General features: G+C 68.7%; 38 protein-coding genes and 1 riboswitch (1 of these 39 only partly in view). Of the genes, 15 read left to right on the top strand and 23 right to left on the bottom strand.

Annotated elements, in window-relative coordinates; genetic code table 11:
* Positions 1–484 (top strand): invasion associated locus B family protein (locus OZ671_RS19140; protein WP_268862229.1); only part of this gene is annotated, 484 nt, incomplete at its 5' end.
* A gap of 231 nt (positions 485–715) precedes the next feature.
* On the opposite strand, the gene OZ671_RS19135 is transcribed toward OZ671_RS19140, so the two are convergent.
* On the bottom strand, positions 716–1,642 hold the full coding sequence (locus OZ671_RS19135) for a HEPN domain-containing protein (RefSeq protein ID WP_268862228.1): 927 nt from the start codon (positions 1,640–1,642) through the stop codon (positions 716–718).
* 38 nt (positions 1,643–1,680) lie between these two features.
* Positions 1,681–2,898, bottom strand: coding sequence for an MFS transporter (locus OZ671_RS19130; protein WP_268862227.1), 1,218 nt, complete (start codon positions 2,896–2,898; stop codon positions 1,681–1,683).
* Between the two features lie 157 nt (positions 2,899–3,055).
* On the opposite strand from OZ671_RS19130, the gene OZ671_RS19125 reads away from it, so the two are divergent.
* On the top strand, positions 3,056–3,652 hold the full coding sequence (locus tag OZ671_RS19125) for a TetR/AcrR family transcriptional regulator (protein ID WP_268862226.1): 597 nt from the start codon (positions 3,056–3,058) through the stop codon (positions 3,650–3,652).
* A gap of 121 nt (positions 3,653–3,773) precedes the next feature.
* Positions 3,774–5,003: an aminotransferase-like domain-containing protein gene (locus OZ671_RS19120; protein ID WP_268862225.1), complete on the top strand. Its 1,230-nt coding sequence runs from the start codon at positions 3,774–3,776 to the stop codon at positions 5,001–5,003.
* An 18-nt stretch (positions 5,004–5,021) separates the two neighbouring features.
* On the opposite strand, the gene OZ671_RS19115 is transcribed toward OZ671_RS19120, so the two are convergent.
* On the bottom strand, positions 5,022–6,839 hold the full coding sequence (locus OZ671_RS19115; RefSeq protein WP_328286388.1) for an ABC transporter ATP-binding protein: 1,818 nt from the start codon (positions 6,837–6,839) through the stop codon (positions 5,022–5,024).
* Positions 6,840–7,122: 283 nt separating this feature from the next.
* Here OZ671_RS19115 and OZ671_RS19110 point away from each other — a divergent pair, with 283 nt between their 5' ends.
* Positions 7,123–8,049 (top strand): SMP-30/gluconolactonase/LRE family protein, encoded by a 927-nt coding sequence (locus tag OZ671_RS19110; RefSeq protein ID WP_268862223.1) that lies wholly within the window; start codon positions 7,123–7,125, stop codon positions 8,047–8,049.
* A 46-nt stretch (positions 8,050–8,095) separates the two neighbouring features.
* Positions 8,096–8,830 (top strand): SDR family NAD(P)-dependent oxidoreductase, encoded by a 735-nt coding sequence (locus OZ671_RS19105; protein WP_268862222.1) that lies wholly within the window; start codon positions 8,096–8,098, stop codon positions 8,828–8,830.
* A gap of 272 nt (positions 8,831–9,102) precedes the next feature.
* Here OZ671_RS19105 and OZ671_RS19100 read toward each other — a convergent pair whose 3' ends face one another.
* On the bottom strand, positions 9,103–9,897 hold the full coding sequence (locus OZ671_RS19100) for an AraC family transcriptional regulator (protein ID WP_268862221.1): 795 nt from the start codon (positions 9,895–9,897) through the stop codon (positions 9,103–9,105).
* A gap of 138 nt (positions 9,898–10,035) precedes the next feature.
* Between OZ671_RS19100 and OZ671_RS19095 the strand changes: the two genes are divergently transcribed.
* Positions 10,036–10,893 (top strand): ATP-binding protein, encoded by an 858-nt coding sequence (locus tag OZ671_RS19095; protein ID WP_268862220.1) that lies wholly within the window; start codon positions 10,036–10,038, stop codon positions 10,891–10,893.
* A 17-nt stretch (positions 10,894–10,910) separates the two neighbouring features.
* Here the strand turns inward: OZ671_RS19095 and OZ671_RS19090 are convergent, their stop codons facing one another.
* Together OZ671_RS19090 and OZ671_RS19085 are read right to left on the bottom strand one after the other, a co-directional pair.
* Positions 10,911–12,128, bottom strand: a complete 1,218-nt coding sequence (locus tag OZ671_RS19090) for an MFS transporter (protein WP_268862219.1) — start codon at positions 12,126–12,128, stop codon at positions 10,911–10,913.
* Between the two features lie 218 nt (positions 12,129–12,346).
* Positions 12,347–13,396 (bottom strand): MBL fold metallo-hydrolase, encoded by a 1,050-nt coding sequence (locus OZ671_RS19085; protein ID WP_268862218.1) that lies wholly within the window; start codon positions 13,394–13,396, stop codon positions 12,347–12,349.
* 297 nt (positions 13,397–13,693) lie between these two features.
* Positions 13,694–13,790: riboswitch (glycine riboswitch) on the top strand.
* 133 nt (positions 13,791–13,923) lie between these two features.
* On the opposite strand from OZ671_RS19085, the gene OZ671_RS19080 reads away from it, so the two are divergent.
* From OZ671_RS19080 to OZ671_RS19070, 3 genes are all read left to right on the top strand, one after another.
* A complete protein-coding gene (locus tag OZ671_RS19080) occupies positions 13,924–15,189 on the top strand; it encodes a D-amino acid dehydrogenase (RefSeq protein ID WP_268862217.1) in 1,266 nt (421 codons plus the stop codon).
* 221 nt (positions 15,190–15,410) lie between these two features.
* The gene (gene hppD / locus OZ671_RS19075) at positions 15,411–16,523 is read left to right on the top strand and encodes a 4-hydroxyphenylpyruvate dioxygenase (RefSeq protein ID WP_268862216.1); all 1,113 of its coding nucleotides are present in this window, start codon (positions 15,411–15,413) and stop codon (positions 16,521–16,523) included.
* Between the two features lie 40 nt (positions 16,524–16,563).
* Positions 16,564–16,932, top strand: a complete 369-nt coding sequence (locus tag OZ671_RS19070; protein ID WP_268862215.1) for a Rieske (2Fe-2S) protein — start codon at positions 16,564–16,566, stop codon at positions 16,930–16,932.
* Between the two features lie 487 nt (positions 16,933–17,419).
* On the opposite strand, the gene OZ671_RS19065 is transcribed toward OZ671_RS19070, so the two are convergent.
* The 5 genes from OZ671_RS19065 to OZ671_RS19045 form a co-directional block, all read right to left on the bottom strand.
* Positions 17,420–18,301 (bottom strand): SDR family oxidoreductase, encoded by an 882-nt coding sequence (locus OZ671_RS19065; protein ID WP_268862214.1) that lies wholly within the window; start codon positions 18,299–18,301, stop codon positions 17,420–17,422.
* A 92-nt stretch (positions 18,302–18,393) separates the two neighbouring features.
* A complete protein-coding gene (locus OZ671_RS19060) occupies positions 18,394–19,545 on the bottom strand; it encodes a DUF2778 domain-containing protein (RefSeq protein ID WP_268862213.1) in 1,152 nt (383 codons plus the stop codon).
* 332 nt (positions 19,546–19,877) lie between these two features.
* Complete coding sequence (locus tag OZ671_RS19055) at positions 19,878–21,191, bottom strand: O-acetylhomoserine aminocarboxypropyltransferase/cysteine synthase family protein (RefSeq protein ID WP_268862212.1); 1,314 nt, start codon at positions 21,189–21,191, stop codon at positions 19,878–19,880.
* 62 nt (positions 21,192–21,253) lie between these two features.
* Entirely contained in the window at positions 21,254–21,406 is a 153-nt protein-coding gene (locus OZ671_RS19050; RefSeq protein ID WP_268862211.1) for a hypothetical protein, read from the bottom strand.
* Between the two features lie 218 nt (positions 21,407–21,624).
* Entirely contained in the window at positions 21,625–22,287 is a 663-nt protein-coding gene (locus OZ671_RS19045) for a helix-turn-helix transcriptional regulator (protein WP_268862210.1), read from the bottom strand.
* A 122-nt stretch (positions 22,288–22,409) separates the two neighbouring features.
* Here OZ671_RS19045 and OZ671_RS19040 point away from each other — a divergent pair, with 122 nt between their 5' ends.
* On the top strand, positions 22,410–23,849 hold the full coding sequence (locus tag OZ671_RS19040; RefSeq protein WP_268862209.1) for an MFS transporter: 1,440 nt from the start codon (positions 22,410–22,412) through the stop codon (positions 23,847–23,849).
* A gap of 11 nt (positions 23,850–23,860) precedes the next feature.
* On the opposite strand, the gene OZ671_RS19035 is transcribed toward OZ671_RS19040, so the two are convergent.
* From OZ671_RS19035 to OZ671_RS19020, 4 genes are read right to left on the bottom strand one after another with little or no spacing between them, the layout of a single operon-like run.
* Positions 23,861–24,907, bottom strand: coding sequence for a siderophore-interacting protein (locus OZ671_RS19035; RefSeq protein WP_268862208.1), 1,047 nt, complete (start codon positions 24,905–24,907; stop codon positions 23,861–23,863).
* Between the two features lie 43 nt (positions 24,908–24,950).
* Positions 24,951–26,066 (bottom strand): ABC transporter substrate-binding protein, encoded by a 1,116-nt coding sequence (locus OZ671_RS19030; RefSeq protein WP_268862207.1) that lies wholly within the window; start codon positions 26,064–26,066, stop codon positions 24,951–24,953.
* Entirely contained in the window at positions 26,063–26,959 is an 897-nt protein-coding gene (locus OZ671_RS19025) for an alpha/beta hydrolase (RefSeq protein WP_268862206.1), read from the bottom strand. Before OZ671_RS19025 ends, OZ671_RS19030 begins: the two co-directional genes overlap by 4 nt.
* Before the next feature lie 5 nt (positions 26,960–26,964).
* Positions 26,965–29,151 (bottom strand): TonB-dependent siderophore receptor, encoded by a 2,187-nt coding sequence (locus OZ671_RS19020; RefSeq protein ID WP_268862205.1) that lies wholly within the window; start codon positions 29,149–29,151, stop codon positions 26,965–26,967.
* A 287-nt stretch (positions 29,152–29,438) separates the two neighbouring features.
* Between OZ671_RS19020 and OZ671_RS19015 the strand changes: the two genes are divergently transcribed.
* Positions 29,439–30,410 carry a helix-turn-helix domain-containing protein gene (locus tag OZ671_RS19015; protein ID WP_268862204.1) on the top strand — a complete coding sequence of 324 codons (972 nt, stop codon included), beginning with the start codon at positions 29,439–29,441 and terminating at the stop codon, positions 30,408–30,410.
* Here the strand turns inward: OZ671_RS19015 and OZ671_RS19010 are convergent.
* Positions 30,361–30,984: a TetR/AcrR family transcriptional regulator gene (locus tag OZ671_RS19010; RefSeq protein ID WP_268862203.1), complete on the bottom strand. Its 624-nt coding sequence runs from the start codon at positions 30,982–30,984 to the stop codon at positions 30,361–30,363. The genes OZ671_RS19015 and OZ671_RS19010 overlap by 50 nt on opposite strands.
* Positions 30,985–31,077: 93 nt before the next feature.
* Here OZ671_RS19010 and OZ671_RS19005 point away from each other — a divergent pair, with 93 nt between their 5' ends.
* The gene (locus OZ671_RS19005) at positions 31,078–31,986 is read left to right on the top strand and encodes an SDR family oxidoreductase (protein ID WP_268862202.1); all 909 of its coding nucleotides are present in this window, start codon (positions 31,078–31,080) and stop codon (positions 31,984–31,986) included.
* Between the two features lie 8 nt (positions 31,987–31,994).
* On the opposite strand, the gene OZ671_RS19000 is transcribed toward OZ671_RS19005, so the two are convergent.
* From OZ671_RS19000 to OZ671_RS18990, 3 genes are all read right to left on the bottom strand, one after another.
* Positions 31,995–32,414, bottom strand: coding sequence for a hypothetical protein (locus OZ671_RS19000; RefSeq protein ID WP_268862201.1), 420 nt, complete (start codon positions 32,412–32,414; stop codon positions 31,995–31,997).
* A gap of 54 nt (positions 32,415–32,468) precedes the next feature.
* Positions 32,469–32,858: a cupin domain-containing protein gene (locus tag OZ671_RS18995; protein ID WP_268862200.1), complete on the bottom strand. Its 390-nt coding sequence runs from the start codon at positions 32,856–32,858 to the stop codon at positions 32,469–32,471.
* A gap of 87 nt (positions 32,859–32,945) precedes the next feature.
* Positions 32,946–33,797 carry a LysR family transcriptional regulator gene (locus tag OZ671_RS18990; RefSeq protein WP_268862199.1) on the bottom strand — a complete coding sequence of 284 codons (852 nt, stop codon included), beginning with the start codon at positions 33,795–33,797 and terminating at the stop codon, positions 32,946–32,948.
* Between the two features lie 111 nt (positions 33,798–33,908).
* Here OZ671_RS18990 and OZ671_RS18985 point away from each other — a divergent pair, with 111 nt between their 5' ends.
* Entirely contained in the window at positions 33,909–34,301 is a 393-nt protein-coding gene (locus OZ671_RS18985; RefSeq protein WP_268862198.1) for a tautomerase family protein, read from the top strand.
* A 171-nt stretch (positions 34,302–34,472) separates the two neighbouring features.
* Here the strand turns inward: OZ671_RS18985 and hutU are convergent, their stop codons facing one another.
* The 4 genes from hutU to OZ671_RS18965 are packed head-to-tail and all read right to left on the bottom strand — an operon-like array spanning position 34,473 to position 39,181.
* Positions 34,473–36,149, bottom strand: coding sequence for a urocanate hydratase (gene hutU, locus OZ671_RS18980; RefSeq protein ID WP_268862197.1), 1,677 nt, complete (start codon positions 36,147–36,149; stop codon positions 34,473–34,475).
* Between the two features lie 10 nt (positions 36,150–36,159).
* The gene (locus OZ671_RS18975; RefSeq protein ID WP_268862196.1) at positions 36,160–37,362 is read right to left on the bottom strand and encodes a CaiB/BaiF CoA transferase family protein; all 1,203 of its coding nucleotides are present in this window, start codon (positions 37,360–37,362) and stop codon (positions 36,160–36,162) included.
* Positions 37,359–38,357 (bottom strand): NADPH:quinone oxidoreductase family protein, encoded by a 999-nt coding sequence (locus OZ671_RS18970; RefSeq protein WP_268862195.1) that lies wholly within the window; start codon positions 38,355–38,357, stop codon positions 37,359–37,361. The genes OZ671_RS18975 and OZ671_RS18970 overlap by 4 nt, the downstream gene beginning before the upstream one ends.
* Positions 38,354–39,181: an IclR family transcriptional regulator gene (locus OZ671_RS18965; RefSeq protein WP_268862194.1), complete on the bottom strand. Its 828-nt coding sequence runs from the start codon at positions 39,179–39,181 to the stop codon at positions 38,354–38,356. Before OZ671_RS18965 ends, OZ671_RS18970 begins: the two co-directional genes overlap by 4 nt.
* 99 nt (positions 39,182–39,280) lie before the next feature.
* Here OZ671_RS18965 and OZ671_RS18960 point away from each other — a divergent pair, with 99 nt between their 5' ends.
* Both OZ671_RS18960 and OZ671_RS18955 read left to right on the top strand, forming a co-directional pair.
* On the top strand, positions 39,281–40,273 hold the full coding sequence (locus OZ671_RS18960) for an ABC transporter substrate-binding protein (RefSeq protein ID WP_268862193.1): 993 nt from the start codon (positions 39,281–39,283) through the stop codon (positions 40,271–40,273).
* 86 nt (positions 40,274–40,359) lie between these two features.
* On the top strand, positions 40,360–40,465 hold the start of the coding sequence (locus tag OZ671_RS18955) for an ABC transporter permease (protein WP_268862192.1). The gene runs 797 nt beyond the window's last position; only the first 106 of its 903 coding nucleotides appear in the window; the start codon lies at positions 40,360–40,362; the stop codon falls past the right edge of the window.

Raw genomic sequence — 40,465 nt, 5'->3', positions numbered from 1 at the left:
GGCGGCGCCGATCGGTGCCGCGCCGGTGGCGCAACTGCCCAACGGCGCAACGGCAATCAACGAGACCTTCGGCGACTGGACGGTGGATTGCCGGATCATCGAGGGCCGCAAGGGCTGCATCATGCAGCAGAGCCAGGGCAACCAGCAGACCGGGCAGCGCTCCTTCGCCATCGAGCTGCGCGTGCCCCAGACGATGCGCACCGAGGGCCTGCTGCTCATGCCCTTCGGGCTCAATCTCGACCAGGGCGTCAAGCTGAAGATCGACGAGCAGGATCTCGGCCAGGGCGCGCGCTTCTCGACCTGTGTCCCGACCGGCTGTCTCGTGCCGATCTCGCTGCCGACCGTCGCGACGGAGGCGCTGAAGAAGGGAACGCGCCTGATCGTCACGGCGACGACGCTGAGCTCGGGCGAGGCCGCGACCTTCAACGTCTCGCTCAATGGCTTCGCCCCGGCGCTGGCGCGGCTCACCGAGCTCGGCAGCTGACGGACGGGCGCCGCCCGCCCCGCGGCGCCTCCGTCGTCAGGCCCCGGCCGCGGCGGGTTCCGCGGCGCAGGGGCCGCCCTCGTCGCCGAGCTGGCGATAGCCGAGAACGACGGTCGCCAACATCAGGGCCGGCGTGTGCGTTCCGTTCCAATGCCCCCGCATCAGTGGAATTTCAGTTCAGTCAATCTCTGATCGAATTTTCGTTTCGATCTTTCCACATGCTGACGGTGTTCAGTCGCGGTATCCGAGTTGAGTTCGAATCGCTCTCGTCATCTGCACTTTTTCTCGTGCCCACTGCCGCAATTGGTCAATCACAGCTTGATTTTCGGGGGAGGGATCAAGTTCACGTTGGCGAACCAGCACATTGTAGATCGGTGATAGATGAATATGTTGCCCTCCGAAAATGCTATCCCCTTCGTTTCTTTCATCGGAAAATGCAATATTCATTACAAGAAAGGTTTTTCTTAGTTGTTCATTTTCTCCTACGTTGTATCGATTTGAAAATAGTCTTTCGAGAGTCTCATTGGAGCCTAGCATCCAATCTTGGGGATCTGGGATCCTATAGTCACGTATGAATCGTAAGTCACGTAACTCAAATATATCTCCGCTAACGAAATTTGTGCAACGCATAAGACGTCGTAAGGCGTGGCATAAAATATCTAATATATGTATTATTGGGCCGTTCACGAATGTGCCATAGAAAGCATATCGATTGTCAGGTGAGCCGTATTCTCTAAGATATTCAATAAAAGAAAAAAGACGTTTTCCTTGCCACGCGTCGCGTCCCATCGCTGTTGTCTTTGGCAAATTGATCATTTCGGGCAAACATCGATGCGGATCGATATTTTTGACTGTCTTGTAGAGGGCTTTGAGATCGTGTTGATAGTCAATAGTCGATTTATCTTGAAGTAATAAGGCAGCTTTGAGATATTTTTCGACGGATTGCCCAGCTAAGCTGTAGAAACTTTGGAACATCCCATGCCCGTATGCCCAACGTGCTGTGAGATAGTCCTGGTCGGCGGGGTTTATATAAAGATTGAAAATGAGATCGACCTTGCGTTCTTCAAGTGTGCGATCGATCGAGAGCGTAAAGGGCGGCATACTTCTTCGCGTTGGCATAGGCGGATTCTCTACTTCATATAAGTGAAGCAGATCCACAGTTACTACTCAAGATAGTGCAACGCCTCGCCCCGTCGTCAGGCCCCGGCCGCGGCGGGTTCCGCGGCGCAGGGGCCGCCCTCGTCGCCGAGCTGGCGATAGCCGAGAACGACGGTCACCAGCGCCACCAGGCCCGAGGCGATCGAGACCCAGAAGCCGCTGGCGACGCCGAACATGTCGATGACCCAGCCCGACGCCGCCGAACCCACCGCCATGCCGATGCCGACGCCGGTCATCGCCCAGGTGATGCCTTCGGTCAGCTTGGCCGGCGGCACGATCCGCTCGATCAGTCCCATCGAGATGATGAGGGTCGGCGACACCGCGGCGCCCGCCAGGAACAGCACGAGTGCCAGGGCCGGAATGCTGCCGACGACGAGCAGCGGCAGCGTCGTCAGCGCCGCGAGCGCAATGGCGAGCTGGAGCTGGCGGGCGAGTGGCAGGCGCGGCTTCAGCGCGCCGAAGACGAGGCCGACGATCAGCGAGCCGGCCGCATAGATCGACAGGACGATGCTGGCCGCGGCGGTCTGGCCCTGCTGCTCGGCAAAGGCGACGGCGGTGACCTCGGCAGTGCCGAAGATCGCGCCGATCGCGATCAGGATCAGGGTGATGATGCGGATCGCGCTCAGGCGGATCACCGAGCCCCCGGCGCTGCGGCCCTGGGGATGGACCGGCGGTTCGGTCGCCTTCAGCGGCACGAAGAGCAGGGTGCCGATGGTCAGGAACAGCACCGCGGCCAGCGGTCCGGCCTCGGGGAACAGCGCGACCGACAGGCCGATCGAAATGACCGGGCCGGTCATGTAGATGAGCTCGTCGACGACGGATTCGAAAGCGAAGGCCGTGCGCAGGCGCGGCGTATCCCGGTAGAGCTCGGTCCAGCGGGCGCGCACCATGGCGCTCATCGAGGGCATGAAGCCGCCGACCGCGGCAAAGGCGAACAAGGTCCAGGCCGGCGCCTCGAAGCGGGTGGCGAGCATCAGCGCGCCGAGCCCGATCACCGCCATGGCGGTGGCCGGCGGCAGGATGCGGCTCTGGCCGTAGCGATCGACCGCGCGCGAAATCTGCGGCGCGATGAGCGCGCTGGTCAGCGCGAAGGTCGCCGCCACCGCGCCGGCCAGGCCGTAGCCGCCCTGGGCTTGCGACAGCATGGTGACGATGCCCAGCGTGATCATCGCAAAGGGCATGCGTGCGATGAAGCCGGCGAAGGAAAAGGCCCGCGTCCCGGGGGCGCGGAAAATATCGACATAAGGATTGGCCATGACGGACGCCTCGATCGAGGTATGGGCAGTTGCATACGCTTTGTATGTGAATTAGTTAGTGACATACGGCGCGTATGTCAATTCACATACGCGCCGTATGTGTGGGATCGGAGCACGGCGCGAAACGCCGGGCGCTCCGCTCCACCCGGAGGTCGTGATGGCGCACAGGCCGCGCAGGGAAATGATTGCGGAGACACGCGCGAAGCTGGTGGCGGCCGCGCGCCGGGCCTTCGGCACCGTCGGCTATGCCGAGGCGTCGATGGACCAGTTCACCGCGGAGGCCGGTCTCACGCGTGGCGCGCTCTACCACCATTTCGGCGACAAGAAGGGCCTGCTCGAGGCGGTGGTCGCCGAGATCGATGCCGAGATGAACGCGCGGCTCCAGCAGGTCGTGCATGACGCGCCCGATCCCTGGCATGGCTTCGCTGCCGAGTGCATCGCCTATATCGAAATGGCGCTGGAGCCGGAAATCCAGCGCATCATGCTGCGTGACGGGCCGGCCGTGCTCGGCGATCCCTCGACCTGGCCCGGCCAGAGCGGCTGCATCCGGTCGATGTCGGCGGGGCTTGCGGAACTGGCCGCGAGCGGCGTCATCCGGCCGGTCGATCCGGAGGCGACTGCCCGTCTCCTCAACGGGGCGATGCTGCAGGCGGCGCTCTGGATCGCCAATGCCGCCGATCCCGAGGCCACCTCGGTCGAGGCCGTCCGTGCCTTCCGCGCGCTGCTCGACGGGCTGAGGGCAGGGCCTGCCTGAGCCTGCGCCCGCCGCAGGGCGGCTCCCGCGCCGGCGGCCTTGCATTGCGGCTTTCCCCGGCCGCAAATCGTCGCAGCGGGCGCGCGAGACGCCCCATCACGACAGGGGAAGGACTGCCTGGATGGATGATCGGCCCTTTGCCTTGACCGGCCTGTTCCGCGCGGGCCTTCCCGACCCCGCGCCGCGTTTCGCCGGCCTGCCGCGCTATAATTTCGTCTACGGCCACAACGATCCGAGCGAGGTGCCGGCCGACGCCCTCGCCGAGGCCGCGGCAGCCGTGCTGCGCGACAGCGGCCGGCTGCTCGGCATGTACAATCTCGGCGAGGCGCCGCAGGGGCACGCGCGGCTGCGCGCCTTCGTCGCGGCCAAGCTGAAGCGCCTGAGCGGCATCACCTGCAGTGCCGACGATGTGCTGATGACGTCAGGGTCGCTGCAGGCGATGGACCTCGTCAACAATCTCTTCGTCGCGCCGGGCGATACGGTGATCCTGGAAGAGTTCACTTATGGCGGCGCGATCACCAAGGTGCAGAAGCTCGGCGCCCGCGTCGTCGGCGCGCCGCTCGACGAGGGCGGACTGAGGATCGACGCGCTCCGGCAGATCCTGGAGGACCTGAAGGCCGAGGGCGTCACGCCGAAATACATCTATACGATCCCGACCGTTCAGAACCCGACCGGCAGCATCCTCAGCCTCGAGCGCAGGCATGGGCTCATCGCGCTGTCGCGCGCGTTCGGCGTGCCGATCTTCGAGGACGAATGCTATGCCGACCTGGTCTGGACCGGCAGGCGGCCGCCCGCGCTCTATGCGCTCGATCCCGCGCGCGTCGTCCATATCGGCTCGTTCTCGAAGTCGCTCGCGCCGGCCCTGCGTGTCGGCTACATCGTCGCCGACTGGCCGGTGCTGGGCCGCATCCTCGCGACCAAGACCGATGCCGGATCCGGCGCGCTCGAGCAGATGGTGGTGGCCGAATATGCCGAGCGCCATTTCGAGGCCCATCTCGGCCCGTTGCGGACGGCGCTGCGCCGCAAGCTCGACGTGCTGATCGACGCGCTCGGCCAGGAATTCGGTACGGCGGCCGAGCTGTTCGTGCCCGAGGGCGGCATCTTCCTGTGGCTGAAGCTGCCCGATCATGTCGATGTCCGGCGTTTCGCGGGCACGGCTCTCGATGCCGGCCTCGCCTTCAATCCAGGACCGGAATGGGCCTGCGCGCCGGAGACGGCGAAAAGCCACATGCGGCTCTGTTTCGCGCTGCCGACGGAAGAGATCATCCGCGAAGGCGTGGCCGCGCTCGCCCGGATCTGCTTCGAGCAGACCGGCGTGCCGGCCCATGGGGTCAATCGCCGCCGCGGCTGAGGCGGGATGCGGGAAGGCTCAGCGCCTGTCCCATTCCTCGCCCCAAACCTGCACGACATGACCGGGCGAGACCTCGCGATATTGCCGCGCCGGCGGCACATAGTCGGCCGGCCGCACGGGGCTGCGGATCTCGTCGTTCGACACGACGCGCCGGCCGGTCCGCCGCGCCGGATCGGGGATCGGTACGGCGGCCATCAGCTTGCGCGTATAGGGATGCTGGGGGGCGCCGAAGACAGCGGCGCGCGGCCCGATCTCGACGATCTCGCCGAGATACATCACCGCCACGCGGTGGCTCATCCGCTCGACGACCGCCATGTCGTGCGAGATGAAGACATAGGCGAGCCCCATGCTGGCCTGCAGGTCGAGCATGAGATTGACCACCTGCGCCTTGACCGAGACGTCGAGGGCGGAGACCGCCTCGTCCGCGACGATCAGCCTCGGCTCGAGCGCCAGCGCCCGGGCGATGCAGATGCGCTGGCGCTGGCCGCCGGAGAATTCGTGCGGGTAGCGGTCGGCCATGGCCGGGGTCAGGCCGACGCGCACGAGCAGCTCGGCCACCCGCGCATCGGCCTCGGCGCGGTTCGCAAGGCCATGGGCGTGCAGCGGCTCGGCGATCGCCGCGCGCACCGACATGCGCGGATTGAGGCTGGCGAAAGGATCCTGGAAGACGATCTGCATGCGCCGGCGCATGGCGCGCAGGGCTTTCGAATCCATCGCCAGGACATCCTCGCCGTCGACCAGGACCGCGCCGCTGTTCGGCTGGATCAGCCGCAGGATGGAGCGGCCGGTGGTCGACTTGCCGCAGCCGGACTCGCCGATGAGGGCCAGCGTCTCGCCGGCCTGCAGGCTGAACGATACGTTCTCCACCGCGTGGACGCGGCCGGTGACCTGGCCGAACAGGCCCGAGGTGATGTCGAAGCGGGTGGTGAGCCCGGCCACTTCGAGGATCGGCCGGGCGGCCGCGGCGACCGTGTCGGGCGTTTCGGCCGGAACATCCGATTCTCCGGTCGTCTTGTCGACGACGGGGAAGCGCATCGGCCGCGTGCGGCCGGTCATCGAGCCGAGCCGGGGCACGGCCGACAGCAGCGCCTTGGTGTAGGGATGACCCGGCGCGGCGAAGATCCGCGCGGTGTCGCCGGTCTCCACCGCCTCGCCGCCATACATGACGACGGTGCGGTCGGCGATCTCGGCGACCACGCCCATGTCGTGGGTGATGAAGAGGACCGACATGCCGTCCTCCTCCTGCAGCAGCTTGATCAGTTCCAGGATCTGGGCCTGGATGGTGACGTCGAGGGCGGTCGTCGGCTCGTCGGCGATGAGCAGTTTCGGCCGGCAGGCGAGCGCCATGGCGATCATCACGCGCTGGCGCATGCCGCCCGACAGGCGGTGCGGATAGTCGTGGAAGCGGCTCGCGGCCGAGGGAATGCGGACCTTGTCGAGCAGCCTGATCGCTTCGGCCTCGGCCGCCGCGCGCGGCATGGCATGGTGATAGATCAGCGCCTCGGCGATCTGGAAGCCGACGGTCAGCACCGGATTGAGGCTGGTCATCGGCTCCTGGAAGATCATCGCGACGTCATTGCCGCGCACCTGGCGCATCGCCTTGTCGGAAAGGGTCAGGAGCTCCTGGCCGGCCAGCCGGATGCTGCCCGCGATCCGGCCGCTCTGCGGCGGTATCAGGCGCATGATCGAGAGCGCGGTGACGCTCTTGCCTGAGCCCGACTCGCCGACGATGGCGACCGTCTGTTTCGGCGCCACCTCGAAGGCGAGGTTGCGCACGACGGAATGCCACTGGCCCTCGCGCCGGAAGGCCGTGGTGAGACCGGAGACGGCGAGCACCGGCCCGGTGGCCGCGTTCTGCGGTTCGAGGGGCGCGGGATGGTCGGATGCAATCACGGGGTCTGTCCATGGCGGGCTGACGGGTGGCGCACCCTATGGCGTCGTGCGTCATCAGGCAAGTCATTGAAAAATCTATTGAATTATAATCATTCCAATGTGTGGCGCGCGACGTTCGGTGGGCCTTCGCGCGCTGCGGGCCGCCGCGCCATGACGGCCATGAAAAATCCGGTCTAGGCCGTCTCCCGCTTTCGTGTTGCGATGACGATCTGCCAGGGAGGCGCCCATGACCGAGCTTGTGCGCGAGCTTGCCGATGGACTGATGTTTCCGGAAGGGCCGGTGGCCATGGCCGACGGCTCGATCCTGCTGGTCGAGATCGGCCGGGGCACGCTGACGCGGGTCGGTCCGGACGGCGCCGTCAGCATCGTCGCGACGCCGGGGGGCGGCCCGAACGGCCTGGCGCTCGGGCCCGACGGCCGCGCCTATCTGTGCAACAATGGCGGCTTCAAGTGGACGGAGCCGGGCGACCCGAACGGCTATCGGCCGGTGGCCCAGGCCGACGACTATAGCGGCGGCCGGATCGAGCGGGTCGACCTTGCCACCGGTGCTGTCGAGGTGCTCTACACGGAAACCGAGAAGGGGCCGCTGAAGGGCCCGAACGACATCGTCTTCGATGCCGACGGCGGCTTCTATTTCACCGATCTCGGCAAGGTCCGGGCGCGCGAGATGGATCGCGGCGCTGTCTATTACGCCCGCGCCGACGGCAGCGCCGTCAAGGAGCTCGCCTTTCCGCTGATGACCCCGAACGGCATCGGGCTCTCGCCCGACGGCGCGACGCTCTATGTCGCGGAAACGCAGACGGCGCGGCTCTGGGCCTTCGACATCGTCGCGCCCGGCGAGATCCGGCGCCAGCCGTTTCCCTCGCCGCATGGCGGGCGCCTCGTCGCCGGCCTCGGCGGCTACCGCATGTTCGATTCGCTCGCGGTCGACGCCGAGGGCCATATCTGCGTCGCGACGCTCGTGGAGGGCGGCATCACCATCATCGCGCCGGATGGCGGCACCGTCGAGCACGTGCCCATGCCGGACCGCTGGACCACCAATATCTGCTTCGGCGGCAAGGATCTGAAGACCGCCTTCATCACCCTGTCCTCGTCCGGTCGGCTCGTCGCGCTGCCGTGGCGACGGCCGGGCCTCGCGCTGAACTACGGCTGATGACGAAGGGCGCGCGGCGACAGCGGGCCGCCAGGAGGAAAGACGCATGACGACAGGCCATGGAGGCGCGGCAGCGCTGGTCACCGGCGGCAGCCAGGGCATCGGCGCGGCGATCGTCGCGCGCATCGCCCGCCGCGGCATTCCCGTCATCAATCTCGACCGGCAGCCCGGGGCCGCGGATGCGCCGGCGCGCTGGGTCAAGGCCGACCTGACCGATCTCGACGAGACGCGCGCGGCGCTCGCCGAGATCACGGCGCGCCATGACATTCTCTGGCTCGTCAACAATGCCGGCATCGCCGCGCCGGCGACGCTCGAGGACACGACGGCGGAGGATCTCGACCGCGTCGTCGCGATCAATCTGCGCAGCAACATGCTCTGCGCCCAGGCCGCGCTGCCGGCCATGAAGCAGGCGGGCAGGGGCCGCATCGTCAGCATTTCGAGCCGCGCGGCGCTCGGCAAGGAGCTGCGCACGGCCTATTCGGCGACGAAGGCGGGCGTGATCGGCATGACCCGCACCTGGGCTCTCGAACTCGCCCCGCTCGGCATCACGGTCAATGCGATCGGGCCCGGGCCGATCGAGACGGAGCTGTTCCGCAGCGCCAATCCGCACAACAGCCCGCGCACGCGGGCGATCATCGAGGGGGTGCCGGTGCGCCGGCTCGGCCAGCCCGAGGACATCGCCCACGCCGTCGCGTTCTTCCTCTCCGACGAAGCCTCCTTCGTCACCGGCCAGGTTCTCTATGTCTGCGGCGGCATGACCGTCGGAGTCGCGCCGATCTGAGATCGGGTCGACGCGGCGGTGGGGGAGACTGCGGCCGGGCGTGCCCTGCATTGAAGGTCGCCGTGGTTCGAGGCTCGCCTGCGGTTCGCACCTCACCATGAGGAATGTGGAGAACGGCATCAGGGTTTCTGATGGAGCGGTACGTTTGGCGCGCGTCCAGCACCGTCGCTGCTGCAATGCTCTCGATCCCTCATGGTGAGGTGCGAGCGCAGCGAGCCTCGAACCCTGGCTGACCCTGGTGCAAATCCCAGCAGCCCAGGATTGCGCAGACTCTAAGCCATTCCTGTCCCAGGCGTTTCATAAAAGACGCTTGGCGGCTGGCCGAAATGCCTGCGGAACATGGCGGTGAAGGCGCTCTGGCTGGCGTAGCCGGCATCGAAGGCGACGTCGATGATCCTGGCGCCCCGGGCGAGCCGTTCCAGTGCGAAGATGAGGCGCGCCTGCTGGCGCCACTGGCCGAAGGTGAGCCCGGTATCCCTCGCGAACAGCCGGTGCAGCGTCTTGGCGGCGATGCCGAGCCGGCCGGCCCATTGCGCCGCGGTTGTCGTGTCGGCGGGATGCGCGGTCAGGGCCGCGCAGATCGTGCGGAGCCGCGCGTCGCGCGGCAGCGGCAGATGCAGCGGCAGCACGGCGACTTCGCGCAGCTCGTCGAGCACGAGCTGCAGCAGGCGCTCGTCGCGGGTGCCGGGCGCGTAGTCGAGCGGCACCGTGATGGCGGCGATGATCAGTTCGCGCAGCAATGGCGAGACCGCCAGCACGCAGCTGGCCCGGGGCAGATGCGGTGCCGCGGCGGGATCGACGAACAGGGTGCGGATCTTCACGGCGCCGCACATCCGCACCTCGTGCTCGAGGTCCGGCACCAGCCAGACCGCGCGGTTCGGCGGCACGACCCAGGAGCCGGCGGCCGAGCGGACGATCATCACGCCCTCGATGGCATGAAGCAGCTGGCCACGCGGGTGCGAATGCAGGCCGGTCGAACTGCCCGCGGGATAGTCGATCTCCATCGCCGCGACCGGGCGCTCCGTCGCGTGATAGCCGAGATGGCGTGTTTCGCGCGTGTCCATCATGTCCCAAACGCGATAGTCGATGTCATTCTAGCGAGAGACTGACGCCGAAGCGACGGGCTATTGCGCCAAGTCCGCCGGCGCCTGCGTGCCCGCGCCTGCCGCCGGCGGTGGCTATCCGACACAACAGGCTCCATCGCGATGAACGACCCCAGCAACCGTGATCTCCTCCTGCGCATCGCCGAGGCCTTCGAGCGCCTGGCGCCGCCGGCGCCCGCGAGCGGCCTCGAACAGGCCGCGGAAGGCTATCTCTGGCTGGCCGGCGCCGGCCGCCTGAAGCCCGTACCGCGCATCTCCCGGACCGATATCGGCCTGCTGCAGCGGATCGAGCACCAGCGCGAGGCGCTGCTCGCCAATACGCGGGCCTTCGCTGCCGGGCGCTCGGCCAACAATGCCCTGCTCTGGGGCGCGCGCGGCACCGGCAAGTCGTCGCTGGTCAAGGCCGCGCATGCCCAGGTCAATGCCGAACGGCCCGCAGGCACGCCCGCCATCGCGCTGGTCGAGGTGCAGCGCGAGGATATCGGCACCATGCCCGACCTGCTCAGTCTGCTGGAGGCGGCTACGCCGCGCCGGTTCATCATCCTGTGCGACGATCTGTCGTTCGATGCGGGCGAGGCGGCCTACAAGTCGCTGAAGGCCGTGCTCGACGGCGGCATAGCCGGGCGGCCCGACAATGTCGTGTTCTATGCGACCTCCAACCGGCGGCATCTTCTGGCCCGCGAAATGGTCGAGAACGAGCGGGCGACCGCGATCAATCCCGGCGAGGCGGTGGAAGAGCGGGTGTCGCTGTCGGACCGGTTCGGCCTTTCGCTCGGCTTCCATGTCGTCGACCAGGACGGCTTCCTCGACATGGTGCGAAGCCATGCCGCCCATCACGGCATCCGGATCGCGACGGACGATCTCGATCGCCAGGCCCTGCAATGGGCGATGCAGCGCGGCGCGCGGTCCGGGCGGACCGCCTGGCAGTTCGTCCAGGCGCTGGCCGCCGAACATGCCTGAGCGGGCCGGCCGGCCGGTCAGCGTCCGGCCGGCCAGCCGCCGCGTTCCTGGATCCAGGCGAGAGCCACGGTCAGGAGCATGAAGACGACGGCGGTGGCGAACACCGCCTGCGGATAGCCGTGGTCGAGCAGGCCGGCGTAGAGCAGGGGGCCGGCGACGCCGCCGACATTGAAGCCGGTGGAGACGATGCCGAACACACGGCCTTCGGCGCCGGGCGGGGCGGCCGCGCGCACCATCATGTCGCGCGAGGGCGTGATGACGCCGGCGAGGAAGCCGGCGAGGCCCATGACGGCGACCAGCAGCACCGGCGGCATGCGGACGAGGGCGACCAGGGCCACCAGGGCGGCGGTCGCGAGGAAGGCGATCGCCGCGAGCTGGCCGTGCCGGCTCGTGCGGTCGGCCAGCGTGCCGCCGGCCAGCACGCCGAGCGCGCTCGCGAACAGGAAGGCGGTCAGCGCCGTGTTGGCGAGCGCCAGTTCGAGGCCGTAGCCGGCGACGAAGGCGGCGACCGAAAAGTTCTGGACGCCGCCCATGCTGAGGTTGAGCAGCACGAAGAGGGCGGTGAGCGACAGGACGGCCGGCGTGAACAGGCCGGTTCCGCCGCCCGCCCTGTCGCCGGCCTTGGCCGGCGCGGGCCGGGCCGGCGCCGGCTGCATCGACCGGCCGGTCAGGAGCAGGGCGGCGACGGCAAGGCCGATGAGGCCGGAGGCGGCGAAGGCGGCTGCGACATGCGAGACCGCGGCAATGCCGAGCAGCACGGCCGGAGCGATGGCGGTGCCGAGAAAGCCCGCGAAGGTATGGACCGAAAAGGCGCGGCCCATGCGCTCGCCGTCGATGCCGGCGGAGAGCAGGGCATAGTCGGCGGGGTGGTAGACGCCGTTGGCAAGGCCTGCGGCGGCCATGGCGACGAGCAGCAGCGGATAGCTGCCGGTCGCGGCGACCGAGAGGAAGCTGAGGCCGCCGAGCACCAGCGCCGCGACGAGCAGGCGGCGGGGGCCGAGCCGGTCCACCAGAAAGCCGATCGGCGTCTGCACCAACAGCGACACAATGTTGAAGACGGCGAGCGCGACGCCGACCTCGACGAAGCCGACGCCGAGATAGGCCGGCAGGAGCGGGATGAGCGCCGGCAGCGTCATGATGTGGAAATGGCTGACCAGATGGGCCATCGAGACGCGCGTCAGCAGCGCCGCCTCGCCCCGGCGCGCCGCTGGCATGGTGTCCGACGATGCCGTCATGGCCGGCCCAACATCTCCGAAAGCCTCATGGTCCGACAGACCAAGGCGTTCCGAAGCCGCGGCGGAAGGCGCCGATTTGCACGGCTGCCATGCCGCTTGCCGGCGCTCCCGGACGCCGGCACGCCCGGCCCTCTGAGCTCCGGCAAATTGCCGAACGAGAACAGCAATTTGCGCGAAGAAAGCCGCGGCCGTCGCGAGCGCCGCCGTTTCGGCCCGGTTCAGCGCGGCGCGGCGAAATATTCGACGCCGCGGACGAGGCCGGCGCGCACCAGCTCGCCCTGGTTGAGCGTGTAGTTGACGTGGGACAGCACTTCGCTGAAGGCGAAGCTCGTCTGGTGGGCGTCGAGCTTGCGCGTGAACATGAAGGGGATGAGCTCGGCGGCCGAGCGCGGCTTGTCGCGGCAGGCGGCGATCAGCGCCGCGCAGCGCGATTCATGATGGGCGATGAGCTGCTGGCTGCGCAGGTCCAGCCCGATGAAGGGCAGCTGGTGGCCGGGCAGAACCAGGGTATCCGGCGGGATCTCGGCCTTCAGCAGCCGCAGGCTGCGCAGGAACAGGCCGAGCGGGTCGCCATGCGGATCGACTGCCCAGACGCTGACATTGGGCGTGATCTTGGCCAGCACCTGGTCGGCGACGAACAGCACCTTGTCCTCGGCCGAATGCAGCATGATCTGCTCGGCGGCGTGGCCGTCGCCGGACCGGACCGCAAAGACCCGCCCGCCGATCCTCAGCTGGTCGCCGGCGACGAGGCGCAGGAAGGTGCCGGGCAGGTCGGAGACCATGTGCAGATATTCGCTGCCCTGGGTCGCGACCAGCTCGGTCAGCTCCTGGCCGAGCCCGTGGCTGAGATAGAAGTCGCGGTAGAGCTTGGCGTCGAGCGCATTGGGCTTCAGCGAAATGTTCAGGCAGCTCAGATAGGAGGTCTGGCTGGTCAGCAGCGGCATGTCGAAGCGGCGGGCGAGCCAGCCGGCGAGCCCGATATGGTCGGGATGGAAATGGGTGACGATCAGGCGCGTCAGACGCCGGCCCTTGAGCGGACCGGCGACCAGCGCCTCCCAGGCGTCGCGGGTCACCTGGTCGTCGATGCCGGTATCGAGCACGGCCCAGCCGTCGCCGTCCTCGATCAGATAGATGTTCACGTGGTTGAGCCGGAAGGGCAGTGGCAGCCGCGTCCAGAGGATGCCCGGCGCGATCTCCAGCACCGCGCCCGGCTCGGGGGGCGTCGGCACGGGGAAGACGAGATCGGGTTCGGTGGCCAGGGCGGACATGCGGGGAGACTTTCGGGTTGGCGATGGCTGACGTGATGCCGCGGATCGGATGAAAAGGACGGGCTTCAATGATGCTCGCAGCGCCTGGTGCCTGTCGGCCGCGGCATGCGCCTGACGGCCGAACCCGCAACGCGGCGAGCGCAAAAATCCGGGCACCCGCGCCGGATGCCGCCGGTGCCCCGGTCCCATCTGGCAGAATATGACGCCGCGGTCCATCGGCCAGACGGCCGTTAGGCATGTCGCGCGACACCGCGGCGGCACGCTCTTGACAGCTGCGCCGCGACGACGGCATTGCTTGTCGCCAACACGGAAGAGATCGACCCGCCTCGCGTGGGACGGCGCCGACGGAGCAACCGCCCCGGAAACTCTCAGGCAAAAAGACCGTGTCCGAAGTCAGACTCTGAAAAGTGGAGCCGCATGCTCCCGCCGATGGTGTAAGTCGCCGCTCAATGCATGAGCGCCGGTGAAGCTCTCAGGCCAATGACAGAGGGGGCGTTCGAACCCGCATGATGCGGGAAGGAGCGCCTATGATTTCGACGAAACCCTCCCATGTGGCGGTGATCGGCGCCGGCATTACCGGCATCACCACGGCCTACAATCTTGCCAAGCGCGGCTGCCGTGTCACGGTCTTCGACCGCCATCCCTATGCGGCGATGGAGACCTCCTTCGCCAATGGCGGCCAGCTTTCCGCGTCCAATGCCGAGGTCTGGAACAGCTGGGCGACCGTGCTGAAGGGCATGAAATGGATGTTCACGCCGGGCGCGCCGCTGCTGGTGAACCCGACGCCGTCCTGGCACAAGCTGTCCTGGATGGCCGAGTTCATCGCGGCGATCCCGAAATATGAAGAAAACACCGTGACCACGGCCCGGCTCGCGGTCGAGGCGCGGGCCCATCTCACCCGCATCGCCCGGGACGAGGGCATCGATTTCGACTGCGAGACCCGCGGCATCCTGCATTTCTATCACACCAGGGCCGATTTCGAGGCGGCGGCACGGGTGTCGCAGCTGCTCGCGCGCGGCGGCCTGGAACGGCGCGCGGTGACGCTGGGGGAGATCCGCGCCATCGAGCCGGCCCTGAAGGGCGCGTTCTACGGCGGCTTCTACACGCCGTCGGACTTCACCGGCGACATCCACAAATTCACCAATGGCCTCGCCAGGGCCTGCGAAAGGCTGGGTGTCGCGATGCGGCTGGCGACCGAGGTGACCGGCCTGGTGCCGACCGATCTTGCCGTGCGGATTTCCAGCCGCTCGGTCGAGCCGACGCTCGACGGTGCCGCCGAGCCCGAGCGGATCGAGAGCTTCGACCAGGTGGTGGTGTGCGGCGGCGTCATGTCGCGCAGCATCGGCCGTCAGGCCGGCGACCGGGTCAACGTCTATCCGGTCAAGGGCTATTCGATCACCGTCAATCTGATCGACGCGGCCGACCGGGAGGCGGCGCCCTGGACGAGCCTGCTCGACGACCGCGCCAAGATCGTCACCAGCCGGCTCGGCGCGGACCGGTTCCGCGTGGCCGGCACGGCCGAGTTCAACGGCGTCAACAAGGACATCCGGGCCGAGCGCATCGGCCCCCTGATCGCCTGGTGCCGCGCCCATTTCCCCGGCATGAGCACGCGCCAGGTCGTGCCCTGGGCCGGCCTCCGGCCGATGATGCCCGACATGATGCCGCGGGTGATGCGCGGGCGGAACCCGCGGGTCTTCTACAATACCGGCCACGGCCATCTCGGCTGGACGCTGTCGGCGGCCACCGCCGATGCGATCGGGGCGCTCGCGACCCAGCGCGCCAACGCGGCCTGACGGCGCCGGAACGACACGATCCGGGCGCGCACGGAGAGCGGCCGGGATGAGCAGGGATCGGCGCGGTCAAAAAGGACGGCGCCGATTTCGTGTACCGTGACGCCCGAACGCGCATGGAACGTGCAGGCTCCTGGCGTGGCGTCGGCGCTTTTGCAGCCCTTTCGCACCGGCGTGGGCGTAGTCTTCCGGCATCGACCATCAGGATGCGGGAGGACATGGCAATGGGTCCCTTTCCACATGACGCGCCCAAGGCCACCATCAGCGACAGCAACCCGGCCGGCACCGACGGTTTCGAGTTCGTCGAATTCGCCCATCCCGAGCCGGAAAAGCTCGACCGGCTGTTCCGCCAGATGGGATTCGCGCCGGTCGCCCGGCACCGGACCAAGGACATCACGCTCTACCGCCAGGGCGACATCAACTATCTGCTGAACCGCGAGCCGAACAGCCACGCCTCGGCCTTCGTCGCCGAGCACGGGCCCTGTGCGCCGGCCATGGCCTGGCGCGTCGTCGACGCGCGGAAGGCGCTGCAGCGCGCGCTCGACCTCGGCGCCACCGAATATGCCGGCGAGGGCAAGTCGCTCGACGTGCCGGCGGTGATCGGCATCGGCGGCTCGCTGCTCTATTTCGTCGACAGCTATGGCGAGACGGGCTCGGCCTATTCGCGTGAGTTCGACTGGCTCGGCGAGGTGAATCCGAGGCCGAAAGGCTTCGGCTTCTTCTACCTCGACCATCTCACCCACAATGTCGTGCGCGGCAACATGGACACCTGGTACCGGTTCTACCGGGACACGTTCAATTTCCGCGAGATCCGCTATTTCGACATTTCTGGCAAGATGACCGGCCTGACCAGCCGGGCGCTGACCTCGCCCGATGGCAAGATCCGCATCCCGATCAACGAAAGCGCCGACGAGCACAGCCAGATCGAGGAATATCTGCGCGAATACAAGGGCGAGGGCATCCAGCATATCGCGGTCGCCACCAACGACATCTATGCCGGCACCGATGCGATCGCGGCGGCAGGCCTCGCGTTCATGCCGGGCCCGCCCGACATCTACTACGAGAAGTCGAAGGCCCGGGTGAAAGGCCACCAGGAACCGCTCGACCGCATGAAGCAGCGCGGCATCCTGATCGACGGCGAGGGCGTGGTGGGCGGCGGCCAGACCCGCATCCTGCTGCAGATCTTCTCCAAGACGGTGATCGGGCCGATCTTCTTCGAGTTCATCCAGCGCAAGGGCGACGACGGCTTCGGCGAGGGCAATTTCAAGGCCCTGTTCGAGTCGATCGAGGAGGATCAGATCCAGCGCGGCGTGCTCAAGCCGGCCGCGGCCGAGTGAGCATGATCGCGGTTCCGACGACGATGGCCGGGCGGCCAAGATGAGCGATGCCTGGCGCGCCTATGCGAGCGCCCCGCCGGACGGGGCGCTGGTCTGTCCGTCCGAGGCGGTGGCGCAAGGCGCGGCGCGCTGCCTGTCGGTCACCTCGGAAGCCGGTGCCTTCCCGCTGCTCCTGGTGCGGACCGGGGACGGCCTCAAGGCCTATGTCAATGCCTGCCCGCACCAATATCTGCCGCTCGACTATCGCTCGGCCAACGTGCTCTCGGCCGACGGCACGCGCCTGCTCTGTTCGGCGCATGGCGCCATGTTCGACGCGGCGAGCGGGGGGTGCCTGTCGGGCGACGCCGCCGACGGCCTCGACCCGGTTCCGGTGACCGAGGCCGGCGGCGAGATCCGCATCGGCGGTTGACCGCGCGACCGGCGGGGCAAGGCCAGTTTGGCCGGCTGCACGGTCTGAAAGGTGCCGCCGCTCGACGTCTCGGGGCCACCTCGCGGCGCATGAGGCGCGAACCGATTCGCGTTTCTCCGGCTTGCGGACTCCGGGCCAATTCCAAGCGATTTCAACAGTTTATATGTGGTTCGCGAACCTGGGCGCAATTGTTGCGAAATGCCGGGTACATGTCGGGTCGATCGTCGCGCGCGCGGAGAATTGGGACGGGTTCAAGACCGAGGCATGCGGCATGGCAGTGCTGTCATGCGAGGCAGACAGGTGCTTAATCCTTGACCATTGTGCACTGCAAATGTACTTGTTGCATCGCGAAATTGGCTTCCTCCCTTTTCGCTGCCCCTCGGCTCGAGGGGCGTTCCCCTCTGGAAACAAACTTTCAGGCCGCAGGCATGTCCTGCGGCCTTTTTTCTTGGCCGGCCCTGTGCTTGCGATCGGGCCGATCGGGCCATCAGCCGGTCGCCGCCAGCGTTTCCGCGGCGAAGGCCGCGACATCGCGGGCGGGCCGGCCGAGGATCTGTGCGCCCGTGGCGGTCACCGGCGCGGCGGCGCCATCCGCCATCAGCATCGCAAAGCGCTGGATATTGGCCCGATGGGACTGCGGCACGCCGGCGGCGGCGAGCTGCGCCTCCTGATCGGCCCAGGCGAGCTTGGCCCATTGCACCGGCCGGCTCGAGCCTTGCGCGGCGAGGCGGGCGAGCTCGGTGCCGGTCACGGCGCGCGGGCCGGTCAGGACCAGGGGGCCGGGCGCGATCGTCTCGGCAAGGAGCTGCCTCATCGCCACGGCGGCGATATCGCGCGCATCGATGAAGGCGACCGGCGTGTCGCCCTGGGGCAGGGCGAGGCTGCCGGTGGCGGCGGCGCGAACGAGCGCCGGCCCGAGCGAGGTCTGCATCCAGGCATTCGGCCTCAGCGCGACGGTCTCGAGCGGCGAGGCGCGCAGGCGCGTCTCGACCGCCGCATGGGCATCGCCCGAACGGGTCGCGCCGGGCGGGTCGATCGTCCAGGTCGAGCCGGAGATCTTGACGATGCGCCGGACGCCGGCGCGTTCGGCCGCGGCGATGGCCGCCGTCTGGCCGCTGGCCAGAGTGTCGCTGACCGGCGACAGCAGCAGCAGCGCCTCGATACCGGCGAGGCTCGCCGCGAGCGCGTCGGCATCCTCGAAGCGGCCTTCGGCGAGGTCGATCGCGGTGCCGAGCAGGGCGCGTGCCTCGGCAGGCCGGGCGGTGAGCACGCGCACCGCGGCGCCTTGCCCGATCAGGTCCGCGACGATCAGTCGGCCGAGGCGGCCGGTGCCGCCGGTGACGAGAATGGTCGGTCGTGACGCAGGCATGAAAGCGCTTTCCAGGGCCGGCGGTGGGCGGCTTCAGCGTGGCACGGACCGCCGCAGCGCGACAGATGGACTGCGGCTGCGGCTCTCCGCCGTCAGGTGCCGGCGACGACGACGAGGCGGCGCACCTCGCCGCGCAGATAGGCCTGCAGGAAGCGGTCGTAGTCCTTGATGGACAGGCAGCCGTTGGAATCGCCGCGCGGGCCGAGGAGATAGGTGTGCGCCAGCAGGCCGGCGCGGCCATGAATCGCGCGGCTGCCACCCACCGGGTTGAGACGGATCGCCCGGACGCCATGGAAGCGCTGTTCGCGTTCGGTGAGATCGTAGACGTGCGGCGGCGTCGGCCCATGCATGCGGACATGGGCGTGGCGCGGATCGTCCATGCGCTCGCCGAGGCCGGAATGGGCCTCCAGCCGCTCGCCGTTCGGCAGGTACACCGTGCGGGCGCGGATGTCGTAGATGGCCGTGCCGTGTGGCGGCGTGCGGTTCGGGATCGGCATGGTGATGCGCGGCGCGGTGCCACCGGCATCGTTCAGGCTGCGGCCATTGCCGAGGCCGCCGCTGGAGGGGGCATAGGCGAGCACCGGCCCGCTGGGCGCGACCGGCCGCAGGTTCAGCAGGCGCTCGAAGAAGTTCCGGTTGTCAGGCGGCGGCGCCGCGGCGACGGCCTCGTTGCGGCCACGGCGCGTCGCCGGGCTCGCCGGCGCGGCCGGCCGTTCTGCGACCGTCGGTGGCGCGCGCAATTCGGGCGGGCGCGGCACCGGCATGGGCATGCCGAGGATCGGTGAGGGCCGCTGCAACGGCGTCGGCACCGCCTGGGTTTCCTCCTCCTCGGGTGCGACCGGCTCGGCGGGCAGGGCTGCCGTCACGATGCTCGGCACCGGGGCCGGTTCGGCAGCCGGCGGCGGCGCGCTGGCGGTCGCCTGCGGGAGCGGCCGCATGGCGGTGGTCAGCGGCGGCCGGTGGCCGAAGGGCGCGGGGCTCGGGCCGAGCACGTAGTTCGGATCGAGCAGCGGCTCGTAGCGGCGGATCGAGCCGACCGTTTCGGGGGCGGTCAGGGCCGGATAGGGCGCATGGCCCGACAGAACGACCGGCAGCCGGTTGTCGCGCATCGCCATGCCGGTCAGGGCGCCGGCCGCAAGGCCGACGAGACCGAGGCCGGCAATGCCGACGATGAAGCGGGGCACGCGGCTGCGCGGGACGCGATAGCCGGGAGCTTGAGCGAAGCCACGCTGACGACGGGTCATGTAACGCATGCGCTACGCTCTCGCGATACTCGCTACTCGATCCCGTACCGCCAGATGTCGGCATGCGCGCCGACCGGCCCGGCAAGGTCCGTCACGAGCGGACCGTCCGGCCGCGACGTCCCCTAATACGGGGAAACTGACAAATATTCGACCTCCATAAGGCAGCGTTTGGGTTAATCGCCGGTGAAGGGAATCGAAGATTTTTTCGGCAAAAGTGGCGCGGGAGCCAAATGGACGGCTTCGGCTCGGCCGGTCACGGTCCAAAACGACGCCGCGCGGAGCCGGTGCGGCGGCTCCGCGCGGTCGGGGGGACGATGTTTCCGGCGCGGCGGTCAGGCGGCTTTGGCGCGCTCTCCCGCCGCGGCGAGGCCGCGTTCGAGGTCGGCCAGGATGTCGTCGATATGCTCGATGCCGACCGACAGCCGCACATAGCTGTCGGACACGCCGGAGGCGAGCTGCTCCTCGGGCGCGAGCTGGGAATGGGTGGTGGTCGCCGGGTGGATCGCCAGCGACCGCGCATCGCCGATATTGGCGACGTGATAGAGCAGTTCCAGCGCGTCGATGAAGCGCCGCCCGGCCTCGCGGCCGGCGGCCAGTTCGAAGCCGACGAGGCCGCCATAGCCGCCCTTGAGATAGCGGTCGGCGCGCTCGCGGGCGATGCCCTGCTGCTGGGAGGGATGGATGACCTTGGCGACCTCCGGCCGCCGGGCGAGCCAGTTCGCCACCTTCTCTGCATTGGCGGCATGGCGCTCGATGCGCAGGGCCAGGGTCTCGATGCCCTGCAAAGTGAGGAAGGCGTTGAACGGCGAGAGCGCCGCGCCGAGATCGCGCAGCAGGGTGGTGCGGGCCTTGACGATATAGGCGACCGGCCCGAGCGGCCTGGTCGCTTCGACCCAGACCGCGCCATGATAGCTCGGATCGGGCGTGTTCAGCGCCGGCTGGCGGGCGGGGATGTGGGCCCAGTCGAAATTGCCGCCGTCGACGATCAGGCCGCCGATCGAGGTGCCGTGGCCGCCGAGATATTTGGTGCTGGAATAGACGACGACGGCGGCGCCGTGGTCGAGCGGGCGGGCGATGAGCGGAGCGGCGGTGTTGTCGACGATCAGGGGTATGCCGAGATCGCGGCCGATGGCGGCAACCTCGGCGATGGGAAACACCGTGAGCTTCGGGTTGGGCAGCGTCTCGGCGTAATAGGCACGGGTGCGCTCGTCGGTCGCCCTGGCGAAGGCTTGCGGATCGGCCGGGTCGACGAAGCGCACCTCGATGCCCTGGTCCTTCAGCGTGTTGGCGAACAGGTTCCAGGTGCCGCCGTAGAGATCGGTCGAGGCGACGACATTGTCGCCGACCCGGGCGAGATTCTGGATCGCGATGGCCGATGCGGCCTGGCCGGAGGCGAGCGCCAGCGCGGCGACGCCGCCTTCGAGGGCGGCCACCCGCTTTTCCAGGACATCGGTCGTGGGGTTGCCGATGCGGGTATAGATGTTGCCGAGCTCCTTCAGGGCGAAGAGGTTGGCGGCATGCTCGGTGTCGCGGAACTGATAGGAGGTCGTCTGATAGATCGGCACGGCGACCGAGCCGGTGGCCTCGTCGGCGCGCCAGCCGGCGTGCAGGGCCAGGGTTTCGGGCTTGAAGGAACGCTCCGACATGGATCTCTCTCGCTCGCTGTGATGGGGATCTGGGAGGCGCGGGGCGCGGCGGCCCGCCGCCGTCAGTTGGACGCCCGGACGAGCGGGCGCAGGGTCGGCTCGGTCGAGACGGTTGCCGATTGGCGCATCATGGTCGCGGTATAGAGCACCAGTCCAAAGGCCCCGACGGTCAGGACGATGTCGATCGACCGGCGCAATCTGCGTTTGGCATGCATTGGTGTCTCCTCGGCCGTCATTGACCTTTCGCCAAGGCCTCAGGCACTTGCGAGAAGCAAGCCAACACCATGTCCTGCAATGATTTCAACGGGGGGTCTTGAGAAAAGAACGTGGTTTCCCGGCGTGGAAACACTGTGGATGCGCGTTCTTTTGACACCCGTCGGGAGGAGAACAGGCATGCGGCGGCGTTCGCGCCGCGCTCGTCCCGATCCGGGGGCTATCGGGGCAGGATGCGATAGGCGCAGCGGCGCGCGCCGTGCACGATGTGCTCGGTGCGCTCCACCCGACAGTCCGGCCCGAGCATGGCGCGGAAGATCGCAAGCTCCGCGCGGCAGAAGCCCTGGCAGGCGGTCGCCGCCGCGCAGATGGGGCAATGGTTCTCGACGAACAGCCAGCCCTCGCCGTCGTCGGCCCTGCGCCACTCGGCCATGTAGCCTTCGCGGCTGCGGATCTCGGCAAGCCCGGCCAGGCGGGCTTCGATGCCGGTCCGGCCGTCGAGCTCGGCCTGATAGGCGGCACGCATGTCGCTCTCGCGGGCCGCGATCAGCCGGTCCAGCGCATCGGCGCCAAGCACGTCGCGCACCGATTTGACCAGGCTGACCGTCAGCTCCGCATGCGTGTCGGGAAAGCGTGCGTGGCCACGGTCGGTCAGGCGCCAGAACTGCGCGGGCCGGCCGACACCGCGCACCACCGATTCGGTTTCCACCAGTCCGTCGGTCGCGAGCTTGACGAGCTGCTGGCGCGCGTTCTCGCCCGTCGATCCGAGCGCCGCGCCGAGATCGGCGGCGGTCTGGGGCCCGCGCGTTTTCAGATGCAGCAGGATCCGGTCGGCGACCGGCCGCTTCGACGATGCCGTGTTTTCCAAGTCGATGGTTGACATATTCTCCGGTGGCCGATATTCAAAGTTATCGCTTGTTATATATCGCGCCGGGGATCGAGCGCAATCCGACGAGCCCGAGCGGCGCGGCCGAGGGCCGACAGCGGCCAGACGAAGGTTTTCCCATGCAGGACCGGCCCGAAGGCTGGGGAGCGCTGCTCTCCGGCGGCAATGGTATCCGTTCGCTGGCGCTTGCCGGCGGGGTCGCTCTGCACGCGGTCAACGTGTTCATCGCCACGACGATCCTGCCCTCCGTGGTCGCTGATATTGGCGGGCTCGACTATTACGCCTGGAGCACGACCCTCTTCGTTGCCGCCTCGATCGTCGGCGCAGCCCTGTCGGCGCGGCTGCTGCTGGGGCTCGGGCCACGCGGCGCCTATGGCGCGGCCGCGCTCATTTTTGGCCTCGGCAGCATGGCCTGCGCGCTTGCCCCGGCCATGCCGGCCTTGCTCGCCGGCCGCATCGTCCAGGGGCTCGGCGGCGGTTTCCTGTTCGCCTTGTCCTACGCCATGATCCGCATCGTCTTCGCGCCGTCGCTCTGGCCGCGCGGCATGGCGCTGGTCTCCGGCATGTGGGGCGTGGCGACGCTGATCGGCCCGGCGGTCGGCGGCATCTTCGCAGAACTCGGCGCATGGCGCCTCGCCTTCTGGTCGGTCGTTCCGGTCACCGCGCTGTTCGCACTGATGGCCGTCATCGTCCTGCCGAAGCGGGAGGCGGCCGGGGGTGCCCGGCCCGGCCTGCCGTTGCTTCAGCTGGGGCTGCTGACCCTCGCGATCCTCGCCATCTCGCTCGGCAGCATTCGGCCGGGCCTCACCTGGACGGCGGCCGGCCTGATCGCCGCGATCCTGCTGCTCGGCCTGATCGCGGCCGTCGAGCGGCGCACGGCGAGCCGGCTGCTTCCGCAGGGCGCCTTCAGCCTCGCGACACCGCTCGGCCTTGCCTTCGCCTCGATCACGCTGCTCACCGTCGCGGTGACCGGCGCGGAGGTCTTCGTGCCGCTGTTCCTGCAGGTGCTGCACGGCCAGCCGCCGCTGGCGGCGGGCTATCTCGCCGCCGCCATGGCCGGCGGCTGGACGAGCGGATCGATCGCGAGTTCGGGCATTGCGCCGCGCGCCGTCGCCCGCGCCACGATCGTCTCGCCGATGGTCACCTTCGCGGGCATGGCGCTGCTGGCGCTGCTCATGCCGCGGGCCGCCGGCGGCTGGCCGTTCACGGCCTGTCTCGTGCTCGGGCTCGCCCTCGCCGGTCTCGGGGTCGGCTATGGCTGGCCCCACCTCCTGACGCGCGTCCTGAAAGTGGCGCCGGCGGCCGAGCAGGATCTGGCCTCGGCCTCGATCACGACGGTCCAGCTCTTCGCCTCGGCGCTCGGCGCGGCGCTGGCGGGCATGATCGTCAATCTGGCCGGCCTGACCAGCCCCGGCGGCGTCGCCGGCACCGCCTCGGCGGCTTTCTGGCTGTTTGCGGTGCTCGCGCTGGCGCCGCTGGCCGCCGTTCTGGTGGCGTTGCGCGGCGCCCGGCTCGCGCAGGGCGCCGTGGGCCTCGTCGCGCGCCCGGCGGACAGGTGAGGCGCGCGCCGTCAGTCGTGACCGCGCCGCCAGTAGCTGACGACGAGCTGCTGGTCGCCTGAAAGCCCCAGCGTGTCGCGGACATGGCTGCGCAGGCGCTTGAAGTCGTCGAACTCGACCGCCGCCCAGACGCGGACGCTGCCCCCGGCCGGCAAGGCCACGGCGCGCACCTGGTCGATCAGCGCCGGCGGGTTCGCGGCGCGCAGGCGCCAGTCGACGCGGATGCCGGGCGGATGCCGCAGGTCCTGCCGCTCGCCGGCATCGGCCACCTCGATGATGGCGATGCCGCAGGCTTCTGCGGGGAGGCTTTCCAGCATGCGCGCGACCGCCGGCAGGCCGGTCTCGTCGGCAATGAAGAAGTGCCAGTCGGCGGCCATCAGGCCCCGGCCGCCGGGCCCGGCCATGCCGATCCGCTGGCCGGGCCTCGCCCCGCTCGCAAAGGCGCTGCCGGGGCCGGGCGTGTCGTCGTGCAGGACGAAGTCGATGGCGAAGCTGCCGGTCGCCACATCGATCGAGCGGATGGTGTATTTGCGCTCGACCGGCCGTGCCGCACCCTCGGGCCAGCCCGGCATGCCGTTGGGGCCGAGCCTGGGCACCGGCATGGCTTCGCCCGGCGCCGGGAAGGTCAGCCGCACATGCATGTTGCCGATATCGGCGAAGCGGGCGAGGTCCTCGCCGGAGAAATGGAGGCGCCGCATGTGGGGCGTCACGTCCTCGACCGCCGTCACCGTGATCTCGCGGTAGTTCGGCGGCCGGACGACGTCGCTGCCATCGCCGGACCAGACGATGGCGGGGGCTTCGCCCTCGGCGAATTCGAGCAGATGGCTGGTCAGCGCGAAACGGGCGGTCAGGAGCCCCTCGAGATCGGCGGCCTCCGCCCGCAGTTCCAGGTCGGACCCGGCGACGCTGAGCGCGACCTGGCCGAACGGGAAGGCGATGCCGCGCCGGTCCGGCTCCGGCGGCAGCGGCGTGCCGTGCTCGGCAAGGTGGTCCGAGACCGCCTCCATCAGCCGGCGCGGATCGGCGACCGGCACGTTCGCGACTGCAGTCAATGTCATGGTCGGGTTCTCTCTGGATCGGAGCGGGCGGACGACGCGCGGCTCAAGGCGGCGGCGCGCCGAGCCACCAGGTGCCGGTCACCGGCACGGTGAGGAAGCGGCGGTTCATCTCGTCGAAGCTCCGCTGCGGGTCGATATCGGCGAAACGTTCGGGGTGCAGCCACTTGGCCAGAACCTCGATGCCGACGACATGCAGCGGCGTGTCGTTGAAGAGGTGGTGGAAGCCATAGGCGCGGCCGCGCTGGACCGCGCCGACGGCGGCAATGCCGGGAATGGCCAGCAGGCGCTCGAAGCTCTCGCGGCTGCGCTGCTCGTCGACGCCCGGGCCGAGCACCAGGCCGTTGGTCGCGGCAAGATGCAGGCCGCCGGTCGCGACGAAGACGTCGGGATTGCTGGCGATGACCTTTTCGATGCTGACCTGGCCGTTGACGCCGGGCACGAGGCTCGCGCCCAGATTGATGCCGCCGGCGGCCTCGATCATGTCGTTGAAGGTCGCGCGGCCGGGCGTGAAGCAGCAGTCGCGGCCGTCGGCATGGGCGAGCATGAACAGCGTCGGCCGCGGCAGGCCGGCGACCCGCTCCCTGACGCGGGCGAGATGCTGCTCATAGAAGGCGATCAGCTCCTCGGCCTCGCGGCCATGGCCGGTCAGCCGGCCGAGGGCCCGGAGGCTCGGCACGGTATCGACGAGCGGTCGGACGTAGAAGTCGAGCACGGCCACCTTGAGCCCGGCCGCTTCGAGCTTGTCGATCATGTCGGCCGAGGTCGGCGTCGCCGTCCGCGCGCCGATGACGAGGCGGCTGAGCACGACGAGATCGGGCTGCAGCGCGATGATCCGTTCGAGCGAGGTGGTCGGCGCCGTGCCCTCGCCGACGACCGGGATCGCCGACACGGCCGGAAAGGCCTTCTGATAGAGTGCATAGGCCGCCGGATCCTGGCGGCGGAAGTCGCCGCCCCAGCCGGCGACGATGCTGGTGGGGTCGCGCATGAGGAAGGCGAGCGTGCTGACCTGCCGGCCCTGGACGAGCACGATCCGGCGAGCCGGTGCGGCGAGGCTCACGGTGCGGCCGAGAATGTCGGTCGCCGTCACCGGTTCGGCCCGCACCGCCGCCGGCGACAGGATCAGCACAAGGGCGAGGGCGAGAATGCGCGGCAGGGTCATGACGGCTCCCGCAGGTCGAGGCTGAAGGCGAGGGCGATGGCCCGGCTGAGGGCCGCCGGCACGACCGATCCATGGTTCTCGCCGTCGAACAGGTGGAAACCGGCGTCGAAACCTTCCGACCTGAGGCGGACAGCAAAGGCCTCCGCATTGGCGATCATGCGGTTGCGCCGAAGCCAGAGAGGATAGGCGGGCAGGCGTTCGGCGATCCCGGGGCGTGGCGTCTCCTCGAGGCCGCCGGCGCTGATCCTGACACGGACGCGCGGGCGCGAAGCAGGCCGCGGCCGGGCTGCGAGCCGTTCAGGCAGAAGGTTCTCGCCCCACCAGAGCGACGGGCTGGAGGCAATGTAGGTGCCGAAGGCTTCGGGCGTCTCCACGAGCGTGTCGAGAACGAACAGGCCGCCGAAGGAATGGCCGAACAGCGCCTGGCGCCGGGGGTCGATCGGCAGGCGCGCGGCGACGGCCTCCCGCACGTCCTCGACCAGAAAGCGGCGGAAGGCGCGCGCGCCGCCGCTCGGCGGCCAGGCTTCGCCATTCGGCCTAAGGCCGAGCCGGCCGTCGGGAACCTCGGGCGTATAGTCGCGGGTGCGGCGCACGAGATCGATCGTCGCCTCGCCCGGATAGGCGAGGCCGACGACGAGACCGGGCCCGACGCCCGTCGAGGCGGGCTGCCGGCTCTGCGCACGCATGCTGTCGACGGCCGTGCCGAAATCGGCATTGCCGTCGAGCAGATACAGAACCGGATAGCCGTCGGCCGGCGGCGGCGTGTCGGGCCAGGCGAGCAGCACCTCATGGCGGCCCGACGGGCCGGCGAGCGGCAGAACCGCGCTCGCGGCGATGGCGACCCTGCCGGTCCCGGCCGGCTGCGGCAGAAGCGAGGCAGGGCTGCCGGACACGGCGGTCACCAGCGATAGGTCAGGCCGGCGGTGACCGTCCGCCGCAGGCCATAGGCGCATTGCATGGCCGCGAAACAGCCGGAGACGAATTCGCGGTCGAACAGGTTGTGGGCGTTGACCTGCAGCGACAGGCCCTTGAGCTCGGGCCGGCTGCGGCCGAAATCGTAGGACAGCATGGCGTCGACCACGGCATAGGCCGGCACGGAGAGCGTGTTGGCGGCATCGCCGGCGGTCGCGCTGGTGTAACGTATGCCCGCGCCGAAGCTGAGCCCGTTCAGCACGCCGTCGAGCACGGCATATTTGGCCCAGAGCGAGGCCGTGTGCTCGGGCACGGTGACGGGACGCTTGCCGAGGCTCGCCAGATTGGTCGTGCGGGTGATGCGCGCGTCGGTATAGGCGTAGGAGGCGATCACCTGGAGGTTCTCGGTGATCTCGCCGCGTGCCTCGAGCTCGATGCCGCGCACGCGGACTTCGCCGATCTGCAGGTTGAAGCCGATATGGGCCGGGTCCGGCGTCAGCACGTTCTGACGCGTCAGGTCGAAGAAGGCGGCCTGGACGAGGCCGCGCCAGCCGTCCGGCTGATATTTGACGCCGACCTCGTACTGGCGCCCGGTCGAGGGCCTGAACGGTTCGCCCGCAAAGGTCATGCCGCCGGTCGGCTCGAACGAGGTTGCGATGCTGGCATAGGGTGCGATGCCGTTGTCGAAGCGGTAGAGCACCGCGGCGCGGCCGGTGGTCGCGGTGTCGGACTGGACCGTGCGCTGGCCGGTCGCGCGCGGCGTCAGCGTGTTCTGCGCCGTGTCGAAGCGGCCGCCGACGACGAAGATCCAGCGGTCGAGCTTGATCTGGTCTTGGGCGTAGAAGCCGAGCTGGCGCTGGTACTGGTCGGTCCAGTCGAGACGCGGCATGGCGATCGCCTGCCCGTAGAAGGGGTTGAGGTAGTTGATCGGCGGCGCCGTGCCGACACCGTAGCCGGTGTCGGAGATGCCCTGCTGGTAGTCGGTGCCGAACAGCAGGGTGTGGCTGAGCGCGCCGGTCGAAAAGCGCGCCTCGGCCTGGCTGTCGACGGCGAGCGAGCGCAGGCGCTCCTGGGAATAGACCGAGCGACGGTTGAAGGTGCTGCCGACGACGGAAGCGATCGAGGAGGTGCCGAAGGTCTGCGCGGCATCGACGTAGCGCAGGTTCTGGCGCACCGACCAGACATCGTTGAACCGGTGCTCGAAGGCATAGCCGATCGATGCGAGATGCCGGCTGTAGCGCTCGTAGCTCGGTTCTCCGGCGAAGAACGAGGTGCGGATGCGGCCGAAGACCGGGCTCGGGGTCACCGTGCCGAGCGCCGGCAGCAGGCCGTAGAAGCCGCCGTCGGGATCGTACTGATATTTGCCGAACACGGTCAGGGAGGTGTCGGCGGTCGGTCGCCAGGTGAAGGAGGGCGCGAGATAGATGCGCTGCTCGTGGGTGTGGTGGACCTGCGTGTCGGCATCGCGATAGAGGCCGGTCAGGCGATAGAGGAAGCGGCCTTCGGGATCGGCCGGACCCGACAGGTCGAAACCGATCTGCTTGCGCGCCTGCGTGCCGAACTGCAGGTTGATCTCGCGGTAGGGCTCGGCGGTCGGGCGCTTGCTGACGAGATTGACGAGGCCGCCCGGATTGATCTGGCCGTAGAGCACCGAGGCCGGACCGCGCACCACCTCGATGCGCTCCAGGCCATAGGGTTCGATGGTCGGCACGAGGTAGTTGATGCCGCGCGCAACCCTCAGGCCGTCGAGGAAATTGACGTAGTTGGCGTCGGTGCCGCCGCCGCCGAAGCCGCGCAGCACGATGCTGTCGTAGCGTCCGGACGTCGGGCGCACCTCGGGCACCACGCCCGGCGTGTAGCGCAGGGCGCCGGAGACGGTCGAGACACTCTGGTCTTCCATCTGCGCCCGCGGCACGACGCTGATGAATTGCGGGGTTTCGATGAGCGGCGTGTCGGTCTTGGTGCCGCTGGCGCTCTGGCGCGCGACATAACCCTGGACCGGCCCGTTCGCCCGCTCGGCTTGGCCTTCGACGGTGATCGTCGGCAGGGTCGTCACCTCCTCCGCGCGGGCGGAGCCTGCGTTCAGCGCGGCGGCGCTGACGGCGGCGAGCAGGGTGGCGTGAAGGCGATGGCGAGCCTGGACGGAAAGAAGCGGGCTGGAAGTCGATGCCATGAAGTCCTCGGCCGGCGCGGAAACCGGGGCCGTCGGCCCCGCGGCCGCATTCCTATCGCTCGAGCCGGGCTCTTGCCATGAACATCAGTTTTGCGCAATCGCCATTCTATTTTGTGAAAGATGAAGATGGCGGTATTCGCTCCGGATTCTTACATTGGAATGAGTTTAATCTAGTAATTGCTCAGTCTCGATTTTTGGATATTGGTCTGCTATCGTGATCGTGACGTTCTGTATTCTAAAGTCGTTCTAGGGTGATGCAGCAGCAACAAGCAGAGAGGCCGATCCGCGTGGCCGACCTGGTGGGCGGCGGCCGGTCGAAGGTATCGAACATCCGGCTCGTCCAGCCGGCCGGGTCCGAGGACGACGTCGTCATGCGCGGCCGCATCGCGCAGGTCCGGCTGCGCGAAGGCCTGTTCCTGCATTGGACCGACGCGATCGAAATGCAGGACCTCGCCTTTCAGTCGGTCCAGTCGCCCGGCATCACCGCCGTGCTGTTCCTGAGCGGCGGCGCGGATGTCGTCATCGGCGACCGCGATGTCGGCTTCGGCACGCACGACGCGGAGCGCGCCGGTTCGGATCTCAAAGGCGTTGTCTATTCGCAGGCGCATGTCGACGGCTTCACCCGGCACACGGCCCGTGGCGAGCGGGTGCGCAAGGTGGTCGTGACGATGCAGCCCGAATGGCTCGCGACCGGGGGCTTGAGCGAGATCCCGGGCTACGGAGCCGTCGACGGCTTCCTCAAGCGCTCGGGCGAGATGATCGGCTGGAAGCCGAGCGCCCGCCTGATCCGCGCCGTCGAGCAGATCCTCAATCCGGTGCCCTACGGGCCCGGCCTCCTGCCGCTCTATCTGGAGAGCCGCGCCGTCGAGATCGCTGCCGAGAGCCTGGAGGCGATCACGCGCGAACACCTGCCCGCCGAGCGGCGGGGCATGGGCGCGCGCGACCACCAGCGGCTCGCCCGGATCATGGACTATGTCGAGGCGCATATCGACCAGCCGCTCGAACTGACGGCGATCGCGCGCGATGTCGGGCTCAGCGTCAACACGCTGCAGCGCCTGTTCCGCGCCGCGCACGACACCACCGTGCTGAACTATGTCCGGGCGCGCAAGCTCGACCGCGCCCACGATGCGCTCAGGCGGGACGGCATATCGGTGGCCGAAGCGGCCTTCATCGCCGGCTATTCCAACGCGGCGAACTTCGTCACCGCGTTCAAGCGCGCCTTTGGCGGGACGCCGGGCGAGGCGCGTCGCCGCCGCTGAGGCGATCGGCCGGCGGGGCGGTGAGAGCCGCAACGAAGCGCCGAAGGCCGTCCTCGACGGCGGTGGTGACGTCGGTGTCCGGCTCGAAGGCCCACCAGAGCAATGAGCCCTGCCATTGCGAGGCCATCATCAGGCCGATGCCCGAAGGTGCCGAGGGCTCGCACGCGAAACGGGCGTCCAGCGCGGCCGCGAGTGCCGCCTTCCAGGCAGCGCCGCGCGCGCGCAGCACCGGGTCACGGAAATCCTCGCGCAGCACCAGGAGCCCCTCGGCATAGGCGTCGATGCCGCCATAGTCGGCGGACAGTGCGACCAGCATGGCAATGGCCCCCTCAGGGGTGCGCGGCAGGGTGGCGCCGAGACGAGCCGTCCGGGCGTCGAGGTGATCCCAGGCCGCGTGAAGTGCGCGGCGCTTCAACTCGTCCTTGCTGCCGAAACGCTGCACGAGGGTCGCCGCCGACAGGCCCGAGGCCTTGGCGAGCGCGGCGAAGGTCAACGCCTCCGGACCGTCGGTGTGGATCAGTTTCAGCGCGGCCTCCAGCACATCGCTGTCGGGGAGTGTCTTGGGGCGGGGCAACTTGACATCCATTTATAACCGAATGATCATTTATATATTATCCCGGCGCGGCAGAAAAGACCGCTCGCGCCGATCCGGCATGCGGAGACGATCATGAAGCTGGAAGGAAAGGTGGCGCTGGTCGCCGGCGCCACGCGCGGCGCCGGCCGCGGCATTGCGGTCGAGCTCGGCGCGGCCGGGGCGACCGTCTATGTCACCGGCCGGTCGACACGCGGCAATCCATCCGAATATGCCCGCGCCGAGACGATCGAGGAGACGGCGGCGCTCGTCACGGCCGCTGGCGGCAAGGGCATGGCGGTCCGCGTCGATCACCTCGTCAGCGCGGAGGTCGCGGCGCTGGTGGCGCGCATCCGCCGCGAAGCGGGCCGGCTCGATATTCTGGTCAACGACATCTGGGGCGGCGAAAAGCTGTTCGAATGGAACAAGCCGGTCTGGGACCACGATCTCGACAATGGCCTGCGCCTCTTGCGGCTCGGCATCGATACGCATCTGATCACCGCCCATCACGCGCTGCCTCTGCTGATCGAGCAACCCGGCGGGCTGCTCGTCGAGGTGACAGACGGCACGGCCGACTACAACCGCGACCACTATCGGCTGTCGCCCTTCTATGACCTTGCCAAGGTCGCCGTGAACCGCATGGCCTGGGCTCATGCCAAGGACCTTGCCGGCCATGGCGCGACCGCCCTCTCGCTGACGCCCGGCTGGCTGAGGTCGGAAATGATGCTGGAGGCCTTCGGCGTCACCGAGGAGAACTGGCGCGAGGCGACGGCGAAGGTGCCGCATTTCGTCATCTCGGAGACGCCGCGCTTCGTCGGGCGCGCGGTCGCGGCGCTGGCCGCCGATCCCGACCGCGCGCGCTGGAACGGCCAGTCGCTGTCGAGCGGCGGCCTCGCCCAGGTCTATGGCTTCACCGATCTCGACGGCTCGCGTCCGGATGCCTGGCGCTATCTGGTCGAGGTCGAAGAAACCGGCAGGGCCGCCGATGCGACGGGCTACCGGTAGGGGCGGGTTCAGGCGGGCGGCTTGCGCAGCCAGCCTTCGTAGGTGAGCCAGAGACCGATCAGGACGAGGCCGGCGAAGCCGGCCCGCACGAGAGAGGTCGCGCCGGCGGTATCGCCCACCGCCCGCTCGAACAGGTCGGGGAAGGCGAGCAGGGCAAAGCCGCGCAGCGCCAGGAACCAGCCGAACAGCGAAATCAGGATGGCCGACGCGCCCGACCAATATTGATGGAAGGCGATGATCAGGAGGCCGCAGAACAGCAGCAGGGCACCGGTGATCCAGACGATGATCGGCGTCTGGAAGAAACCTGCAGCCATGGCGCCGAGATCGGGCGCGCGCACGGCGATGATCGCCGGCACGATGGCGAGCCAGGGCCCGATGACACGGGCAAAGGCGCGGGTGCGGGCGGCAGCTTCGGGCGAGGTCGGCATGGCAGGCGCTCCGTCGGAATGAGCCGGCGCGGCATGTCGGCGGCAGACGAGGCTTCAGGCCCCGTCCGGCACATAGCGGCGTGCGATCTCGTCGCGGTCGGCATAGCTCGCCTCGAAGATCGGGGCGGCGAGGGTGGCGCGGACATGCAGGATGTCCCGGCCGACATTCCGGAAGCTGTGGCGCGCGCCGGCAGGAATGAGCACGGACTGATCGGCACCGACGGTGACGGTGGCATCGCGCACGGTGATCTCGGCGGTGCCGGCGATGATTTCGAGCACCTCCTCGACCGCATGGAGGTGAACCGGCGCACCGAGGCCGGGGTCGCAATATTGCTCGAAAATGCAGAGCTGGCGGGCGCCGACGGTCGCCGATACGCGCATCCGCGTCATCACCCCGTCACGCCACGTGTCGAGCGGCTGTTTTGCGTGATCGATGACCTTCATGGCGCGTCTTTCCGTCCCTGCCGCCGATCGCAGCCGGCCGCGCCGAGAGTGCGGAAGTTTCCCGGTCTCGTCCAGCGGGCGGCGTTTTCATCCGGCGCTGGCCCGGACCGCGGCGGAAAGGTTGCGCAGGGCGCGCCGGGCCCGGGCATCGGTCAGGCTCGTATGCAGCACCACCGAACGCGTCGGCAGGGGCGGCAAGCCGAGCTCCGGCCCCCTGTCGACCGCTCCTGCCGGCGCGACGCGGCGGCCGAGCGCGGCAATGGCGAGGCCGGCCGCGACAGCGGCGCCGATCGTCAGGATGCCGCCGCCGACAAAAACCTCGGTCCAGGCAATGCCGGCGCCATCGAGCGCCCCGACCGCCATGCCGCGCACGCTGCAATTGTCGGCCTGGGTTGCAAGCCGCAGCGGTTCGCCCGGGCGCTGTTCGAAGTCGGGCATCGCCATCCAGCCGAAGACCTCGTCGACAAGGGGTTCCCCGTCGAGCCGCCGGCTGTCGCTGTCGAGCACGACCGCCGCGTCGATCAGACCGCTGTCGAGGTCGTCGAGCAGTTCGCGCGAGGTGTTGATGCGCAGTTCCAGGATGAGGCCGGGCTCGGCCGCGCTCATGCGCTTGAGCAGCACGGGAAGTTCGGCACCGACGACATGGTGGCTGAGGCCGACGACGAGGCGCCGCCGCTCGCCGGCGAACGATGCCATCGCGCCCTCGTGCGCGGCGACGAGGTCGCGGGCAGGCTTCAGGAACAGGTCGCCATCGGCGGAAAGGCGCACCTGGCGGGGCGTGCGCTCCAGGAGCCGGCGGCCGAGCCCGTCTTCCAGGCGCTTGATCTTCAGGCTGACGGCGGACTGCGTCATCGCCAGGGCCTCGGCCGCGCGCGTGAAGCTCTTCAGTTCGGCGGTCAGCACGAAGGCCTGCACGGCCTCGACATCGAGGGCTTTCATCGCTCCAGCCATTCAATAGTGAAATCACTGAAACAAGAATGCATGGGATTTTGAAATGATCAAGGTCGGCCTATTGTCGCTCCATCGAGCCACGAGACAGAGGAGCCGGCCATGCCGCTCGCACGCATATCGCTTCGCCGGGGCAAGTCGTCCGCCCACCGCAAGGCCATTCTCGACGGCGTCTATGCCGCGCTCAGGGAGACCTTCGACGTGCCCGAAAACGATCGCTTCATGACGATCGACGAATATGACAAGGGCAATTTCAGCTACGACCCCTATTATCTCGGCATCGCCCGCAGCGACGATCTCGTCATCATCCAGCTGACGGTCAGCAATACCCGCACGCTCGCCCAGAAGAAGGCGCTCTACCGCGCCATCGTCGCGCAGCTGGCGCTCGATCCGGGGCTGCGGCCGCAGGACGTCTTCATCAACCTCGTCGAGGTCAAGCCGGAGAACTGGTCGTTCGGCGACGGCCTTGCCCAATATGTGCAAGACGAGGCATGAGGGCGGCCGGCGCCGCGCGAAACGTCCGGCGGGCGGCCGTCAGGCGAGAGCGACGGGTTGCCCGACCATCGTGTTTTCCTGATGATCGCCGGCGGGCGTCGGCCCCCGCCAGACGCAAGGAGAAGGCGCGCGGGCCGATTCGACGGCCGCAGCGGCCGATCCCCGCCCGCCTCACGCCGCCCGTGTCGCCGCGAGGCTCGGCATGTCGAGGCCATGCCTGACGGCGCAGGCGATCGCCTCGTCATAGCCGGCATCGGCATGGCGCATGACGCCGGTCGCAGGGTCGTTCCAGAGGATGCGGCCGATCTTTTCGCGCGCCTCCGGCGTGCCGTCGGCGATCAGCGCGATGCCCGAATGCTGGGAGTAGCCCATGCCGACGCCGCCGCCGTGGTGGAACGAGACCCAGGTGGCGCCGCAGGCGGAATTCAGCAGGGCGTTGAGGATCGGCCAGTCGGAGACCGCGTCCGAGCCGTCGAGCATGCCTTCGGTCTCGCGCATGGGCGAGGCCACGGACCCCGAATCCATGTGGTCGCGGCCGATGACGACGGGCGCCTTCAATTCGCCGCGCGCCACCATGTCGTTGAAGGCGAGGCCGACGCGGTGGCGGTCGCCGAGGCCGAGCCAGCAGATGCGCGAGGGCAGGCCCTGGAACTTGATGTGCGAACGGGCCTTCATCAGCCACTGGTGCAGGAAGGGATCGTCGGGGATCAGCTCCAGCACTTTCGCGTCGGTCTTGTAGATGTCTTCCGGATCGCCCGAGAGCGCCACCCAGCGGAACGGCCCCTTGCCGACGCAGAACAGCGGCCGGACATAGGCCTCGACGAAGCCTGGATAGTCGAAGGCATTGGCGACGCCCTTCTCCTTCGCCATGGCGCGGATATTGTTGCCGTAGTCGATGGTGATCGCGCCCTTGGCCTTGAAGGCGAGGATGGCGCGCACCTGCTCGGCCATCGCTTCCTTCGCCGCCTCGGCGGTGCCTTCCGGGTCGCGCTCCTGGCGCTCGGTCCATTGTTCCAGCGTCCAGCCGAGCGGCAGGTAGCCGTGGGCGGGATCATGGGCCGAGGTCTGGTCGGTGACGACGTCGGGCACGAGGCCGCGGTCGAGCACCTGCTTGAAGACCTCGGCCGCGTTGCCGAGGAGGCCGACCGAGACCGGCTTGCCGGTCCTTTTCGCCTCGTCGATCATCGCCAGCGCCTCGTCGAGGGTCGCCGCCGAACGGTCGAGATAGCCGGTGCGCTTGCGGAACTCGATGCGGCTCGGCTGGCACTCGACCACGATGATCGAAGCTCCGGCCATGGTGGCGGCGAGCGGCTGGGCACCGCCCATGCCGCCGAGGCCGGCGGTCAGGAACCAGCGGCCGGCGAGGCTGCCGCCGAAATGCCGGCGGCCGATTTCCGAAAAGGTCTCGAACGTGCCCTGCACGATGCCCTGGCTGCCGATATAGATCCAGGACCCCGCGGTCATCTGGCCGTACATCATCAGGCCCTTGCGATCGAGCGCGTTGAAATGTTCCCAGGTCGACCATTTCGGCACCAGATTGCCGTTGGCGATGATCACCCGCGGCGCGCCGGCATGGGTCGGGAAGACGCCGACCGGCTTGCCCGACTGGACGAGCAGCGTCTGGTTCTGATCGAGCCGCTTCAGCACGTGGACGATGCGGTCGAAGGCGTCCCAGCTGCGGGCGGCCCGGCCGATGCCGCCATAGACCACGAGGTCGCCGGGGCGTTCCGCCACGTCGGGATCGAGATTGTTCATGAGGAGGCGCAGCGGACCTTCGGTCTGCCAGCTTCCGGTGACCAGTTCGGGGCCGCGCGGGGCGCGGATGATGCGATCGTTCTGGCGCAGCATGGTCGGTCTTTCAGATGATCTTCGCCGCCTTGAGGCCGGCAATTCGGGTGTCGTCGAGGCCGAGTTCGTCGCGCAGAACCTGCTCGGTGTCCTCGCCGAGGGTTGGCGCGCGCATCGGGCCAGGTGCCGGCGCGCCGGCGAAGCGGACCGGCTGCGGCGCGAACTGGATGTCGCCGAGCTTGGCATTGGTGCCGGGCACCAGGAGGCCGCGCGCGCCGACATGATCGCTGGCGAGCACGTCGTCCAGGGTCCAGACCGGAGCCGCTGGCACGTCGGCGGCGCGCAGCCGCTCGAGCGCCTCGTCCTGGGTGAGGCCGGCGGCCCAGCCGGCGAGGATGGCGCGCAGTTCGGCTTCATGGACGTTGCGGTCGCGATTGGTCTTGAAGCGCGGATCGGCGCTGAGTTCGGGCTGGCCGATCGCTTCGAAGATGCGCTTCACGATCGCTTCGGAAAAGCCGACGAGCACGATGTCGCCGGTCTTCGTCGCAAAGCTGTCGACGGGATAGGTCTCCGGGTGCCGGTTGCCGACGCGCCGTGTCGGCTGATCGGTGAACAGGCGCCGCGACAGATTGGTCAGCAGCATGGAGAAGACCGAATCGAGCATGGCCACTTCCAGGCGCCGGCCGATGCCGGTGCGCTCGCGGTCATAGAGCGCGGCGGCGATGCCCCAGGCGGCGAACATGCCGGTGGTGATGTCGGCGACGCTTTCGCCGACCGCGGTCGCCCGGCCGCCGGCCTCGCCGGTCACGCTCATCAGGCCGCTCATCGCTTGGATCACCAGGTCGAAGGCCGGCAGGTCGGCGAGCGGACCCTCCTGGCCGAAGCCGGAGATCGAGGCATAGATCAGCTTCGGATTGTCCGCCTGCAGCACCTCGTGGCCGAGGCCGAGGCGTTCCATCACGCCGGGGCGGAAATTCTCGACGAGAATGTCGGCCTGGCGCGCGAGGTCGCGGACGAGCGCGATGCCGTCAGGCGATTTCATGTTGATGGTGATGCTGCGCTTGCCCCGGTTGAGCAGGGCGAAGTAGGTGCTCTCGCCGTTGACATGCGGCGCGAAATGCCGGCCCTCGTCGCCGAAGCCGGGCATTTCGACCTTGATCACCTCGGCGCCGAGATCGGCGAGCATGGCGGTGCAGAACGGACCGGACATGACGCGGGTGAGGTCGAGCACGCGCTGGCCGGCAAGCAGCCCCTTGGGCAGGGACGGGATCATGGCGCTGTCTCCTCGACGAGGTTGAGGACGAGCTTGCCCGCGCTGCCGCGGCCGGCAAGGCACTTGAGCGCGTCAGGCAAGGCATCGAAGGCGAAGGTCCCGCCGATATGCGGGCGGATCGCGCCGCTGCCGAGCATGCCAGCGAGGCGTCCGGCGACGCGCGCCAGCATGGCGCCGTCATGGTCGTGGTTCCAGTAGACGCCAACCGCCGTCGCCCGCTTCAGCAGGAGATGGTTGGCGCGGATCTGCGGAATGTCGCCCGAGGCGAAGCCGACGATCATGAGGCGGCCCTCCCAGGCGAGCACGCGCATCGCCTCGCGGGTCGCTTCGCCGCCGACCGGGTCGACGATGACGTCGGCGCCACGGCCGCCGGTGAGCGCCTTGACCTCGGCGCCCCAGCCCTCGCGGCGGTAGTCGATCGCCTCATGCGCGCCGTGGCGGCGGGCGAGGGCGCATTTGTCGTCGCCGCCGGCCGCCGCGATGACGCGCGCGCCCAGATCGCGGGCGATCTCGACGGCGGCGAGGCCGACACCGCCGGCGGCGGCGAGCACGAGCACCGTCTCGCCCGGCTTGACGGCGGTGCTTTCGGTCAGGGCCACCATGGCGGTCGTGTAGACGACGGGCAGCGCGGTGGCCGTTGCGGTGGCGACCCCGTCGGGCACGCGGATCGCCATGTCGCCGCGCACTGCCGCATATTCGGCAAAGCCGCCCCAGAGGACCTTGCTGGCGACCCGGTCGCCAGGCGCGAGACCGCTGTCGGGCCCGGCCGCGACCACCGTGCCGCCGAGCTCCTGGCCCGGCGTGAACGGCCGCGGCGGGCGCACCTGATAGCGGTCGTCGATCATCAGCAGATCGGAAAAGTTCAGCGCCGCACTCTCGACCCGGACCAGCGCTTCGCCGGCTCCGAATTCGGGCCGCGGCACCGTGACGAGCGCGAGATTGTCAAGTCCCGGCGTGGTCGAGCGCCAGGCGCGCATGGTGGCCGAAGTCATCATTCTCCCCCCTTGGCGTCGCCCGCGACGCGCGCTGCGCTGCGCCGGCCGACATCGACGAGGAGCTTTGCGTAGGCATCGATCCTGGCCTGGTCCATCCGCTGGATCGGCGCGGCGATGGCGATTGATCCGAGCGGTTGCCGTCGGGGCGTCAGCACTGGCACGGCGATGCCGACGACGCCCGGATAGGTTTCCTCGTAGGTGACGACGAAGCCGGCCGCGCGCACTTCCTCGATCTGCCGGCGCAGGGCGTCGGCGCTCATCGTCGTCGCCGGATTGACCCCGGTCAGGTCGCCGCGGAGGATGCTGTCGATCTGCTGCTGCGCGAGAAAGGCCAGCACTGCCTTGGCGGTCGCGCCGGAATGCAGCGGATAGGCGGTGCCGATATTTTCGAACACGCGCAGGCCACCCTGCCGGCTCGGGATCTGGGCGAGGCAGACGACGCTCGCATGGATCTCGTCGTAGCCCGTGAGGATCACCGTTTCGGCCGTCGCCTGGGCGAGGTCTTCCAGAAGGCTCTGGCACAGGCCCACCAGGTCGAACTGGAGTTGCGCCCGGCGGCCGAGATCGATGGCGGCGAAGCCGAGCGTATAGCGCCCGCGCTGCTCCATCAGATAGCCGGCGGCCGACAGGAAACGGACCAGCCGGCCGAGTGTCGAGCGCGCGAGCTTGGTCTCGCGCGCCAGGTCCGCCTGGGTCCAGTTCGGTCGCTCTTCCGTGAACAGGTCGAGGATCTGGAGGGCTTTCTTGAGGAGGCCTACCCCCGCGGCGCCGGCCGCGGCGGAGGATCCATCTTCAGTCTCGATATTGACAGGTGCTTTGCTCATTGCTCATATCATGAGCATCGCGCTCACATATTGGCAACAAGAAAAATAACCAGAGCCGGTGAGCATGGCCTCAAGAGATCACCGAGGCGGGAGGAAGAGATGAGCGAATTCATGGTGGACGCGCGGATGCGCGTCGGTCTCATGGCCTGGGCGCTGACCGGCTTCGCCGGGCGGGCGGCACAGGCGGCGCCGAAGCGCGTGATGATCTCGACGATCGTCGAGGTGCCGCAACTGATCGAGACCAAGGACGGCGTCATCCAGGGGCTCGCGGAGCGCGGCTTCGTCGACGGCCGGGACATCAAGGTCGAATATCTCACCGCCAACGGCAATGCGTCGACCCAGCAGCAGATCGCCCGCAAGTTCGTCGGCGACGGCGCCGACCTGATCGTCGCCATCACGACGCCGACCGCGCAGGCGATGATCAGCGCGACCTCGTCGATCCCGATCGTCTTCGCCGCGGTGACCGATCCGATCAAGGCGAAGCTCATCGCCCGCTTCAATGCGCCGGGCGGCAACATTACCGGCGTGTCGGACGCGCCGCCGCTCACCGCCCAGCTCGCCCTGTTCCGCGAGATCCTGCCGAACCTGAAGAAGCTCGGCTTCGTCTACAATCCGGGGCTCGACAGCTCGAATGCGACGCTCGAGCACCTGCGCGCCGAGGGCGCCAAGCTCGGCGTCACCGTCACCGAGGCGGCCGCACCCACGACCAACGAGGTCATTCCGGCGACCCGCAAGCTGGTCGGTTCGGTCGACGCGATCTATGTGCCGAACGATACCACCGTCGTCGCCGCGCTCGAGACGGTGGTGAAGATCGGCCAGGAGACGCGCATCCCGGTCTTTGCCGGCGAGACCCGCGCGGTCGACCGCGGTGCCCTCGCTTCCGTCGGTCTCGATTATGTCGAGGTCGGCAAGGCCGCCGGCCGGATGGCCGCGGCCATCCTCGGCGGCGCGAAGCCGGGTGATGTCGATGCGGTCGTCGCCTACCAGACCATGCCGAACCTGGTCGTCGTGGTGAACCGGCGCGCCGCCCAGGCGATGGGCGTCACCTTGCCCGAAGCGGTGCTGCGCAAGGCGACCCGGACGGTCGGCTGACCCGATGCGAGGGCGGCCGGCGCTGCCTGCCGCCGCGGCCGCGATCCTCGCCGCCGGCCATTCCCGTGACGAAAGACGAACTGCTCATGTCGCTTTATGAACTTCTCGGCACAGTCGAGGTCGGACTGATCTTCGGCCTGGTCGCGCTCGGCGCCTTCATCACCTTCAAGATCCTGGACTTTCCCGATCTGA

Source organism: Phreatobacter sp. AB_2022a, assembly GCF_026847585.1.
Lineage (GTDB): Bacteria > Pseudomonadota > Alphaproteobacteria > Rhizobiales > Phreatobacteraceae > Phreatobacter.
The sequence above is the reverse complement of the archived record's forward strand: the minus strand, read 5'-3'. Positions and strand labels throughout refer to the sequence as shown.

Excerpts from the sequence above, each read along its gene's own strand:
- OZ671_RS19130 (WP_268862227.1), bottom strand. The coding sequence starts at position 2,898 with ATGGCCAATCCTTATGTCGATATTTTCCGCGCCCCCGGGACGCGGGCC.
- OZ671_RS19125 (WP_268862226.1), top strand. The coding sequence starts at position 3,056 with ATGGCGCACAGGCCGCGCAGGGAAATGATTGCGGAGACACGCGCGAAG.
- OZ671_RS19120 (WP_268862225.1), top strand. The coding sequence starts at position 3,774 with ATGGATGATCGGCCCTTTGCCTTGACCGGCCTGTTCCGCGCGGGCCTT.
- OZ671_RS19110 (WP_268862223.1), top strand. The coding sequence starts at position 7,123 with ATGACCGAGCTTGTGCGCGAGCTTGCCGATGGACTGATGTTTCCGGAA.
- OZ671_RS19105 (WP_268862222.1), top strand. The coding sequence starts at position 8,096 with ATGACGACAGGCCATGGAGGCGCGGCAGCGCTGGTCACCGGCGGCAGC.
- OZ671_RS19100 (WP_268862221.1), bottom strand. The coding sequence starts at position 9,897 with ATGATGGACACGCGCGAAACACGCCATCTCGGCTATCACGCGACGGAG.
- OZ671_RS19095 (WP_268862220.1), top strand. The coding sequence starts at position 10,036 with ATGAACGACCCCAGCAACCGTGATCTCCTCCTGCGCATCGCCGAGGCC.
- OZ671_RS19090 (WP_268862219.1), bottom strand. The coding sequence starts at position 12,128 with ATGACGGCATCGTCGGACACCATGCCAGCGGCGCGCCGGGGCGAGGCG.
- OZ671_RS19085 (WP_268862218.1), bottom strand. The coding sequence starts at position 13,396 with ATGTCCGCCCTGGCCACCGAACCCGATCTCGTCTTCCCCGTGCCGACG.
- OZ671_RS19080 (WP_268862217.1), top strand. The coding sequence starts at position 13,924 with ATGATTTCGACGAAACCCTCCCATGTGGCGGTGATCGGCGCCGGCATT.
- hppD (WP_268862216.1), top strand. The coding sequence starts at position 15,411 with ATGGGTCCCTTTCCACATGACGCGCCCAAGGCCACCATCAGCGACAGC.
- OZ671_RS19070 (WP_268862215.1), top strand. The coding sequence starts at position 16,564 with ATGAGCGATGCCTGGCGCGCCTATGCGAGCGCCCCGCCGGACGGGGCG.
- OZ671_RS19065 (WP_268862214.1), bottom strand. The coding sequence starts at position 18,301 with ATGCCTGCGTCACGACCGACCATTCTCGTCACCGGCGGCACCGGCCGC.
- OZ671_RS19060 (WP_268862213.1), bottom strand. The coding sequence starts at position 19,545 with ATGACCCGTCGTCAGCGTGGCTTCGCTCAAGCTCCCGGCTATCGCGTC.
- OZ671_RS19055 (WP_268862212.1), bottom strand. The coding sequence starts at position 21,191 with ATGTCGGAGCGTTCCTTCAAGCCCGAAACCCTGGCCCTGCACGCCGGC.
- OZ671_RS19050 (WP_268862211.1), bottom strand. The coding sequence starts at position 21,406 with ATGCATGCCAAACGCAGATTGCGCCGGTCGATCGACATCGTCCTGACC.
- OZ671_RS19045 (WP_268862210.1), bottom strand. The coding sequence starts at position 22,287 with ATGTCAACCATCGACTTGGAAAACACGGCATCGTCGAAGCGGCCGGTC.
- OZ671_RS19040 (WP_268862209.1), top strand. The coding sequence starts at position 22,410 with ATGCAGGACCGGCCCGAAGGCTGGGGAGCGCTGCTCTCCGGCGGCAAT.
- OZ671_RS19035 (WP_268862208.1), bottom strand. The coding sequence starts at position 24,907 with ATGACATTGACTGCAGTCGCGAACGTGCCGGTCGCCGATCCGCGCCGG.
- OZ671_RS19030 (WP_268862207.1), bottom strand. The coding sequence starts at position 26,066 with ATGACCCTGCCGCGCATTCTCGCCCTCGCCCTTGTGCTGATCCTGTCG.
- OZ671_RS19020 (WP_268862205.1), bottom strand. The coding sequence starts at position 29,151 with ATGGCATCGACTTCCAGCCCGCTTCTTTCCGTCCAGGCTCGCCATCGC.
- OZ671_RS19005 (WP_268862202.1), top strand. The coding sequence starts at position 31,078 with ATGAAGCTGGAAGGAAAGGTGGCGCTGGTCGCCGGCGCCACGCGCGGC.
- OZ671_RS19000 (WP_268862201.1), bottom strand. The coding sequence starts at position 32,414 with ATGCCGACCTCGCCCGAAGCTGCCGCCCGCACCCGCGCCTTTGCCCGT.
- OZ671_RS18995 (WP_268862200.1), bottom strand. The coding sequence starts at position 32,858 with ATGAAGGTCATCGATCACGCAAAACAGCCGCTCGACACGTGGCGTGAC.
- OZ671_RS18990 (WP_268862199.1), bottom strand. The coding sequence starts at position 33,797 with ATGAAAGCCCTCGATGTCGAGGCCGTGCAGGCCTTCGTGCTGACCGCC.
- OZ671_RS18985 (WP_268862198.1), top strand. The coding sequence starts at position 33,909 with ATGCCGCTCGCACGCATATCGCTTCGCCGGGGCAAGTCGTCCGCCCAC.
- hutU (WP_268862197.1), bottom strand. The coding sequence starts at position 36,149 with ATGCTGCGCCAGAACGATCGCATCATCCGCGCCCCGCGCGGCCCCGAA.
- OZ671_RS18975 (WP_268862196.1), bottom strand. The coding sequence starts at position 37,362 with ATGATCCCGTCCCTGCCCAAGGGGCTGCTTGCCGGCCAGCGCGTGCTC.
- OZ671_RS18970 (WP_268862195.1), bottom strand. The coding sequence starts at position 38,357 with ATGATGACTTCGGCCACCATGCGCGCCTGGCGCTCGACCACGCCGGGA.
- OZ671_RS18965 (WP_268862194.1), bottom strand. The coding sequence starts at position 39,181 with ATGAGCAAAGCACCTGTCAATATCGAGACTGAAGATGGATCCTCCGCC.
- OZ671_RS18960 (WP_268862193.1), top strand. The coding sequence starts at position 39,281 with ATGAGCGAATTCATGGTGGACGCGCGGATGCGCGTCGGTCTCATGGCC.